This window comes from Limnohabitans sp. JirII-31 (assembly GCF_002778315.1).
GTDB lineage: Bacteria > Pseudomonadota > Gammaproteobacteria > Burkholderiales > Burkholderiaceae_C > Limnohabitans.
Genome location: NZ_NESA01000011.1, coordinates 1 through 55,832 on the forward strand (window position 1 = coordinate 1; position 55,832 = coordinate 55,832).

55 protein-coding genes, 1 tRNA gene and 1 pseudogene (1 of these 57 running past the window's edge) are annotated in these 55,832 nt (G+C 58.4%); 31 read left to right on the forward strand and 26 right to left on the reverse strand.

Going from position 1 to position 55,832, the window contains the following annotated elements; translation table 11 throughout:
- On the reverse strand, positions 1-736 hold a 736-nt coding region (locus B9Z41_RS13265), incomplete at its 3' end, for a 1-acyl-sn-glycerol-3-phosphate acyltransferase (RefSeq protein WP_100147557.1).
- Between the two features lie 165 nt (positions 737-901).
- On the opposite strand from B9Z41_RS13265, the gene B9Z41_RS13270 reads away from it, so the two are divergent.
- From B9Z41_RS13270 to sixA, 5 genes and pseudogenes are all read left to right on the forward strand, one after another.
- Complete coding sequence (locus tag B9Z41_RS13270; protein WP_100147558.1) at positions 902-1,750, forward strand: GNAT family N-acetyltransferase; 849 nt, start codon at positions 902-904, stop codon at positions 1,748-1,750.
- Positions 1,750-2,517 (forward strand): UDP-2,3-diacylglucosamine diphosphatase, encoded by a 768-nt coding sequence (locus B9Z41_RS13275; RefSeq protein ID WP_100147559.1) that lies wholly within the window; start codon positions 1,750-1,752, stop codon positions 2,515-2,517. Before B9Z41_RS13270 ends, B9Z41_RS13275 begins: the two co-directional genes overlap by 1 nt.
- Positions 2,514-3,542 (forward strand): annotated as a pseudogene (locus B9Z41_RS13280) (glycosyltransferase family 4 protein); the annotation flags it as partial. The gene B9Z41_RS13275 and the pseudogene B9Z41_RS13280, both read left to right, overlap by 4 nt.
- Positions 3,543-3,972: 430 nt before the next feature.
- On the forward strand, positions 3,973-6,075 hold the full coding sequence (gene ppk1, locus B9Z41_RS13285; RefSeq protein ID WP_100147561.1) for a polyphosphate kinase 1: 2,103 nt from the start codon (positions 3,973-3,975) through the stop codon (positions 6,073-6,075).
- A gap of 12 nt (positions 6,076-6,087) precedes the next feature.
- Complete coding sequence (sixA, locus tag B9Z41_RS13290) at positions 6,088-6,588, forward strand: phosphohistidine phosphatase SixA (RefSeq protein ID WP_100147562.1); 501 nt, start codon at positions 6,088-6,090, stop codon at positions 6,586-6,588.
- Here sixA and B9Z41_RS13295 read toward each other — a convergent pair.
- Positions 6,557-7,006 (reverse strand): hypothetical protein, encoded by a 450-nt coding sequence (locus B9Z41_RS13295; protein ID WP_100147563.1) that lies wholly within the window; start codon positions 7,004-7,006, stop codon positions 6,557-6,559. The two genes, sixA and B9Z41_RS13295, sit on opposite strands and share 32 nt — an antisense overlap.
- A gap of 76 nt (positions 7,007-7,082) precedes the next feature.
- Positions 7,083-8,576 (reverse strand): exopolyphosphatase, encoded by a 1,494-nt coding sequence (gene ppx, locus B9Z41_RS13300; protein ID WP_100147564.1) that lies wholly within the window; start codon positions 8,574-8,576, stop codon positions 7,083-7,085.
- Between the two features lie 98 nt (positions 8,577-8,674).
- Between ppx and B9Z41_RS13305 the strand changes: the two genes are divergently transcribed.
- From B9Z41_RS13305 to B9Z41_RS13315, 3 genes are read left to right on the forward strand one after another with little or no spacing between them, the layout of a single operon-like run.
- Entirely contained in the window at positions 8,675-10,576 is a 1,902-nt protein-coding gene (locus tag B9Z41_RS13305; protein ID WP_100147565.1) for a PhoX family phosphatase, read from the forward strand.
- 21 nt (positions 10,577-10,597) lie between these two features.
- Positions 10,598-11,941, forward strand: a complete 1,344-nt coding sequence (locus B9Z41_RS13310) for a carbohydrate porin (RefSeq protein WP_100147566.1) — start codon at positions 10,598-10,600, stop codon at positions 11,939-11,941.
- Between the two features lie 3 nt (positions 11,942-11,944).
- Entirely contained in the window at positions 11,945-12,313 is a 369-nt protein-coding gene (locus tag B9Z41_RS13315; RefSeq protein ID WP_100147567.1) for a YkvA family protein, read from the forward strand.
- On the opposite strand, the gene B9Z41_RS13320 is transcribed toward B9Z41_RS13315, so the two are convergent.
- Genes B9Z41_RS13320 through B9Z41_RS13335 form a run of 4 tightly spaced genes read right to left on the reverse strand, consistent with a single transcriptional unit; the run spans position 12,310 to position 16,348 of the window.
- Entirely contained in the window at positions 12,310-12,957 is a 648-nt protein-coding gene (locus B9Z41_RS13320; protein WP_100147568.1) for a TonB family protein, read from the reverse strand. The two genes, B9Z41_RS13315 and B9Z41_RS13320, sit on opposite strands and share 4 nt — an antisense overlap.
- Before the next feature lie 22 nt (positions 12,958-12,979).
- Positions 12,980-13,375: a biopolymer transporter ExbD gene (locus B9Z41_RS13325; RefSeq protein WP_100147569.1), complete on the reverse strand. Its 396-nt coding sequence runs from the start codon at positions 13,373-13,375 to the stop codon at positions 12,980-12,982.
- 1 nt (position 13,376) lies between these two features.
- Positions 13,377-14,033, reverse strand: coding sequence for a MotA/TolQ/ExbB proton channel family protein (locus B9Z41_RS13330; RefSeq protein WP_100147570.1), 657 nt, complete (start codon positions 14,031-14,033; stop codon positions 13,377-13,379).
- A gap of 2 nt (positions 14,034-14,035) precedes the next feature.
- A complete protein-coding gene (locus B9Z41_RS13335; RefSeq protein ID WP_100147571.1) occupies positions 14,036-16,348 on the reverse strand; it encodes a TonB-dependent receptor in 2,313 nt (770 codons plus the stop codon).
- A gap of 177 nt (positions 16,349-16,525) precedes the next feature.
- On the opposite strand from B9Z41_RS13335, the gene B9Z41_RS13340 reads away from it, so the two are divergent.
- Positions 16,526-17,518, forward strand: coding sequence for a hypothetical protein (locus B9Z41_RS13340; RefSeq protein ID WP_100147572.1), 993 nt, complete (start codon positions 16,526-16,528; stop codon positions 17,516-17,518).
- A gap of 27 nt (positions 17,519-17,545) precedes the next feature.
- Here the strand turns inward: B9Z41_RS13340 and B9Z41_RS13345 are convergent, their stop codons facing one another.
- The 7 genes from B9Z41_RS13345 to B9Z41_RS13375 form a co-directional block, all read right to left on the reverse strand.
- A complete protein-coding gene (locus tag B9Z41_RS13345; protein WP_100147573.1) occupies positions 17,546-18,778 on the reverse strand; it encodes a DUF4010 domain-containing protein in 1,233 nt (410 codons plus the stop codon).
- Between the two features lie 30 nt (positions 18,779-18,808).
- Positions 18,809-20,050, reverse strand: coding sequence for a TolC family protein (locus tag B9Z41_RS13350; protein WP_100147574.1), 1,242 nt, complete (start codon positions 20,048-20,050; stop codon positions 18,809-18,811).
- Positions 20,047-23,184: an efflux RND transporter permease subunit gene (locus B9Z41_RS13355; RefSeq protein WP_100147666.1), complete on the reverse strand. Its 3,138-nt coding sequence runs from the start codon at positions 23,182-23,184 to the stop codon at positions 20,047-20,049. The genes B9Z41_RS13350 and B9Z41_RS13355 overlap by 4 nt, the downstream gene beginning before the upstream one ends.
- Positions 23,184-24,302: an efflux RND transporter periplasmic adaptor subunit gene (locus tag B9Z41_RS13360; RefSeq protein ID WP_158236181.1), complete on the reverse strand. Its 1,119-nt coding sequence runs from the start codon at positions 24,300-24,302 to the stop codon at positions 23,184-23,186. Before B9Z41_RS13360 ends, B9Z41_RS13355 begins: the two co-directional genes overlap by 1 nt.
- Before the next feature lie 104 nt (positions 24,303-24,406).
- Positions 24,407-24,835, reverse strand: coding sequence for a hypothetical protein (locus tag B9Z41_RS13365; protein WP_100147576.1), 429 nt, complete (start codon positions 24,833-24,835; stop codon positions 24,407-24,409).
- A gap of 31 nt (positions 24,836-24,866) precedes the next feature.
- Positions 24,867-25,868 (reverse strand): tripartite tricarboxylate transporter substrate binding protein, encoded by a 1,002-nt coding sequence (locus B9Z41_RS13370; RefSeq protein WP_100147577.1) that lies wholly within the window; start codon positions 25,866-25,868, stop codon positions 24,867-24,869.
- Positions 25,869-25,913: 45 nt separating this feature from the next.
- Positions 25,914-26,786 carry a dioxygenase gene (locus B9Z41_RS13375; RefSeq protein ID WP_100147578.1) on the reverse strand — a complete coding sequence of 291 codons (873 nt, stop codon included), beginning with the start codon at positions 26,784-26,786 and terminating at the stop codon, positions 25,914-25,916.
- 167 nt (positions 26,787-26,953) lie between these two features.
- On the opposite strand from B9Z41_RS13375, the gene B9Z41_RS13380 reads away from it, so the two are divergent.
- From B9Z41_RS13380 to B9Z41_RS13410, 7 genes are all read left to right on the forward strand, one after another.
- Positions 26,954-28,168 (forward strand): CaiB/BaiF CoA-transferase family protein, encoded by a 1,215-nt coding sequence (locus tag B9Z41_RS13380; protein ID WP_100147579.1) that lies wholly within the window; start codon positions 26,954-26,956, stop codon positions 28,166-28,168.
- Positions 28,165-29,079 carry a hydroxymethylglutaryl-CoA lyase gene (locus B9Z41_RS13385; RefSeq protein WP_100147580.1) on the forward strand — a complete coding sequence of 305 codons (915 nt, stop codon included), beginning with the start codon at positions 28,165-28,167 and terminating at the stop codon, positions 29,077-29,079. Before B9Z41_RS13380 ends, B9Z41_RS13385 begins: the two co-directional genes overlap by 4 nt.
- 55 nt (positions 29,080-29,134) lie before the next feature.
- The gene (locus B9Z41_RS13390) at positions 29,135-29,584 is read left to right on the forward strand and encodes a hypothetical protein (RefSeq protein WP_143474207.1); all 450 of its coding nucleotides are present in this window, start codon (positions 29,135-29,137) and stop codon (positions 29,582-29,584) included.
- Between the two features lie 88 nt (positions 29,585-29,672).
- Positions 29,673-30,053: a hypothetical protein gene (locus B9Z41_RS13395; RefSeq protein WP_100147582.1), complete on the forward strand. Its 381-nt coding sequence runs from the start codon at positions 29,673-29,675 to the stop codon at positions 30,051-30,053.
- Between the two features lie 38 nt (positions 30,054-30,091).
- The gene (locus B9Z41_RS13400) at positions 30,092-31,483 is read left to right on the forward strand and encodes a TolC family protein (RefSeq protein WP_100147583.1); all 1,392 of its coding nucleotides are present in this window, start codon (positions 30,092-30,094) and stop codon (positions 31,481-31,483) included.
- 12 nt (positions 31,484-31,495) lie between these two features.
- On the forward strand, positions 31,496-32,908 hold the full coding sequence (locus B9Z41_RS13405; protein ID WP_100147584.1) for a multicopper oxidase family protein: 1,413 nt from the start codon (positions 31,496-31,498) through the stop codon (positions 32,906-32,908).
- 46 nt (positions 32,909-32,954) lie between these two features.
- Complete coding sequence (locus B9Z41_RS13410) at positions 32,955-33,269, forward strand: copper-binding protein (protein ID WP_233202679.1); 315 nt, start codon at positions 32,955-32,957, stop codon at positions 33,267-33,269.
- Positions 33,270-33,276: 7 nt separating this feature from the next.
- Here the strand turns inward: B9Z41_RS13410 and B9Z41_RS13415 are convergent, their stop codons facing one another.
- Positions 33,277-34,230 carry a class I SAM-dependent methyltransferase gene (locus tag B9Z41_RS13415; protein ID WP_100147586.1) on the reverse strand — a complete coding sequence of 318 codons (954 nt, stop codon included), beginning with the start codon at positions 34,228-34,230 and terminating at the stop codon, positions 33,277-33,279.
- 115 nt (positions 34,231-34,345) lie between these two features.
- Between B9Z41_RS13415 and B9Z41_RS13420 the strand changes: the two genes are divergently transcribed.
- The 7 genes from B9Z41_RS13420 to fahA all read left to right on the forward strand — a co-directional run bounded on the left by B9Z41_RS13420 (position 34,346) and on the right by fahA (position 40,754).
- Positions 34,346-35,380 (forward strand): alpha/beta fold hydrolase, encoded by a 1,035-nt coding sequence (locus B9Z41_RS13420; protein WP_100147587.1) that lies wholly within the window; start codon positions 34,346-34,348, stop codon positions 35,378-35,380.
- Between the two features lie 150 nt (positions 35,381-35,530).
- Complete coding sequence (locus B9Z41_RS13425) at positions 35,531-36,496, forward strand: tripartite tricarboxylate transporter substrate binding protein (protein WP_100147588.1); 966 nt, start codon at positions 35,531-35,533, stop codon at positions 36,494-36,496.
- 10 nt (positions 36,497-36,506) lie between these two features.
- The gene (locus B9Z41_RS13430) at positions 36,507-36,941 is read left to right on the forward strand and encodes a MarR family winged helix-turn-helix transcriptional regulator (protein WP_100147589.1); all 435 of its coding nucleotides are present in this window, start codon (positions 36,507-36,509) and stop codon (positions 36,939-36,941) included.
- 24 nt (positions 36,942-36,965) lie between these two features.
- A complete protein-coding gene (locus B9Z41_RS13435) occupies positions 36,966-38,657 on the forward strand; it encodes an FAD-dependent monooxygenase (protein ID WP_100147590.1) in 1,692 nt (563 codons plus the stop codon).
- A 13-nt stretch (positions 38,658-38,670) separates the two neighbouring features.
- Positions 38,671-38,865 carry a DUF2783 domain-containing protein gene (locus B9Z41_RS13440; protein ID WP_100147591.1) on the forward strand — a complete coding sequence of 65 codons (195 nt, stop codon included), beginning with the start codon at positions 38,671-38,673 and terminating at the stop codon, positions 38,863-38,865.
- Between the two features lie 17 nt (positions 38,866-38,882).
- The gene (locus B9Z41_RS13445) at positions 38,883-39,419 is read left to right on the forward strand and encodes a VOC family protein (RefSeq protein ID WP_100147592.1); all 537 of its coding nucleotides are present in this window, start codon (positions 38,883-38,885) and stop codon (positions 39,417-39,419) included.
- Between the two features lie 15 nt (positions 39,420-39,434).
- Entirely contained in the window at positions 39,435-40,754 is a 1,320-nt protein-coding gene (gene fahA, locus B9Z41_RS13450) for a fumarylacetoacetase (RefSeq protein WP_100147593.1), read from the forward strand.
- Positions 40,755-40,815: 61 nt separating this feature from the next.
- Here the strand turns inward: fahA and B9Z41_RS13455 are convergent, their stop codons facing one another.
- The 3 genes from B9Z41_RS13455 to B9Z41_RS13465 all read right to left on the reverse strand — a co-directional run bounded on the left by B9Z41_RS13455 (position 40,816) and on the right by B9Z41_RS13465 (position 43,694).
- The gene (locus tag B9Z41_RS13455; protein WP_100147594.1) at positions 40,816-41,808 is read right to left on the reverse strand and encodes an asparaginase; all 993 of its coding nucleotides are present in this window, start codon (positions 41,806-41,808) and stop codon (positions 40,816-40,818) included.
- Complete coding sequence (locus B9Z41_RS13460) at positions 41,805-42,704, reverse strand: polysaccharide deacetylase family protein (protein WP_100147595.1); 900 nt, start codon at positions 42,702-42,704, stop codon at positions 41,805-41,807. The genes B9Z41_RS13455 and B9Z41_RS13460 overlap by 4 nt, the downstream gene beginning before the upstream one ends.
- An 81-nt stretch (positions 42,705-42,785) precedes the next feature.
- A complete protein-coding gene (locus B9Z41_RS13465; protein WP_100147667.1) occupies positions 42,786-43,694 on the reverse strand; it encodes a polysaccharide deacetylase family protein in 909 nt (302 codons plus the stop codon).
- A 296-nt stretch (positions 43,695-43,990) separates the two neighbouring features.
- Between B9Z41_RS13465 and B9Z41_RS13470 the strand changes: the two genes are divergently transcribed.
- From B9Z41_RS13470 to B9Z41_RS13490, 5 genes are all read left to right on the forward strand, one after another.
- Positions 43,991-44,971: a tripartite tricarboxylate transporter substrate binding protein gene (locus tag B9Z41_RS13470; RefSeq protein WP_100147596.1), complete on the forward strand. Its 981-nt coding sequence runs from the start codon at positions 43,991-43,993 to the stop codon at positions 44,969-44,971.
- Between the two features lie 31 nt (positions 44,972-45,002).
- The gene (locus B9Z41_RS13475) at positions 45,003-45,785 is read left to right on the forward strand and encodes an IclR family transcriptional regulator (RefSeq protein ID WP_233202680.1); all 783 of its coding nucleotides are present in this window, start codon (positions 45,003-45,005) and stop codon (positions 45,783-45,785) included.
- Between the two features lie 459 nt (positions 45,786-46,244).
- Positions 46,245-46,781, forward strand: coding sequence for a porin family protein (locus B9Z41_RS13480; RefSeq protein WP_100147597.1), 537 nt, complete (start codon positions 46,245-46,247; stop codon positions 46,779-46,781).
- Between the two features lie 181 nt (positions 46,782-46,962).
- A complete protein-coding gene (locus B9Z41_RS13485) occupies positions 46,963-47,217 on the forward strand; it encodes a type II toxin-antitoxin system Phd/YefM family antitoxin (RefSeq protein WP_100147598.1) in 255 nt (84 codons plus the stop codon).
- Positions 47,214-47,477 carry a Txe/YoeB family addiction module toxin gene (locus B9Z41_RS13490; RefSeq protein WP_100147599.1) on the forward strand — a complete coding sequence of 88 codons (264 nt, stop codon included), beginning with the start codon at positions 47,214-47,216 and terminating at the stop codon, positions 47,475-47,477. Before B9Z41_RS13485 ends, B9Z41_RS13490 begins: the two co-directional genes overlap by 4 nt.
- Positions 47,478-47,596: 119 nt before the next feature.
- On the opposite strand, the gene B9Z41_RS13495 is transcribed toward B9Z41_RS13490, so the two are convergent.
- From B9Z41_RS13495 to B9Z41_RS13520, 6 genes are all read right to left on the reverse strand, one after another.
- Positions 47,597-48,748: a Fic family protein gene (locus B9Z41_RS13495; protein ID WP_233202681.1), complete on the reverse strand. Its 1,152-nt coding sequence runs from the start codon at positions 48,746-48,748 to the stop codon at positions 47,597-47,599.
- Positions 48,749-49,028: 280 nt separating this feature from the next.
- Positions 49,029-49,103 (reverse strand) — tRNA-Arg (locus B9Z41_RS13500).
- Positions 49,104-49,151: 48 nt separating this feature from the next.
- The gene (locus B9Z41_RS13505; protein ID WP_100147601.1) at positions 49,152-49,622 is read right to left on the reverse strand and encodes a DoxX family protein; all 471 of its coding nucleotides are present in this window, start codon (positions 49,620-49,622) and stop codon (positions 49,152-49,154) included.
- Between the two features lie 37 nt (positions 49,623-49,659).
- The gene (locus tag B9Z41_RS13510) at positions 49,660-50,844 is read right to left on the reverse strand and encodes a VWA domain-containing protein (protein ID WP_100147602.1); all 1,185 of its coding nucleotides are present in this window, start codon (positions 50,842-50,844) and stop codon (positions 49,660-49,662) included.
- 5 nt (positions 50,845-50,849) lie between these two features.
- Positions 50,850-51,065 carry a hypothetical protein gene (locus B9Z41_RS13515; RefSeq protein WP_100147603.1) on the reverse strand — a complete coding sequence of 72 codons (216 nt, stop codon included), beginning with the start codon at positions 51,063-51,065 and terminating at the stop codon, positions 50,850-50,852.
- 12 nt (positions 51,066-51,077) lie between these two features.
- On the reverse strand, positions 51,078-51,932 hold the full coding sequence (locus B9Z41_RS13520; RefSeq protein WP_100147604.1) for a MoxR family ATPase: 855 nt from the start codon (positions 51,930-51,932) through the stop codon (positions 51,078-51,080).
- Between the two features lie 63 nt (positions 51,933-51,995).
- Here B9Z41_RS13520 and B9Z41_RS13525 point away from each other — a divergent pair, with 63 nt between their 5' ends.
- A complete protein-coding gene (locus B9Z41_RS13525; RefSeq protein ID WP_100147605.1) occupies positions 51,996-52,658 on the forward strand; it encodes a cytochrome c in 663 nt (220 codons plus the stop codon).
- 68 nt (positions 52,659-52,726) lie between these two features.
- Here B9Z41_RS13525 and B9Z41_RS13530 read toward each other — a convergent pair whose 3' ends face one another.
- Together B9Z41_RS13530 and B9Z41_RS13535 are read right to left on the reverse strand one after the other, a co-directional pair.
- Positions 52,727-53,905 (reverse strand): CaiB/BaiF CoA-transferase family protein, encoded by a 1,179-nt coding sequence (locus B9Z41_RS13530; protein WP_158236182.1) that lies wholly within the window; start codon positions 53,903-53,905, stop codon positions 52,727-52,729.
- The gene (locus B9Z41_RS13535; protein ID WP_100147669.1) at positions 53,902-54,336 is read right to left on the reverse strand and encodes a DUF1841 family protein; all 435 of its coding nucleotides are present in this window, start codon (positions 54,334-54,336) and stop codon (positions 53,902-53,904) included. The genes B9Z41_RS13530 and B9Z41_RS13535 overlap by 4 nt, the downstream gene beginning before the upstream one ends.
- A 93-nt stretch (positions 54,337-54,429) precedes the next feature.
- Between B9Z41_RS13535 and pcaF the strand changes: the two genes are divergently transcribed.
- Positions 54,430-55,632 carry a 3-oxoadipyl-CoA thiolase gene (pcaF, locus tag B9Z41_RS13540; protein ID WP_100147607.1) on the forward strand — a complete coding sequence of 401 codons (1,203 nt, stop codon included), beginning with the start codon at positions 54,430-54,432 and terminating at the stop codon, positions 55,630-55,632.
- A gap of 18 nt (positions 55,633-55,650) precedes the next feature.
- Positions 55,651-55,832, forward strand: the beginning of a protein-coding gene (locus B9Z41_RS13545; protein ID WP_100147608.1) for a 3-oxoacid CoA-transferase subunit A. The gene runs 547 nt beyond the window's last position; only the first 182 of its 729 coding nucleotides appear in the window; it begins with the start codon at positions 55,651-55,653; the stop codon falls past the right edge of the window.

Below are 55,832 nucleotides of genomic sequence, written 5' to 3' on the forward strand. Positions count from 1 at the left end.
CCAATGCGTTGAGTTGTGTGCTCACGCTGCGATGCGACAAATGCGCCAATGTTCGGCGTGAGTGCCCCTGTGGTGAGAGGGGAGCGCCGATGTGCAGGCTCACGGTGATGGAGGGCGCGCACATCACCTTGTGCAGCGACGCCACAAAGCCAATCTCCCCTACAAACGCTGCCACTTGGCAGTGTGCCCCTGTGGTTGCGTTGATGTAGCGCAGAGCGATCGGTTGCACCTCCACGCCGCGGTCAATTGCTGCCTCAAACAAATTGGCATGAAACAAACGCACCTCATGGCCTTCGCTGCTCGTGCCCTCTGGAAACCCGGCCACCCGATAGCCGCGTGTCAAGGCATCGGTCACGTCCTCCACCATTTGGCGCGCAGAGCTGGGCGAGCCGCGATCCACAAACACCACCTCGCAGGCTTGGGCAATCGCGCCCACGACGGGCCAGGCACGCACTTCTTTTTTCGCCACGAACACGCTGGGCTGCAGCGACTGAATCACCAACACATCCAGCCAAGACACATGGTTGGCCACCAGCAACTGAGGCGTGTTGTTGGGTGATGTGTGTTCAAGCCCGGCGTTCAGACGCACGTTCACGCCCATGATGCGCAGCGTGCGTTGCGACCAGTTTTGAATCTCGGTCAACTTCTCGTCACGGTCCAAGCTCGGAAAGTGCACCCACAAGATCCAAAAAGCTTGCACAAAGGAACAAAGGAGGCGGGCGTACTTGGTCAACATAGTGGCTACCAAGCTTAGGTGTGCTGTGTGACAAATCGGTGAAGGCTCTGGTGGCTTGTCACCAAATCTTCATCGTTTCGTCTTGGTTGCGTCACGTGAGGTTTCAAAAATCAGGTCATCAGAAATCACAGACTTCAACCTATCTCAACGACACAAGGACGCCAGATGAAAGAACTGCCCAACCCCACCATGCCGTTGTCGATGATCGATTTACCCAGGGGGTCACTTCATCGACACGATCTTGAAACTCAAAAAACTCCTGTCTCGCCGCAAGCCGACAAAGACCGTGGCGGTTTGATCGTTCAGTGGGCCAAGCACCAAGACGAGGTGCGTGAGGCCCAGCGCTTGCGCTACAGCGTCTTCGCCACCGAAATGGGCGCACGCTTGAAAGACAGCATCCCCGGCCACGACATCGATTTGTTCGATGACTTTTGTGAGCACCTCATCATCCGTGACGATGTGAGCCAACAAGTCATCGGCACCTACCGTGTGCTCACTCCCGCGCAAGCCAAACGCATTGGCAGCACTTATTCGGATTTGGAATTTGACTTGACCCGTTTGCGTGCCTACCGCGAACGCATGGTGGAGCTGGGCCGCAGCTGCGTGCATCCAGCGCACCGCCATGGCGGCGTGATCATGGCCTTGTGGGGTGCCCTGGCCGAGTTCATGGTGCGCAACAAGCTCGACGTCATGATTGGCTGTGCCAGCATTCCCATGCTGCATCAAGGTGTGGTCAGCGGTGAAGTGGCCGCCAGCATTTGGCACCAACTCAAACACACCCATTTGGCCGATATCGAATACCAGGTGCGTCCTCGTTTGGCCCTGCCTTTGGACAACTGGGAAGTCAGCACAGCGTTTGAACCCCCTGCGTTGATCAAAGGCTATTTGCGCCTGGGAGCCAAAGTGTTGGGCGCACCGGCCTGGGACCCCGACTTCAACACCGCCGACTTGCCCATGCTGATGAAGATCAACGACATGCCAGCACGCTATCGCAAACATTTCTTGGGTGCTTGATGCACTACCGCGCCGTCTTCATTTCTGATTTGCATTTGGGCACACCTGGCTGCCAGGCCGATGCCTTGCTAGATTTTTTGAAAGAGCACACAAGCGACTATTTGTATTTGGTGGGTGACATCGTGGACGGTTGGCAGTTGCGCCGTAAATGGTATTGGCCGCAGGCGCACAACGATGTGATCCAAAAGCTGCTGCGCAAAGCGCGCAAAGGCTGCCGTGTGGTGTATGTGCCTGGCAACCACGACGAGTTCGCGCGCCATTTCTTGGGCCATCAATTTGGCGGCATCGTGGTCAACGATGAAGCGGTTCACCAGATGCGCGATGGCCGCAAGTTGTGGGTCATCCATGGGGACTACTTTGATGCCGTGGTGCAACAAGCCAAGTGGCTGGCCTATGTGGGAGACCACTTGTACGAATTCACCCTCAAGCTCAACCGCTACCTCAACAACCTCAGAGGTCGCTTAGGTCTGCCGTATTGGTCCTTGTCGGCGTACCTCAAGCACAAGGTCAAAAAAGCCTTGAACTACGTCACTGACTTTGAAAATGCCGTGGCCCATGAGGCCGCCAAAAAAGGGTACCAAGGGGTGGTGTGTGGGCACATCCACCGTGCAGAGATTCGCGATGTCAATGGTGTGCTCTATTGCAACGATGGCGATTGGGTGGAAAGCCGCAGCGCCTTGGTAGAAACTGTCAGTGGACAGCTCGAACTGTTGCACTGGCGTGCCCACATGCCTGCCAGCAACGCACCCGTGATGAAGGTCGCATGAAGATCGCGCTCATCACCGACGCCTGGCGCCCACAAATCAACGGAGTGGTCACCACCTTGGTGGAACTGGTGGACCAACTGTGTGACGCGGGTCACACCGTCGAAGTGATCCATCCTGGCTTGTTCACCACCCGTCCTTGCCCTGGCTATGCTGGCATCGACTTGGCTGTGCGCCCCTACGCGGGCGTCAAACAGCGTTTGGATGCGTTCGTGCCGGAGGCCATCCATATCGCCACCGAAGGCCCATTGGGCTGGGCTGCACGGCGCTATTGCTTGCGGCATCACTTGCCTTTCACCACGGCCTACCACACCCGTTTCCCCGAAATCCTCAAGGCCGCATTGCGCGTGCCTTTGTGGGCGGGCTACGCCTTGTTTCGGCACTTTCACCGCCCCTCGTCAGGTGTGATGGTGCCCACACAGGGCGTGATGCGCTTGCTGGACGGCAAAGGCTTCAGAAAACTGCGCACTTGGACCCACGGCGTCGATACCCAGTTGTTTGAGTTTTCGCCGCAAGCACGCAACCACGACCTGTTGGCAGGCTTGACGCGTCCCATCGCCTTGTATGTGGGGCGTGTGTCGTATGAGAAAAATATCGATGCCTTTTTGGACATGCCCTGGCATGGCAGCAAAGTGGTTTGCGGTGTCGGGCCGTTAGAGCTTGCGCTGAAGTCACGCTACGACGGTGTGCGTTGGTTAGGTGTGTTGTCACGTGACGTGTTGGCGGGCGTGTATGCCGCCGCCGATGTGTTCACCTTTCCAAGCCGTCACGAAACCTTTGGCCTGGTGATGCTCGAAGCCATGGCATGCGGCACACCTGTTGCCGCTTATCCGGTGGACGGGCCCTTGGAGGTCTTGCCTGAGCATGACCAACCGCCACTCAAACGTCGTGGCGGCGTGTTGGCCGACGACCTGGCACTTGCCAGCCTTGAAGCTTTGCGCATTCCCCGCTCAGAAGCCAGATTGCAGGCTTTGGCTTTTAGCTGGCAAGAGGCGACACGTTTGTTTGAAAACAACTTGGTGCCGATTGCACGCAGGCCTTGCTTTCATGCCAATCAGCTCAGCGACCCAGTATTTGAGAGTTTTTTGCGAAGCACAGGACGCCATTCAGATTACATGACCATTCGCGACGCGGTGCTGCCAAGTTTGGTGAATTCAGCATCCCTTGCCATGAGCAATAACTTCGCACACCAAGAGCCCAGACTGAGTGTGTCTTGCGGCAATCTACGCAACAAGCAATTGCACATCGGATTTCCCCCCAACCGTGCAGAGTACGTTCTGATTCACGGTGACCAAGCGTTGACCGTGCATGGTTTAGACGATCTTCGCCAGCAGTTGTCTCTTGTGATTGGCGAGGTTGTGCGTTGAATGCTTAGAGCGTAAGCTGAAGACGTCATGGTTTTGTCACTGTTTTGTCACATGGGGCTGAAACACTACAGACATTGATCAGATAGTTTCTATGTTCGCCTCTACGCCACACGATAAATTGACCGACCACTCCACCGCTTCTCACTGGCTAGACCGTGACTTGAGTCTCTTGGCCTTCAATGCCCGCGTCTTGGATTGGGCCAAGCGTCCCGAGGTACCGTTGTTAGAGCGCTTGCGCTATTTGTGCATCGTGTCTTCCAACCTCGATGAGTTTTTCGAGGTGCGTGCTGCCTTGCACCACAGCGTTGCAAACCCCAAAGCCGCGCCCGATGCGGCAGGGGCGTATGCGATGCATTCGTTGAGCAAGTTGGCTCACGAGTTGGTGGACGAGCAGTACGCGCTCTACAACGATGTGTTGATGCCTGCCTTTGCCAAAGAAGGGGTACGCATCTTGTCGCAGGGCGAGCGCACCTTGGCACAGCACCGTTGGGTCAAAACCTTTTTTGAACGCGAAGTGCGGCCTTTGTTGCTGCCCGTGGGTTTAGATCCCGCGCACCCATTTCCTCAAGTGGCCAACAAATCGCTCAACTTCATTGTGCGTTTGTCGGGCAGTGATGCCTTTGGTCGTGACAACGAAATTGCCATTGTCAAAGTGCCACGCAGCCTGCCGCGATTGATTCGTTTGCCAGACAAGTTGTCTGGCAAACGCATGCTGTTTGTCTCGATCTCCAGCGTCATCCGCGCGCACCTGAAAGACTTGTTCCCAGGCCGTGACGTCGGACAGTTTTCGCAGTTTCGGGTCACCCGTCACTCCGACTTGGCGGTGGACGAAGAGGACGTGAAGAACCTGCGCACCGCTCTGCGTCAAGGCTTGGTACACCGCAACTACGGCCAAGCGGTGCGCTTGGAAGTGTCGGCTGGTTGCTCAGAGTACCTGTCAGACTTTTTGCTCCATCAATTCGAGTTGCCGCCCTCTGCGCTGTATCGCGTGCATGGTCCGGTGAATCTTGTGCGTTTGAACCAGCTGATCGATCTGGTGGACAACCCCGCTTTGCTGTTTCCCGCCTATCACGCCAGTTACCCCCACCAGCTGTCGACCACCACCTCAATTTTTGACCAGCTTCAAGCAGGCGATGTGTTGATTCATCAACCGTATGAGAGTTTTGACGGTGTGTTGGCTTTTCTGCGTGAGGCCGTGCGCGACCCCGATGTGCTGGCCATCAAACAAACCATCTACCGAACCGGTGCCGACTCTGCCTTGATGGAGTTGCTGCGTGAAGCCGTGCAACGCGGCAAAGAGGTGACGGTGGTGGTGGAACTCAAAGCACGTTTTGACGAAGAGGCCAACATCAACTGGGCCGAGAAGCTCGAATACATCGGGGCACAAGTGGTCTACGGCGTGGTGGGTTTGAAAACTCACGCGAAGATGCTGTTGGTGTCTCGCCGCGAGGGACGCAGCATCCGCCGCTATGCCCATTTGTCCACTGGCAACTACAACCCCAGAACGGCCAAGCTCTACACCGACTTGAGCCATTTGACCTGCGACCCCAAGCTGACCCAAGACATCGAAAACGTCTTCAACTTGTTGGCCAACCAAAGCAAAATTCCGCGCTTGAACAAACTTTGGCTGGCACCGTTTTATTTGCAGCGCAACCTCATCGACATGGTGGACAAAACTGCACAAGCGGCAGCGGGTGGTTTGCCATGCCGCATTGTGCTGAAGATGAACACCCTCACCGACGAAAAACTCATGGAGTCTTTGCTGCGTGCGGGTCTGGCCGGTGTCGACATTGACCTGATCGTGCGTGGTGCCTGCATGCTGCCTGCACAACGCCCAGGCGTGAGCGAGAACATCCGGGTGCGCTCCATCATTGGACGCTTCTTGGAGCATTCGCGTGTGTTTTATTTCCGCAGCGGCGAGGTGGAGTCCTTGTATTTGTCCAGTGCTGACTGGATGAACCGCAACATGTTGCGCCGTGTCGAGCTGGCCTGGCCCGTGGAAGACCCCGCATTGCGCCAACGCATTGTGGATGAGTGCTTGGTGGCCTACTTGCAAGACAACGTCGATGCCTGGACGCTCAATGCCGATGGTCACTACACCCGAGTGGTCGCGCCCAAGTCGCGGGCAGCCAAACCTAAACCTTTGCATGGTGCACAGGCGGCATTGATGGATCTGTACTCAGCCAAACCCTAAGGAGAGTCCGCGATGGATTTGATTTTGTGGCGTCATGCAGAAGCCGAAGTGGCTGCTGAGGGAGGCGACGATCTGTCGCGTCAACTCACCCCCAAAGGCGAGCGTCAGGCCACACGCATGGCGGTGTGGTTAGACCGCCATTTGCCTGAGGGCACGCGTGTGTTGGTCAGCCCAGCCAGACGCACCGAGCAAACAGCGCAAGCCCTGGGCCGTAAGTACAAGTTACGTGACGAGTTGGTGCCAGAGAGCACACCTGAAGACGTGTTGGACTTGGTGAAGTGGCACCCCGACACAGGCCCGCAGGGCAAAGGCTCGGTGTTGGTGGTGGGCCATCAGCCCTACTTGGGACAGATTGTGTCTCGTTTGCTAGGCATGAACGAGGCCGTTTGTCCTGTGCGCAAGGGCGCCGTCTGGTGGTTGCGCGCTCGCATGCGCGAGGAGCAGCTGCAAACGGTGTTGATGACCGTGGCCAGTCCCGACCTTATTTCGCGTGCGTGGGACGACCGGTCTTGATGGTCGGCACATTGCTCAACGCCGCTTTGAACTGAATGTCACTCATGGCAGCCAGTGCCTTGATGCCTGCACGCAGCAACTCGCTTTTCTTGACCGATTGACCGAGCTTGCCACTGCGCACTTTCAAGCTGTCGATCACCACGTATTCGTCTTTGGGCATGGTGAAGCTGTCACGCACCATTTTTGGTTTTTTCACTTTGGCAGGTTTGACGGGCTTGGCCGCTTGAGGTGCCACAGCCGCTTGTTTTGTTGCGACAGGTTTTTTGGCGCTCACAGGCTTCATGGCTTTGTGTGGCGCTGCCTGAGGCGTGGGTGTGACCGCTGGTTTTTTCAGGACCACTTTTTTGACGGCAGTAGGTGCAGGTTTTGTGGCGGTTTTGGTAGCAGTTTTGGCGGTGGTTTTTTGAGTCGTGGCCATGCACAGAGTCCTTGAGGAGTTAAAAGTGTAAACAGTATAAATTGTTTACACTTTTATGTCTGTCATCAAACATTCGTCAAGTTGTCACGAAATCAAACGACCACGATGTTTTTTGCCAAGCAGCAGACTCTTGTCGCAACAGGTGTGCCGATTGCGGGTGCTGCACTGCCCAAGCAGCACTCGCATGAAGGTTAAAGTTTCGTTTGCCCTCGTGGCAGCTCAAGGCCAGACCTTGCAGCTCAGGGTCTTTGCGGGCGTGGCACAAGATGATGGCCAGCCGTAACACCAACAGCAGTTTCGAGAACTCGGGTGACTCAATTTCGATATCGAGTTTTTTCAACTTGCCGCGTTGCCCCAGCACCAACAGTCCTAAGCGGTGAAGCTCTGGCATGCTAAAGCCCAACATGTCGGCATTGTCCAAAATGTAAGCACCATGCTTGTGGTAGTCGCTGTGCGAGATGGCGATACCCACTTCATGCAACGTGGCGGCCCAGCTCAATTTGCGCAGCGCGGGCGACGGCAGAGAGCCTGCCACGGGGTCGATCTTGCGAAACAGGTGGGCCGATACCTGCCTCACCCGTTGGCTTTGCGCTGCATCCACCACAAACTTCTGCGCCAGGCGTTGCACAGACACATCGCGTGCATCAGACGTTTCGTCTTCACGCTCCACCATGTCAAACAACACACCATGCCGCAAGGCACCCTGCGCCACATGCAGGGTGCTGATCTTGAGTAACTCCATCAAGGCCCGCAGCACACTCACGCCGCCACCAATCACGGCGCGGCGGTCTTCTTTCAGGCCTTCCAATCGAACGCGTTCAGCCTGGCCTGCACGCAGCAAGCACTTGACCAACCAGTTCAAGCCTTCCCTGCTGATTTGCCCGTCAGGCCAGCCGGCAATTCGCAAAATATCTGCCACAGCGCCCACGGTGCCTGAAGCGCCATAGGCGGTGTCCCATTGGTTGCGCGGGTATTGGTTCAGGGCTTCTTCCAGCACAGCTTGTGCTGCAATTTCGGCACGGTAGAACGTTTGTTCTGTGAACTCGCCGTTCGGGAAATACGCCATCGACCAAGCCACACTGCCCACATGAAACGACGCGGTTTCGGTGGCTTGTGTGCCTGCACCCAAAATAATTTCGGTCGAGCGCCCTCCAATGTCCACCACCAAGCGTCGCTCCTGGCTGTGTGGCAGCAAGTGCGACACGCCCTGGTAAATCAAGCGCGCCTCTTCGGTGCCGGCAATCACCTCAATCGGAAAACCCAAAATCTCGCAGCCCCGTTTGAGGAACACATCGCGGTTTTTGGCCTCACGCAGCGTTTGCGTGGCCACAGCACGGACTTGGGATTTTTTGAAACCCGACAAGCGCTCGGCGAAGCGGGCCAAGCAGTCCCAGCCTCTTTGCATGGCTTCTTGCGTCAAGTTGCGTTCTTCGTCCAGGCCATTGCCCTGGCGCACGGTTTCTTTGAGGTATTCAATGCGGTCGATTTGACCGTGGTCGTAGCGTCCAATCTCAAGTCGAAAACTGTTCGAGCCCAAGTCAATGGCTGCAAGAAGGGTGCCGTGGTTCATGAAGAACGATCCTAGGTAATTTATGTGACACATTCATGTCATGGGACTGTCATATCGCAACCCTACATTGGCGAATTCTCCTCCAGAAAAAAACAGCCATGAACATCTTTGACCTGAACGATCAAGCCAACCATCCCCGTGCAACAGACAGTGACTTCGCCAAGTTGACCGACTCACTCATGGCACGCCGACAGTTCTTAGGTGCTTCGGCGGGCTTGGGCTTGGGTGCGTTTTTGGGAGGCGCGGCACACGCTCAGGGTACGGCCACACAGACAGCCCAAGGCCCACGCATTGGCTTCAAACCCATCGCGGCCAACTCGGCAGATACCGTGACCGTGCCAGAGGGTTACCAATGGCGCGTGCTCTCATCTTGGGGGGACCCTTTGTTGCCCGGTGGCACCCCCTTTGACCACGCCACCCGTGGCACCGCCTTGAGCCAGAGCCTGGCCATGGGGGACAACAACGATGGCATGAGCTTTTTCAGCTTGGGCAAAGACCATGGCGTGATTGCCGTCAACAACGAATACACCAACTACGAACACCTGTTTCCTCACGGGCGCTGTGCCAGCATTGACGACGCGCGCAAAGCGCAAGCCGCGCATGGCGTGACCGTGTTTGAAGTGCGTCGCCAAGCGGGCACCTGGCAGCCAGTGCCCAACGCCCCTTTGAACCGTCGCATCACGGCCAACACCGAGATGCGCCTGAGTGGCCCAGCCGCGGGCCATCCTTGGCTCAAAACTTCTGCCGACCCCACCGGTACCGTGGCCCTGGGCACTTTCAACAACTGCGCCAATGGCCGCACCCCCTGGGGCACCTATCTGACCTGCGAAGAAAACTTCAACGGTTACTTCGGCAGTGCCGACAAACTGCCTGACAACGTCGCTTTCAAACGCTATGGCATTGCCGCCAAAGATGCGGGCTACAACTGGCACCCCTTCGATGGTCGTTTTGACCTGGGCCAAAACCCCAACGAGCCCAACCGCTTTGGTTGGGTGGTCGAGATCGACCCCATGAACCCCCACAGCACGCCCACCAAGCGCACGGCCCTGGGTCGTTTCAAACACGAGAACGCCGAAGTCGTGCTCAGTGCAGATGGCCGAGTGGTGGTCTACATGGGTGACGACGAACGTGGCGAACACATTTACAAATTTGTCTCAGCCAAGACTTTCGATCCTCAAAACGCCGCCGCCAACCGCCAGCTGCTCGACGAAGGCACCCTGTATGTGGCGCGTTTCACCGCAGCGGAGGGCAAGCTCTCAGGCCAAGGTGAGTGGTTGGAATTGACCCACGGCAAGAACGGGTTGACGCCCGAGAACGGTTTCAAAGACCAAGCCGAAGTGCTCATCCACGCACGCTTGGCCGCTACCGTGGTGGGTGCCACCACCATGGACCGCCCCGAGTGGATTGCCGCTCACCCCAGCAGGGCCGAGGTGTATGTGACCTTGACCAACAACACCGACCGTGGCGTCAAACCCAACCAAGCGCTCAATGGCCCCAACCCCCGTGCCAAAAACGTGTACGGGCAAATCGTGCGTTGGACCCCAGACCAAGGGCTGCACACCGCGCCGACCTTTCAATGGGACATCTTTGTGCTGGCCGGCAATCCCACCTTGCACCGCGACCTGATGGCGGGCACGCCCAACGTCAACGCCGACAACCTGTTCAACAGCCCCGATGGTTTGAGCTTTGACAAAGACGGGCGCTTGTGGATTCAAACCGATGGCGATTACAGCAACGCCAATGCTTTTGCGGGCATGGGCAATAACCAAATGTTGTGTGCCAACCCAGTCACGGGTGAGATCAAGCGCTTTTTGGTGGGGCCGGTGGCTTGCGAAATCACGGGCATCTGCTTTGCCCCAGACAACGCCACGATGTTTGTGGGCATTCAACATCCAGGCGAGGCGCGCAAGCCTTCGCACTTTCCGCAAGGTGGCCAAGCCGTGCCACGTTCTTCCATCATTGCCATCCGTCGCAAAGACGGTGGCGTGGTTGGCAGCTGACCCCCTTCATACAATGGCCTGATGCGTTTTTCTTATCTGTACTTTGCTGCTTGCCTTGCAGGTGTGGCCACTGTTGGCACCTGCTGGGCTGACACGCCAGACACCGAAGACCAAACCGCCCGTTACCAGCTGACCTACAACTGGCAGCACCACGGTGCCTTCAATGCCAGCCACAGCGGTGCCAACAGCATTCAGCCGTCAGCTGAAAAGATGTACACCTTCAGTGCCACCGCGCACTGGGGGTTTCGTCCATGGCAAGACGGCGAGCTGTATTTCAACCCCGAGATCACGCAGGGCGTGCCGTTCTCTGGCAACTTGGTCGGTATGGGCGGCTTCACCAACGGTGAAATCACCCGTGCTGGCGGCAGCAACCCCAAGGTCTACAGACAGCGCTTGTTTGTGCGCCAAACCTGGGGCCATGGGGGCGGGCAAGAAACGGTCGAGGCCGACTTCAACCAAATGGCTGGCACGGTCGATAAAAACCGTTTTGTGTTGACCGTTGGCAACTTCTCCACCTTGGATGTGTTTGACGACAACGCCTACGCCAAAGACCCGCGTACCCAATTCATGAACTGGGGCAACTGGACCTACGCCGCATATGACTATGCGGCAGACGCCCGAGGTTTTGGGTGGGGCTTTGCCGGTGAGTGGTACCAAGACGACTGGGTGCTGCGCTTTGGCCGCATGACGGCACCCACCACGCCCAATGGACAGCCTGTGGACTTTGCGCTCGCGCGCCACTATGGCGACCAAGTCGAATTAGAGCGCGCCCACACCTTGTGGGGGCAGCCCGGCAAATGGCGTGTGCTGGCATGGCGCAACCGTGGCGTGCTGGCCAGCTTCAACGATGCCACCCAATGGCAGTTGCAAAACCCCGGCACCTACAACGACCCCACGGCCTTGGTGCAGACGCGCAAAGAAGAAAAAACCAAATACGGTTTGGGCTTCAACGTCGAGCAAACCGTCCAACCTGGCGTGGGTTACTTTTTGCGCGTGATGAAAGCCGATGGCCGCACCGAAACCCAAGCCTTCACCGAAGTCGACGGTTCTTTGTCCACGGGCTTGGTGTTCAAAGGTGGTTTGTGGGGACGTGCCGACGATGCGGTGGGTGTGGCCTGGATGCGCAACACCTTGTCCAACGACCGACGTGCCTTCTTGGCGGCGGGTGGCACCTCGTTCTTCATTGGCGACGGCGCAGCGTTGACCCATTACCGCCCCGAGATGATTCTGGAAGCCTTCTACAGCTTTGCCATGACCCGGGGCACCTGGCTGACCGCCGACTACCAACGGGTGCAAAACCCCGCCTACAACGCAGACCGTGGGCCGATCAACGTTTACGCAGCCCGCTTTCACGCCGAGTTTTGAAGCATGTTGGAACGATGGCGCAAGCTCGCGCGCCTGATCAAGCAAGACGTCATGACGGTCTACCTGATTGCGCGTGACCCCCGCACGCCTGCACATGTCAAAGCACTGGCCTTGTTGGTGGCGGCCTACGCCCTCAGCCCCATTGATTTGATCCCTGACTTCATTCCTGTCTTGGGATTCTTGGATGACATCATCCTTTTGCCTCTGGGCATTGCGCTGATCATCAAGCTGACGCCTTCAGACGTCTTGCAATCCAACCGTGCCAAAGCCCTTGAACTCGACACCAAACCCAGCAGCCGTGCCGCTGCGGCGGTCATCGTGTTGCTGTGGGTCTTGTGTGGGCTTGGCTTGGGCTACTGGTTGATCGCTTAAAAGCACGCCACCCAGATTTGGTACGTGCCTTCTTTGTTTTTCAACTCAGCGGGCGGTAAGGGGAACTTGGCAACTTCTACTGCCTTCACAGCTGCCCGATCCACAGCGCCTAATCCACTGCTTTGAATCACACGAATGGCAGACGCCACGCCGTCGTGCAAATGGAACTCCACCCGTGCTTTGCCTTTGAATGACAAAGCTTTGGCAGAGCCCGGTACTTCAAAGGCCGCTTGTACGGCAGCAGCCAGCTTCACGTTGTAGGCGAGGGCAGGGTCCACGGCAGGTGCCACAAGCTGCGGCGCGTGTGCGGGAGCTACAGGTACGACTTCTTTTGTCAGCTGTTGCTGCACCGCATGAGACTCGCTCACTGTGGGTTGTTGTGCCAGCGGTTGTGGTGTTTCTGCTTGTGGGCGTGACACAGCTTGGGGGCTGGGGGGTGTTTTGATTTTGGGCGGTGGCTCACGTGCAGCCAGCTTTTGTGGTGGTTTGTCCATGAGCACTTCGATGCTCAAGGGAATCACTTCAGTTGGGACTGCTGGCAGGTGTTGAAAGGCCCAGCCCACCACCCCGACCATCAACACAGACTCCACGCCCAGTGCCATGGCCAAAGATTGCCATTGGCGTTTTTGATATCCGTTCAGCATAAAAGCGTTGGCTATTTGGTGCTCAGCGTGTGGGATGACGTGCTGCCAAGCCGACCTGTGTCACACCGCTGGTTTTGACCACATCAATCACGTCCATCACCCGTTGCATGGATGTGTCTTCGCCACCTGCAATCGTGACGGCTAATTTGCTGGCATCTTGACGTTGGATCAACGCACGAATTTCGTCCAGGGTCCGGCTTGAACCTTCTGCCATCAATTGGCCGTTGGCTTGAATCTCAATCAACAACTTAGGCGCCGGTAAGGTGCTGGTGGTGCTGCTTGTGGGCAGTTTGGACAGCTGACCCGAGGATGGAATCATCCGCAGTGTCAGCATGGCAAAGAACACCAGCAAAAACAACATGATGTCGATCATTGGAATGATCTCAATGCGCGCCTTGCGCGTCTCAAAGTAGCGCATGTCAGACTGCTTTTAACTTGGGACGCACATTGGCGGGTGTGGGTGTGCCAAAGCGACGGTTGAGCAGCATCAGTTTGATGACTTCTAGCTGATGAACAATCATGCGCACCTTGGTGCTGAGCCCGTTGAAAAACACCAAACCAACCATGGCGATGAACAGGCCAAAAGCGGTGGCAATCAATGCCTCTGCAATGCCACCGGTGACCTGTGACGCGGCATTCTGTACATCACCGAGCACAGAAAATGCGCCAAACATGCCGATGATGGTGCCAAACAAGCCCAGCAGAGGGGCCAGCGTGATCACGGTGTCGAGTACCCAGAGCGAACGGTCCAGCATCGGTACTTCGTGCATCACCGCTTCTTCGAGATGGCCAGCACAGGTGTCACGTTCAGACTCAAGCGGTTCAATCAGCGAGGCTTCAAACAAGCTGATGTGTGGCAACTTGGCGTGCTTGGCCAGGCACGCTTGCAAAGGCTCTGTTGGCAACTGCGGACTGTGCTGCAGCAAGCCAATCAGTTCTTCGCCACCTTGTTGCATTTTGGACAAATAGAGCGTGCGCTCGATGATCACAGTGAGTGCTACCAAGAGCAGCACACACATGATGTAGAGCGTGCCGCCCGAGTTGTTGGCCAGTTCAAACAGCTTCTCGGGCGTCATATTTAAAAGTCCGCTTTCAGTGACACCATCATGCTGCGTGGTGCTTGATAGATGTAGGTGTCTTGTGCCACGGTAGAGCCCGTGCTGATGGAGGTGATCTTGCCGCTGTTGGTCAAGTTAAACACGTTGAATTGCAGCTTCAAATTCTTGGTCTGTGGCGTCACGTTCTTCAAGGTGTACGCCACGCCTAAATCCAAGTTGCCGTAAGCGGCTGTTTTGTAGTAGTCGTAATACGACACACCACCGATGGCTGCTTTGCTGGCGTCATAGTCTTTCTGATGCACGTTGCCTGTGCGCTTGTAGATCAATGAGCCCGACCAAGGCCCCGCGTTGTACAAACCGCCCAAGGCAGCTGTCATGCTGGGTGCACCTGAAATTTGTTCACCCGTGTCGTTGGCCTTGGCGCTGTTGAGCGAACCATTCAAGTAGAGCGAGAAGCCGCCACCCAACACCCGCGCCATCTGACCTTCAACGCCTTTGTAGGTGGCGCCACCCACGTTGACGTACTGTGTCACAGCAGGTGTGCCCGATGTCACAGACACCAACTTGTTGGTGAAGTCGATTTGGTAGATGTCCACATCCCATGTCATCTCATCGGTTTTGCCAACAATGCCCAACTGCAAGTTGGTCGACTTTTGTGGGTCTGTGCTGTTTTTGGTGGGGTCCGTGATGTAGAAGGTGTTCAAGTCAGGAATTTGAAAACCCTTGGCGTATTGCGCATACACCGACATGCTGGCGTTGATTTTTTGGTTGATCGTCAAGAACGGCAACGTGGTTTTGTACGTCACGGAGGCGTTGTGGTTGAGGTCACGGCTGGTGTTCTCGACTGCCGCGTTCACAGAGCGTGTGATGCTGACGTACTTCACACCTGGGGTCACCGTCATGCTGTCGGTGGCGGCCCATTCGAACTCGGCGAAGGGTTGAATCGACTTGATGCTCGATTGCTGGTCAAACTTCACGCTGTCGATGGGACGGTTGGTGCCGGCCAGCGTGTTGGCGTTGGCTGTGGATTCAATGCGGTTGTAGCCGCCCGTGGTCAAGTCCAGGTCGTACTGGTGACGGTCGGTCGACGAGGTTTCATACCAAACGCCAACGCGTGCCAAACCTTCTTCCATTTTTTGTGTGGCTTTGAACATATCGCCCCACACGCGGTACTTGTTCTGCTTGTCAATGCCAGGAATATGGCCGTTGGCTGTGACCGTGCGTGTGCCGTCGCTGGCTGTCTTGCGTGGGTCAGAGGTCAAAGGCAGCGTACCCGTCCACGTGGGCGTGGTCGACGACATGGTTTGGTTGTTGTAGGCGTAGGTGTAGAGCGAGTTGTCTGTGCTCCAACCATCGCCGAGATCACTGCGCAAACGCAAGTAGCTGAAATCGGTGTCCTTGCTGGTTTTGTTGTACCCCATGTAGTTCATGCTGGTGGGGTCGTTGTCCAACTGGTAGTTGCGACCAAACGCTGCAATCTGGGTCAGAGTGGCGCCCTTGTTGCTGTCGGGTTGGTTGTAGTCGATGTGGTTGTAGGTGGAGAAGATGGTCATCAACGATGCATCACCCACTGGGCGCTCATATTTCAGCGCATAGTTCTGGCTCTTGACAGCGCTGTAGCTCAGATAGCCATCAGACGACAGATTTTGGTAATTCAGTTGCAGCGTGGCATCACCCTTGTCAGCCATGCGGCCTGTCTCATACGCGAAGCCATACAACTGGGTGTTCCAAGTCCCCAAGGAGGTGAACACCGTGGTGTTTTCTTCAGCCATTGGTTTTTTGGAGAACAGGTTGATAGAGCCACCGAATGTGGCGTAGCCCAAATTGCTGGCGTTGCCAGGGCCACGCTCTACCACTGCGCCACCGATCACCGAGGCGGGGAAGAAGGAGGTGGAGTGGTGGGCCGGGTTGTTGGTGTCACCCCATGGGATGCCATCAAAGGTGATGTTGTATTGGTCATCGCTGAAACCACGCAAGGTGGTTTTGGTTTCGCTCAAGCCTGGGCCGTTGGCTGAGTCCCCTGACAAGCTGGGCGCGATGTTGACGATGCGGCTGTATTCGGCAATCGGCGAAACAGACAAGTCCATGAATTCGCGGGTGATGATGGACTGAGGCTGTGTGGCTTCCAGGCTGGCTTGCGTGGGTGCCACTGCGGTGGCGGTTCCTTTGACGGACTCTTCGCGGAAAGCGCCCGCTGCCGTGCTGGCACCGATGGTGCCCAAGTCGGTGGCGCTGGTCTGCGCCAAGCTCAGGTGGCTGGCGCTGAGGGTTACCAAAGCCAATGAGACAAGACGGGTGACGTGTTTGAGTTGAAAAGATGGTTGTTTTTTCATGGTGTAGACGCGTGAATAAAAAATCTTTGCTTTTGACAGTTAGCTGTTAAAACAAGCACGAAGTATCAAAACCATTTGTGACAACAGCGCTACAAAAATATGAAATTTATAAGACCTTGGCCGTCATGAATCTGCCACGCAGCATCGTCACACTGCGCCCTTAACTTTGGAAACCTCATGCGTAAGCTTTCAATTTTCTCTGTGCTGTTGAGCACCGTATTCGCTGCGTCAGCCGCCGATTTTTCATTTGCGTTGTGGGGCGACATGCCTTACGGCAAAAACAACGACGCACGTCAAACCCAAGCCGTGATCGACAGCATCAATGCGTCAGATGTCGCGTTCTCGATCTTCGATGGCGACTTCAAAGACGGCAGTTCGACGTGCCATGACGCGCTGTACACGCAGACGCTCAACACCTTCAATGCCATGCACAAACCGCTGGTGTATGTGCCAGGTGACAACGAGTGGACGGACTGCCACCGCACCAACAACGGAGGGTTCAATGCCCTGGAACGCTTGTCTTTGATTCGCCGGACTTTCTTTGCTAGTTCAGAAAGTTTGGGTCAGAAAAAAATGCGATTGGCGCAGCAAGGCAAAGCGGGCGATCAGTTTTCTGAAAACACCCGCTTTGTGTACCAGGGCATCGTGTTTGTTGGTCTGAATGTGCCCGGCAGCAACAACAACCTGGTGATGAGCCCCAAAGAGTGCACGCACAAGAGCGCCAGAACGCAGGCTGATTGCGATGCTGCCAATGCCGAATTCATCGAGCGTGACAACGCCAACGTCGCATGGCTCAAGGCTGCTTTTGCAACCGCCAAATCGCAGTCGGCACGAGGTGTGGTGGTCGTCATTCAAGCCAACCCAGGCTTCGATTTGTCTGAGACTTGGCCACTCGATGAAAGCACCTTGCCGGAGTATTCCGGCTATCGTCATTGGATGTCTGCACTGGTGGCCGAAACCGAAGGCTTCTCAGGGCAAGTGTTGTTGGTGCATGGCGATGACCATTTTTTCAAGATCGACAAGCCCTTGTACTCACCGCTGCGCATGTTGAAAAATTTCACCCGTGTTCAAACCTTTGGCAGTCCTTCCAACCACTGGGTCAAGGTCACGGTGGAGGGCTCACAGCCACAGGTGTTCACCCTCCAGCCTGTCATGGTGGAGGGCCACTGAGCATCTTTTGAATAAGCCTGTGGCCCTTTATGGCGCCAGGTTCATGGTGACCAATGCCGCTGCCAAGAGTGCCACCAATCCCGATGTCACTCGGTGACCGTAAGCTTTGCCGCCACTCAGGTAGGCCAAGCCAATTTTGGACACCACACTCGACGCCAGCACGGCCATCACGCCCCAGCGTGCGAAGACGGGTTGCACACCGTCAGGCACGCCCAGCTGTGCCACGCTGACCACTGCTGAGTGCAGTTCAACCAGCGCCACCAACACGGCGGTGGTCAACACGCCGGATTCACCAAACATCTGTCGCAAGCCGGCCGCCAGCAGGGTGACGCCACTGATGGTCACAGCCATCAGCAAGGCATGCGTCACTTTGAACGCATGTTCACTGGCTGTGATTTGAAACTCGCTGCCAGGTGCCAGTTTGCGAGCATGAAAAACAGCCACACACACCATAGCGAGCGCCGCCGCAGCCAAGGGCCAAGCCACTGAGCGCAACAAAGCCTGTGACGTGGCCCCCAGCACCAAGCAAAAAAGCGTCAGCGAAGACAGCGTGGAAAACAGCGCAGCCGCACTGGCTGCTGAGGTGAGTTCGGGCTTGTCAGTCGCCTTGCGTCCAAACTCAGCCACAGCGGCGGTAGAGGAGATGAAGCCAGAGAAAAATCCGGCCAACGGCAGCCCCCACCGCGCACCGGTGGCGCGCATCGCAATGTGGCCCACCATGCCGATGCCCATGATCAACACCACAATCTTCCACATGGCATAGGGCTTGAGCACGTGCCATGGGTCCACCGCTTCGGTGGGCAACAGCGGGAGCACCACCAACGCGGCAGCGCACAGCATCAAGGCGTCTTCCAGCTCTTTTTCGCTCAGCACTTCCTGGCTGAAATGGCGCAGCGGTTTTTTGACAAACAGCAAGCCTGCCACCACCACCCCTGTGGCTGCTGCCAACGGCGCGTTCTGGACGGCCAAGCCCGACAGCGCAGCGGTTAACAACAGCGCGAACTCACCGGTCATGCCAGGGTCTTCGGGGGCAGACTGGCGGTAACCCAGCGCCACCATCACCCCCACCATGACCAAGGTCACCACAAAGGCGTACATGCCCAGCAAGAAGGTGATGGCACCCAGCAGTGCCACGATGGCATGCGTGCGCACACCTGCTTTCATGACGCCCGGTTTGTGCAGACGCTCACGCACGGTGCCAATCAGCAAGCCAATGCCCAGTGCAGTGAGCAGACCAAGCAGCGATTCATTCCATGGCATGGTGGTTCTGTTCAATCGTGCAAGCGGGGCTTACTCGTCGAAGTCCCAAATTTCATGCAAGTCCAGCCGCACGCTGGTGAGCAATTCCACCACGTCCACCCGCATCAACTCGGCGGCCAAACGGTTGTCGTTGGCCACGCGGGCAATGGTCAGCATGTCGGACATGCTGTGCTCGCCCAAGGTGAAGGCGGTGCGTGATTTGTCGGCGGCCAGCGTTTGCGCTTGTGCGGCCAGTTGCAGTTGCTCAGCGGCCAAACGCTTGTGCTGGTACTGCGCCAAGGTGGTGTCAAAGGCAGCGCTTAACGTGCGCTGCAAGGTGGCCACCTTGTCTTCGGCGGCTTGTGCTTCGGCCAGTGCGGCCTGGCCTTGGTAGCTGCGTGCGTCGCCCGGAAAAGCAATGGCCACACTCAGGCCAGTCACCTGTTCAGCGCCTGCAAATTCACGCGCGGTGAAGAGGCCCACGGTGGGGTCAGGCAAGCGGTCGCGGTTCACGCGCTGGGCGTGCAAGCGCAAGCGCTGTGCATCGATGCGCAACATGTTGAGCTCATGGTTGGTTTGCAAAAACGCGTCGCGCAAGGCGGACGTGTTGTCCAGCGGCGCAGGCCCTTGCTGGTCTTGTGCCATGCGCTTGAACGTCGTGTTGGGCAAAGGCAGACCGGGGTAGCGGCGCTGCAAGGCCGCGGTGGCACTGCTCAATTCAGCCTGGCTGAGTTGCCACGCCGCCTGGGTGCGCTGCAACTCGGCCTGTGCCAATTGCGCGTCAAGTTGCGAAATTTCACCGTACTTCAAACGCACGCTGGCCAAGCGCAAGGTGGCTTGGGCCAGTTCCAGGTTGGTGTTGGCGTTGGCGTGTGTGGTGCTGGCGCGCAGGTAGGCAAACCAGTGCTTCAACAACTCGCGGCTGGCTTCGTGCACCGCGTCGGCGTATTCAATGTCGGCCAGGGCCTGGGTTTGCTGCGCCAGCTCAGCGTCGATGCCACGCTTGCCCCACAAGCGCACCGGGCGTTCCAGGCTGATGCTCGACTCGCCATAGCGGTCGCTGTTGGTTCTGCGCCGCTGTTGCAAGACACGCACGCTGAACTCGGCCGTGCCCGCGTCAATGGCTTGCGCATGCAGCCCCAGTGCCTGCTTGCGAGCGCGTGCTTGTTGCAGCAGGGGCGATTGGATGAGCGCCTCTTTTGCCGCCGCCTCCGCAGGCAAGTACGCGGCCAGCTCCGGGCTGGCATGCAAGGCCGTGCTCAGCAGCAGGGTCAATCCAAGCAGATGTTTCATGGCTGTTTCCTCGTGAACAAGCGTGACAACAGAGCCGAGCGGTGAACCACTGCGTGCCAGGCTTCGCCCACACTGTCGGCAGCGCCAAAGCGCTCAAAAATTTTGGGCAACAACAGCAAGGTCAGCAATGTGGAGGTCAGCAAACCGCCCGTCACCACCACCGCCAAGGGCCGTTGAATTTCAGAGCCGGGCCCAGTGGCAAACAGCAGCGGAATCATCCCCAGCGCTGTGATCACCGCCGTCATCAACACCGGGCGCAAGCGCCGCTCAGAGCCCAGACGCACCACGGTGGCCAGGTCTTCGCCTTCCAGCAAACGCTCGTTGAAGTGCGTCACCATCACCACGCCGTTGAGCACCGCAATGCCCAGCAGTGCAATGAAGCCCACCGAGGCCGGCACCGACAAATATTCGCCCGACACAGCCAGCGCCACCACCCCGCCCACCAAGGCAAACGGGATGTTCACAAAAATAATGCCTGCCTGCACCACCGACCCAAAGGTGACCACCAAGATGGCAAAAATCAAACCCAGCGCAGCCGGTATCACCAGAGCCAAACGTGCCGCAGCGCGTTGCTGGTTTTCAAACTGTCCGCCCCACACCACGCGCAAGTGCTTGGGCAAATTCAGCGCGGCCACAGCCGCTTGTGCGTCTTGCACGTAACCTCCCAGGTCGCGCCCGTCCACCGACACCTGCACGGTGGTGAAGCGCGCGCTTTGTTCGTGGTCCACCCGAATCGGGCCATCCACCACCGCGATGGTGGCCAAGCTGCCTGCGGTCCAGCTGCTGCCATTGGGGGCGACCAAGCGCAGGTTCTTGAAGGCCTCCGGGCTGTGCCGCACGGCCTCATTGCCTTTGAGCGTGAGGGGCGCACGCACACCGTCTTGCAGCACATAGCCCAGCGCTTCGCCCTCGACTTGGTTCTTCAAGGCCTGCTGCACTGCCTCCACGCTCAGGCCTGCCTGACCTGCCAGCGTGCGGTTGACCTCGACCGACAGGTACTGCAAGCCATCGCCCTTGGGGGCAATCACTTCGCCCGCACCGGGGATGGTGCGCATGGCCTCGGCCACGCGTTGCGCGGCTTCTTGCAACTGGTTCAAGTCGGCGCCAAAAATCTTGATGGCCACATCGCCGCGCGTGCCGGTCAGCATCTCGGACACCCGCATTTCAATCGGTTGCGTGAAGCCGTACACCAGCCCCGGAAACCCTTCCAATACCGTGCGCAACTCGGCCACGATGTCTTCTTTGTTGCCACGCCATTCGCCCTTGGGCTTGAGCACCAAAAACGTGTCGGTCTCGTACAAGCCCATCGGGTCGAGCCCCAACTCGTCGGACCCGGTGCGTGCCACCACCGCTTTGACTTCGGGCACGCTGGCCAGAATGGCTTGCTGAACCCGGGTGTCCATCTCCAGCGAGGCTTCGAGCGAGATCGAGGGCAGCTTTTGCAGCTGCACGATGATGTCGCCCTCGTCCATCGTAGGCATGAAGGTTTTGCCAATCACGGTGTACAAGCCTGCGGCCAGCACCAGCGACGCCAGCGAGGTGCCATACAACCACTTGGGGTGACGCCAGACCGTGTCGCGCACACGCACATAGCCAGCGTGAATCCACTGCATCAAACGCGGCTCATGCGCACCTTGTTCTTTGAGCAGCCAAGAGGCCAAGGCCACCACCACGGTGAAGGCCATCAGCAGCGACGCGGCCAGGGCCAAGATGATGGTCACCGCCACGGGCGAGAACAACTTGCCTTCCAGCCCCTGCAAACTCAGCAGCGGCAAAAACACCACGCAGATGATCAGCACGCCCGCCACCACCGGTTTGACCACTTGGCGCACCGCGCCCATCAGCACCTCGGCCCGCGACAAAGCGTGGTGGCCGCTGTGCGCCGCAAACGCGGTTTCGATGTTCTCCACCACCACCACCGACGCATCCACCAGCATGCCCAGTGCAATCGCCAAGCCGCCCAGGCTCATCAGGTTGGCGGTCAGCCCAAACGCATGCATGAGCATGAAGGTGCACAGCAAGGCCAAGGGCAGCGACACCGCCACCACCAACGCGGCGCGCAAGCCACCCAAGAACACATACAGCGTCACGCACACCAGCACCGACGCTTCCAGCAAAGCCTTGATCACCGTGCCCGCCGCACGCGACACTAACTCGCCCCGGTTGTAAAACACCTGCACCCGCATGCCAGAGGGCAGGCGGGGTTGAATGTCGTCGAGCTTGGCGCTGACCTGTGTCACCAAGTCGCGCGCGTTCACGCCACGCATGCCCAGCACCAGGCCTTGCACCGCTTCGCCTTGGCCGTTCTCGGTCACTGCGCCGTAGCGCGTGAGCGCGCCTAAGCGCACCGTGGCCACGTCGTCCACATACACCTTGAGGTTGGGTTGGGCGGTGGCCAAACGCACGGTGCGCAAGTCGTCAAGCGAGCGCACCGCACCCACCACCCGCACCACCAGCGATTCGTCGCCCAGCGTCAAGCGGCCCGCGCCGTCGTTGCTGTTGTTGGCCAGCAGGGCTTGGCGCAAGTCACCCATGCTCACGCCCAAGGCCGCCATGCGCTCGGGGTTGGGCACCACTTCCAGGGTTTGCACTTCGCCGCCCAGCGAGTTGACTTCGGCCACACCGGTGACGGTGCGCAGCTCGGGGCGAATCACCCAGTCCAGCACGCGGCGTTTCTCGGCCAGGCTGAAGCCGTCACCTTCAAGCGTGAACATGAACATCTCGCTCAAGGGTGTGGTGATGGGGGCCAAGCCGCCGCTCACGCTGGCAGGCAAGTCGCGCATCACGTTGTTGAGGCGTTCAGACACTTGCTGGCGCGCCCAGTAAATGTCGATGCCTTCGTCAAAGTCAATCGTGATGTCGGCAATGCCGTACTTCGAGACCGAGCGCACCACCCGTTTGTTGGGAATGCTCAGCAGCTCTTGCTCCACGGGTTTGACCACGCGTTGCTCAATTTCTTCCGGCGTCATGCCCGGAATTTTCAAAATCAATTTGGCCTGGGTGGGCGAAATGTCGGGAAAGGCATCAATCGGCAAAGTCAGCCACGCTTGCAAGCCGCCCAGCAACAAAGCCACCCCCAAGCCCAGCGTGAGGTTGCGGTAACGCAGGCTCAGGCGAATCAGGTGTTCAAACATCATTCGTCCTTTTGCAGCAAGGCACGCAAGGCTGCAATGCCGCTGATGGCCACCTGCGCGTTGGCGGGCCAGTTGGCTTCGACCAAGGCCATGTCATCGTTGGACGACAGCACGCGCACCGGTTGCGCACTAAAGCCCGTGCTTTGACGCACAAACACCAGCGACTGGTTGTTCCAAGGCGTCAGTGCCCGCGCAGGCACCAGCCAACGCGCGACGCTTGTCGCCGTCGGGGCTTTGGCTTGCACGGTGATGGCCACCACCTCGCCCACTTGCAAGCGGCCGGGCTGAGTCACCACGGCCCGGGCTTTGGCCAGTTGGCTGGCGTCCACCGCGCGGCTCACGCCCACGATCTTGGCTTGCGCTTCGCGGCTGGGCACCAGCACTGCGTCGCCCACTTGCAACTGCGCGGCTTTGTCGCTGGCGAGTTGGATGTCGAGTTGCAAGCTGCTGTCGTCGGCCAGCTTGAACAGCACCGCACCGGGCTCCACCCGTTGGCCCACGGCCGCAAACGCTTGGGTCACCACGCCCGCAATGGGCGCGGTCAAGGTGCCGCTGGCATAGCCCATGGTCGCTTTGTCGTGGTCTGCGTTGGCGCCGATGCCTGCTGCGCGCAGCTCGGCCTCGCGGGCTTGCACCAGCGCTTGTGCGGCCTCTTGCTTGTTGCGCGTGATCTGCACCCGCACGGCAGGGATGATGCCCTCGTCCAGCATGGCTTGGTCGCGTTGCAATGCGCTGTTGGCGTTCTTCAATTCCAGTTGCGCCTCTTGCCATTGACGGCGCGCCTCACCCAGCATCGGGCTGGTGAACTGCGCCAGTGCTGCCCCGGCCTTGACCCGATCCCCCACGCCCACCCACAAGCGCGACAACTGGCCTGGGTAAGGGGCCGACACCGTCACGTCTTTGCCCGGCAGCGTGTTCACCGTGGCGCTGGCCAGCAACTGCGCGGTGTTGGCCGCAAGCGGCGTGGCCACTTGCACGCCGAGTGCCGCTTGCTGCTTGGCGTCCAGCGCCAGCAGCTTAGGCTGCGTGGCTGGGGTTTGTGCGTGGCTAAAGCCCGTCCCCAGTGCGCAGCACAGCGTCAGACCCGAAAGAATCTTTGAACCGATTGAATTGGACATACCCAACTCCTTCCAAACAAACCATGAAAAAACAAGGTCGCAGTCTGCGACGGCCTCGCGCATCGTGATGGGGTCATCAGACCACACCTCTGTGACGCGGGCGTTCAAGCGTGGAGGAACGAGAGGGGAGGTGCCAGTGCCGGTGGCGGCAGGCCTGCGCGATAGGGCGCGTGTGGGGTGTGGCTTGTGTGTTGCCACACTGTGGCAAGCAGGGGGGCTAGGGCCACTGGGTCTGGGTGTACAGGGTGAGCGGCGGCGCTGCTGAGGGGGTTGTGGTCTGGGTCGCTGACCTCGCGTGTGTGCGAGGTGGCCACGCCCAGCGCGGGTGACTCGGGCGTGTCGGCTTGGCTCAGCTCCGTGGTGTGGCCCAGATGCGGTAAGTGCGACACCGCCTGGCTGACCTCGTCCATGTGAAAGCCAGTGCGGCTGCTGCTGCCGTAATGCGCGTGCAAAAACGGCCCGAGTGCCAGCAACACCCAAAGGGTGTGCAGCAGCGCGAGCCGACAGCGGTGGAGCAGGGTGTGAGAGGTCACACCTTCATTCTAGGTTTGCTTTGTCAACCGGTCAGTCTGCTTTCGCGCCCGAGCTTTTGACCACCGCCGCCCACTTGGGCACTTCGGCGCGCAAGAAGCTGCCAAATTCGGCAGCGCTGTTGCGGCTGCTGGACATGCCAAGCTGGGCAAATTTGTCCACCACGTCTTGCGACTCCATGGCGCGGTTGAGTGCGGCGTTGAGTTTGTCGACGATGGCCTGCGGTGTGCCCGCGGGCAAGAAGAAACCAAACCAGGTGTAGTCGTCAAACTCTTTGTAGCCAAACTCGGTGATCGAGGGCACTTCGGGTAACAGCGGCGAGCGGGTGGCGCTGGTCACGGCCAGGGCGCGAAGCTTGCCCGCCTTGATCATCGGCACCGCTGGCGGCATGGAGGTGCTGGCCATGGGCGTGTGGCCGGCCACCACGGCGTTGATGGCCGCCGCAGGTTGGTAGGGCACATGGGTGATGTCCACCTTGGCGGCAGTTTTTAAGCGCTCCATCGACAAATGGGTGGTGGTGCCAATGCCAGACGAGGCGTAGCTCATGGGGGTCTTTTTGGCTTCTTCCACCAACTCAGGCAGCGTCTTGGCCGACACGCTCGGGTTGACGGTGAAGATGTTGGGTGTTTTGGGGCCCAGCGCCAAAGGCGCGAAGTCTTTCAGCGCGTCGTAGCCAGCGTCGGCATAGAGCGAGGGATTGACCGCAAAGGCCACGCTGTGCACCAGCACGGTGTAGCCATCGGGTGCCGCGCGTTTGACTTGGCCCGTGGCAATGTTGCCGCCTGCACCGCCTTTGTTTTCGACAATGAAGTTGCCGCCCGTGATCTCGGACAACTTTTGCGTCAGCGAGCGCGCCACGATGTCGGTGGACGCGCCTGGGGCAAACGCCACCAGCAAGGTCACAGGCTTGGCCTTGGGCCACTCGGCTTGGGCCGATGCGTTCAGGCTAAGCATGCTGCACACAGCCGCCAAGCCGATGCTCGTCCAGGTGGTGGTGCGTGCCAGGGTGTGCAAGCGGTGTGTGAGTTGGGCCATGTCTGTCTCCTCGTTGTGTGTGTATCGGTGAAAGCGCGTTGCGTGTCAGTTGGCTTTGACCAGGCAGAACTCGAAGTTGACTTCCAAGAAAGGCGTTTCGATGCCAAAGCGCTCGGCCACAGCCTTGTTGTGTGACGGCACAAAGGGCACCACCAGGCCGGGGCGCACGCCAAACACGGTGTCGTTGTCGATGTAATCCGAGCCCTCGGGGAACAGCTCGGTCACCAAGCCCACATGGCCCGGTGCGCTCACGATGACGTGGTAGTGGGCTGGACGCCAAATGCCACGGTTGCTGGCACGCAGCAGCGCGCCGACAGGGCCGTCGGTGGGCACGGTGTAGGGGTGGGGGCGGATGGTGAGGAGGTTGAAGCTGCCGTCGGCCTCGCACTTGATTTTGCAACGCAGGTTGTGCGGGTCTTGCTCAGGGTCTTGCGCGGGGTACAGGCCGTTGTCTGCGTTTTGCCAAAAGTCGAGTTCTGCGTTGGGGATGGGCTGGCCGTCCACTCCCACCACACGGCCTTTGAACCAGGTGCGCTCGCCGGCTTGGCCTTCTGTCAGGTCGCTGCCATTGGGCTTGACTTTGGAGTCGTGGTTGTGGAACGGGCCCAACACGCTGCTGGGCGTGCCGCCCACCGGCTGCGACACCACGTCGACCATCGATGAGATGCCCATGATGTCGGAGATCAGGCTGAACTCGTTGCGTTCACCATCGGTGATGGCGGCGCTGGCCGTCAAAAACTCCAGACCTTGCAGCCACTCGGCTTTGGTCAGGTGCGACTCTTGCACAAAGGCATGAAGGTGCTTGACCAACAGCGCCATGACTTCGCCCAGGCGGGGGTTGCTGGCGGTGCCAAAGCTGCGCATGGCGGCTTCGGTGACAGAGAGAGAAAGCGCGTCTTGGGGGGAACTGGTCGTCATCGTGTGTCCTGAATCGAGGGGCAAGGTTGGGTGTTGTTTTATCGATAATATTCGATATCTATCTTATTTGTCGATAAAAGAACTCTGACAATTCTGCGCCAATCAGCGTCACGTTTGGCACATCAGGGTCTGCTGACTGCATCGGTTTCAGGCACACTCTTCGCCCTATGCCAAACGACACTTTTTCTGCTTCTACCGGCCCCCTCAGCGGCTTGCGCGTGATCGAACTCGGCCAGCTCATCGCCGGCCCTTTCGCCGCCAAAACCTTGGCCGACTTTGGTGCCGAGGTGATCAAGATCGAAACCCCCGGCAGCGGCGACCCGCTGCGCAAATGGCGTTTGCTCAAAGACGGCACCTCGGTGTGGTGGCAGGTGCAGTCGCGCAACAAGCGTTCGGTGGCGCTGGACTTGAAACAGCCCCAAGCGCAAGACATCGTGCGCCAGTTGGTGCGCGATGCCGATGTGCTGATTGAAAACTTCCGTCCCGGTGCCATGGAAGGCTGGGGCTTGGGGCCCGACGATTTGCACGCCATCAACCCGCGCTTGATCATGCTGCGCATCAGCGGCTACGGACAAACCGGCCCTTACCGCGACAAGCCGGGTTTTGGCGTGGTGGCCGAGGCCATGAGCGGTTTGCGCCACCTCACCGCCGAGCCCGGGCGTGTGCCGGTGCGCGTGGGCATCAGCTTGGGCGATACGCTGGCTTCTTTGCATGGCGTGATTGGCATCTTGATGGCGCTGCACGAGCGTCAACGCAGTGGCCAGGGCCAGGTGATTGATGTGGCTTTGTACGAAGCGGTCTTCAACTGCATGGAGAGTTTGCTGCCCGAGTACAGCGCCTTTGGCGCGGTGCGTGGGCCCGCTGGCAGCGCCTTGCCCGGCATTGCACCAACCAATGCGTACCGCTGCCGTGATGGGGGCTATGCCTTGATCGCGGGCAACGGCGACAGCATTTACAAGCGCTTGATGCATGCCGTGGGCCGAGACGACTTAGGGCAAGACCCCGCGCTGGCTGACAACGCGGGCCGCGTCAAACGGGTGGACGAGATCGATGCCGCCCTGGGTGCCTGGGCGGCAGAGCGCACGGTGGACGAGGTGCTGGCCGTGTTGGACGCGGCCTCGGTGCCTGCCGGGCGCATCTACACCGTGGCCGACATTGCTGCCGACCCACACTACCAAGCGCGCGGCATGATTCAGCAGGTGCAGATGAACGACGGCACGTCCATGGCCGTGCCGGGCATCGTGCCCAAGCTGTCGCGCACGCCGGGCGGGCATCGCCGCAACGCACCCGCACTGGGCCAAGACACCGATGCGGTGCTCAGCAACATGGGCCTCACCCCCGAACAAATTCAAACCCTCAAAGACCAAGGCATCGTCGCATGACACGTATTTATTTCAACGAAGTGGTGACCCGCGATGGCTTTCAGATCGAGCCTGAGTTCATCGCCACCGACGCCAAAGTGGCGTTGATCGACGCGCTGAGTTTGTGCGGTTACGCCAAGATCGAAGCCACCTCGTTTGTCTCGCCCAAAGCCATTCCGATGCTGCGCGACGCCGAAGAGGTGATGGGGCGTATCACGCGTGCACCGGAGGTGGAATACACCGTGCTGGTGCCTAACCTGCGTGGGGCTGAGCGCGCGCTGGAGTCCAAGGCCGATGAACTGAACTTGGTGATGTCCACGTCGGAGACCCACAACCGCGCCAACTTGCGCATGGGCCGTGAGCAAAGCTTTGCCGCACTGGCCGAGGTGGTGCGTCATGTGGATGGGCGCACGCCCATCAACGTGTCGCTCTCCACCGCCTTTGGTTGCCCCATGGAAGGTGATGTGCCCGAGGCTGAGGTGGTGCAGTTCGCCGAGCGCTTTGCGGGCTTGGGTGTGCGCGGTTTGACCATTTGCGACACCACGGGCATGGCACACCCGGGCCAGGTGGCCCACATGGTCGAGACCTTGCAGCAGCGCGTGAAGGGCGTGCAGCTGACGCTGCATTTCCACAACACGCGTGGCATGGGCCTGGCCAACTTGCTGGCCGCGGTGCAGGGCGGCATTGTGCGATTTGACGGCTCACTCGGTGGCTTGGGCGGTTGCCCGTATGCGCCAGGCGCGAGTGGCAATATTTGCAGCGAAGACGCGGTGCACATGTTGCACGCCATGGGCTACGACACCGGCATGGACTTGCCGCGTTTGCTGTCGGTGGCGCGTGGTTTGCCCTACATCGTGGGCCACGACGTGCCAGGCCAAGTGGCCAAGGCGGGCTTGATCACCGACCTGCACCCCGCCCCGCAAGCCCAATGATGGTGTTGGGCGTGATGCCGTTAAGGGCCTGTGCACCCCTGCTAACATCGATCGCGTGAAACCCCTCAAACTTTGGTTGATGTGTTGGCTGGTCCTTGCAGTGCCACTGCAAGGCATGGCTGCGGTCAGTCAAATGTTTTGCCACGGCAAAGCGGCTGTGGTGGTTGCTCATGTCGTGGCACAGACCCCACCCGCACAGGTGCACCTGGACGCCCACCACGGGCACCACGGCCATGACGCGCAGGCAGTGGCACAGCATGTGCCAACGCCGCATGACGCGTCGTCAGCCCAAGCCAACGCCAACGCCAACGCCAACGTAAGCGCCACACCTCACCACACATGCAGCACCTGCGCGCAGTGCTGTGTGGGCGTGGCGCTGTTGCCAGCACCTGTGGTGTTGGCATTGGGGCAGCCAGCTCACACCCTGGTGGCGGCCCCTGCTGTGCTGTTGGGTGAGTGGTCACCCAACCACTTAGAGCGACCGCCCCGCACCTTCCTCGCCTGATCGCGCTGCAACCTCTTGGTTGTCAGTGCACGGACCTCTGGGTGGCGCGCCATCCTGAGATGTTTGATCCATGGTCAACGAGGAATCTATGTCTTTCAAAAAACCAATGCCGTGCTCGCTGCTTGTTGCGAGGTGGTGGCCCGGGTGCGCCCTGCTCAGTGCCTGTTTAGGCTGTGCGCTGGCGGGCAGCGCGTGGGCACAGGCGGATGCACTTGCCACAGCGCCTGTTCCTGCCACGCAGCCCAGTGCCACAGCCAAGCCCTCTGTGGACTTGCGCTACCGCTCGACGTTTGACAGCTACCAACGTTATGTCGCGTCACCTGTTCAGTCGTGGCCACAGGCCAATGACACGGTGCAACAAGTGGGTGGGTGGCGTGCCTATGCCAAAGAACTTGCACCGACACCCAGCGCGGTGCCAAGCGCGACTTCAACACCGCCACCACCCCATGTGCATGGAGGCCAGCCATGACTTTTCTCGACAAACGGCGGCCCTTGCCAGTCCGTGCCATGGTGTGGCTTGTGTTGGGTTTGGCGGGATGCAGCAGCTATGACATGCAACAAGGCATGGACCAGACCAGCCGCACCACCCGCAACTTCTCGCAAGGCGGGTTGAACCTGGCGCGCACCCAAGCCCAGCGCGACCAGCGCCGGGCAATCAGTCGTCAGCTCTTGGCCGCTCCGGTGGGGCCCAAAGAGGCGGTGCAATTGCTGCTCAACAACAGTCCCGCGTTTCAGGCCTTGCTGGCGCAGCAGGGGGAGTTGGGGGCCCGTGCCGCGCAAAGCGGGCGCATTGCCAACCCGAGTTTTGCTTTCGAGCGCGTGGTCACCGGCAGCGAGTTGGAGCTCAACCGGTTTCTCACCTTCGGTTTGTTAGACCTGTTGACGCTGCCGCAACGCGCAGCGATGGCGGATGTGCGCATGGAACAAGCGCAGGTTCAGGCGGCCTCGGAGGTGGTGGACCAAGTCACCCAAGTGCGCCAAGCCTGGGTGCGTGCCGTGGCGGCGCAACAGATGGCCCACTACGCCGAGCAGGTGGTGGCCAGCGCCCAAGCCAGTGCCGAGTTGGCGCGCCGCATGGAGGCGGTGGGCAACTTCAACAAACTCACCCGGGCCCGGCACCAGGCGTTTTATGCAGATGCAGCAGCCCAACTGGCCACGGCCACGCAAGCGGCCTTGTCACGCAAAGAAGAGCTGGTGCGCTGGTTGGGCTTGGACGACGACCAGGCCCAGCAACTGGTGCTGCCCGAGCGGTTGCCCGATGTGCCCAAGCAGCCGTTGTTGCCCCAGGACGTGGCGCAGCAAGCCACGTATGAGCGCTTGGACATACAACAAGCCCGGGCCGCACTCAACGTGGCGGCCAAAGCGCAAGGGCTCAACCAAGTCACGAGCTTCACCGACATCGAGTTGTCGGTGCGACGTGGCCGTGTGTCCGACAGCAGCGCGGCCACCTCGGCGTCACGGCGTGGCTATGAAGTGGGTGTGAAGCTGCCGGTCTTTGACTGGGGTGGCATGCAACGCGAGGCCATGTCAGCGCAAACGCTGGCTGCGGCCCATCGGCTGGAGTCCACGTTGCGCTTGGCCGGTTCGAGCTTGCGTGAGAGCTACGCGGCTTATCGCACGGCGCATGACGTGAGCCGACATTACAAAGAAGAGGTGCTGCCTTTGCGCAAGGTCATCGCCGATGAAAACGTGCTGCGCTACAACGGCATGTTGATTGGCGTGTTTGAGCTGTTGGCCGATTCACGCGATCAAATTTCTGCCGTGGTTTCTGCCATCGCCGCTGAACAGCAGTTCTGGCTGGCCGACGCGGCGTTGCAAGCCACGCTGATGGGACGCCCCACCACCATCGCGTGGGTCGCGTCCAACAGCACCACGGCCAACAGTCCTGCGGGCCACTGACAAGGGATAGTCATGACATCACGACGAGAATTTTTCAAGTTCGCTGGCATTGCCGGTGGCGCTGCATCGGCGGCTGCGGTGGGGCGGTATGCCTTGGCGGGTGTGCCTGAGGCCGTCATTCAAACCCAGCCCGACACCATGCCTGCCTTGGTGCCCAACACCGGGCGGCCCTACAACCCGGTGGTCACACTCAACGGCTGGACCTTGCCATGGCGCATGAACCAGGGTGTGAAAGAGTTTCACCTGGTGGCCGAGCCGGTGGTGCGCGAAATGGCACCCGGCTTCAAAGCCCATTTGTGGGGTTACAACGGGCAAAGCCCGGGGCCCACCATCGAAGTGGTGGAGGGTGACCGGGTGCGAGTGTTTGTCACCAACAAACTGCCTGAGCACACCAGCGTGCACTGGCATGGACAGCGCGTGCCCAATGGCATGGACGGCGTGTCGGGTCTGACCCAGCGGGCCATTCAGCCTGGACAAACCTTTGTCTATGAGTTTGTGGCGCGCCGACCTGGCAGCTTCATGTACCACCCGCATGCCGATGAGATGACGCAAATGGCCATGGGCATGATGGGTCTGTGGATCACCCATCCCAAAGACAAACATCCGCTCATCGACACCGTGCAGCGGGATTTCTGTTTTCTGCTCAATGCCTTTGACATTGACCCCGGCAGCTACACCCCCAAGACCATGACCATGCTGGACTTCAACCTGTGGGCGTGGAACAGCCGCGTGTTTCCGGGCATTGATTCATTGAACGTGAAGCTCAACGACAAGGTGCGCATCCGGGTGGGCAACTTGACGATGACCAACCACCCCATCCATCTGCACGGCCACGAGTTCACCGTGACCGGCACCGATGGTGGGGCCATACCCCACACCGCACGCTGGCCCGAAGTGACCACCGATGTGGCGGTGGGGCAAATGCGTCAAATCGAGTTTGTGGCCGACGAGGAGGGTGACTGGGCCTTGCATTGCCACAAAAGCCACCACACCATGAACGCCATGGGCCACAACGTGCCGACCCTGATTGGTGTGGACCACCGCGACATTGGCAAAAAAATCAACCGCTTGATTCCCGATTACATGGTGATGGGCGAGCGCGGCATGGCCGACATGGCGGAGATGGAGATGCCCTTGCCCGACAACACCGTGCCCATGATGACCGGCGAGGGGCCGTTTGGCTCGGTCGAGATGGGCGGCATGTTCAGTGTTTTGAAGGTCAGAAAGACACAAAAAAACGGCGACTACAGCAACCCGGGTTGGTTTCAGCATCCCCCAGGCACGGTGGCGCAGCCATACGCAGGCGCGGTGGTACCCCCGAAGCGTCAGCATGGCGTGGGCGGTCAGAGCATGCCGTGTGTGGACAAACCCGCCTCTGAAGTTGAAGTGCAAATTCGCAAACCCCATGCGCATGGCGAGCATTGATATTTTTTGGAATAGGAGATCTTCGATGGTGAAATTTTTAAAACCTATGCTGTCCGTGCTCGTGCTGTGCGGCGGCTTGTCGTGCGGCATGACTGGCATGGCACAAACTGCGCCACAGACCCCGCAGACGCGTTCAAGTGCAGCGGCTTTCACCGAAGCAGAGGTGAAGAAAGTCGACCTGTCCACGGGTAAGGTGACCCTGCGACACGGCGAGATCAAGAGCCTGGACATGCCGCCCATGACCATGGTCTTCACGGTCAAAGACAAGTCCTTGCTCCAGGGGGTGGTTGCTGGCGATCAGGTGCGTTTTGTGGTGGTGTCGGAGAACGGCAAGCTGGTGATCACCGAGCTGGTCAAGTGAGTGCCCATCAGGGGTTGGGCAAATGCCCGTCGGGTTTTGGCAGGCCCGGGCCCTGGTACACCAGAACTTTCAGCGCACGCTCGGGCGACACGTCGGCAAACACGGCGGGGTTGGCCACGCGCTCTTGCAGCACCAGCTCGGGGGCCAAGGTTTGCATCTGTTCATGCAAGAACGCGACATCCAACTCGGGCGCGTTCAGGCACAGCAAGGCTTGACCCTCGGGCGCCAGCAGTTCGGGCAGGCGGCGCATCAGCTTGGCGTAGTCTTTGGTGGCGATGAAGCTGCCTTTTTGGTAGCTGGGCGGGTCGACGATGATCAAGTCATACGGCCCGCTGCGCGTGATCTTGCCCCAGGTTTTGAAGATGTCATGCACCAAAAAGCTGGCACCTGCCATCACGCCGTTGAGCTGGTGGTTTTGTTGGCCAATGGTCATGGCGCCCTGGCTCATGTCCACGTTCACCACATGCCTTGCCCCCGCCTGCATGGCCACCACCGAAAACGCACAGGTGTAGGCAAACAGGTTGAGCACTTTCAGGCGTGCGCGCGCTTGCACATGGGCACGCACCCAGCGTCGGCCCTCGGCCATGTCAAGGAACAAGCCATGGTTTTGTCCCTTCAACACATGCACCCGATAGCGGGCACCGTCTTCGTTCACCACATGCGGCTCGGGCACGCTGCCTGCCATCAGCCGAGTTTCGGTTTGGCTGGCGTGACGGCACTGGAACACCCAGTTCAGCGGTTGATCGGGTGACAACTGTTGCCAGCGTGTTGACAGCGCGTGGTGCAGGGTGGCGAGGTCATCCTCAGACACGGGTTGAAAACTGGTCAACACCCACACCGGGGGAAAGGCATCCAGCGCCCATTGCTCACACCCTGGATACAGACCGCCACGGCCATGAAAGATGCGTTGTGCATCTTGGGGGAGAGGCATCGTGGCGATGGCGTTGAGCAGGGCTTGCATGGGTGACAGGGTTCAAAGAAGTGAGCAGGTGGGGTGTGGCAGGATGTCGGCGCACCCCGTGGCGCGAGGCGCCCAGGCGGGGATTGTCGGTGTTTCAAGAACTCAAGGAGAAGGTATGAAAAGCAACACGTGGACGATGGCTATGGCAGCTGTGTGTTTCAGTGCCTCGGTATGTTTGGCCCAAGGCAGCGCTACACCTGCCGCGCCAACGTATGCACAGTCTGAGCCCCTGGGCGCTGCGATGGAGGGCTGGGCCTATCCGTTTCCTGTGCAGAGCATGCAGTTTGACATGCAAGGCCAACTGGTGCGCATGATGTACATGGACGTGGCACCCACGGGCACGCCCAATGGCCGCACGGTGTTGTTGATGCACGGCAAAAACTTTGGCTCTGACTATTGGGCGGGCACCTTGCGCACCCTCAGCGCACAAGGCTACCGGGTGATTGCGCCCGATCAAATTGGCTTTGGTAAATCGTCCAAGCCTGAGATTCGCTACCACTTTGCTGATCTGGCCCGCAACACCGATCACCTATTGGCCCATTTGGGCTTGAGCCGCGTGGCGGTGGTGGCCAACAGCATGGGCGGTATGTTGGGTGTGCACTTTGCACGGATGTATCCGCAACGTGTCAGCGCCTTGGTGTTGGAAAACCCGCTGGGTCTGGAGGACTACACGCTGCACATTCCGCCACAAGCCACCGACAACTTGGTCAAGCTGGAAATGGCCCAAACTCCCGCCACCTATCGCAACTTTGTGCGCAGCTACTTTCCAGTGTGGCAGCCTGAGTTCGAGCGCTTTGTCGAACAATTCGCCCGCGTGCAACTGAGTGCGGAGTACCCACGTTTTGCCAAGGTGTCGGCGCTCACCTACCAGATGATTTACGACGCGCCCATCACGGCTGAGCTGCCACGGTTGAACGTGCCCACCCTGTTGGCCATCGGGCAGCTGGACCGCACCGTGTTTGGCCGCCGCTTTGCGCCGCCTGAGGTGGTGCGTCCTTTGGGCAACTTTGCGCAATTGGGCAAGACGACCCAAGCCCTGATTCCGGGTGCCAAGCTGGTGGAGTTTGAGGGCGTGGGCCACGTGCCACATTTGGAGGTGCCCGAGCGCTTTCATGCCGCCCTGTTGCAGTTCTTACAAGACAAGCCCTGAATCTCTGAGGTCGGCGTTGCGATGCCGACCTGAATTGGTTGCGCACACAACCATCCGTGTTTCTACCTAGTTGCGCCCGCAACTACATTTGTTTAAGATGCTGCGTTCTGACACGCGCAGACATCTTTTCAAGGAGACACGATGACTTCAATGGTTCAAAAACTCAAGGCTGTGGCTGCGGTTGGTTTGCTGGTGCTGGGCACGGCCGCCATCGCGCAGAAGTACCCGAACAAGGTGATCGAGTGGGTGGTGCCTTACCCACCCGGTGGCGGCACCGACACGGTGGCGCGCGCCCTGGCACAAACCATGGGTGAGTCTCTGGGTCAAACGCTGGTCATCAACAACAAGCCCGGTGCTGCCACCAACATTGGTGCCGAATATGTGGCACGTGCCAAGAACGATGGCTACGTCATCATGTCCGCCGACACGGCCACACTGGCTGCCAACCCCTTTCTGTACAGCAAGCTGCCCTTCAATGTGGAGAAAGACTTTGCGCCCATTGGTTTGACGGTGCGCTTTCCGATGATCTTGGTGGTCAACCCCAGCGTGCCTGCCAACAACCTCAAAGAGTTGTTGGCCTGGATTCAAACCCAAGCCAGCGTGAGCTATGCCACACCCGGTGCAGGCAGCCCGCACCATTTGACGACCGAGCTGTTTCGCGAGGTCAGCAAGACCCAGCTCACCCACATTCCCTACCGTGGCGCTGCACCTGCCGTGCAAGATGTGGTGGGTGGTCAAGTGCCCATGATGTTTGTGGACACCGCCAGTGGCTATCAGTTCATCACCACAGGCAAGCTGCGTGCCATTGGCATTGCCAGCGCGAAGCGGGTGAAAAACTTTGAGCAAATTCCAACGCTCAGCGAGCAAGGGCTGAAGAATTTTGAAGCCTATGCCTGGCAAGGTTTGGTGGCGCCTGCGGGCACGCCAGACGAGGTGATCCACACCCTCAACAAGGCGCTGCTGAATGCGATGAATAGCACCGAGATCAAAGCCAAGTTGCAGGTGTTGGGCCTGGAGGCCACGCCCAGCAGCCCCAAAGCCATGGCCGACTATGCCGCCAAAGAGCGCGCCAAGTGGGGCCCACTCATCAAGTCGACAGGCATCAAGGCCGATTGAGGGCAGCACCATGGCAATTCAACTGGACCGTTCGTTCACCTACCGCCTGCATTTGCTGGCCAAGGTGTCGGACTATGAAAGTCACAAGTCGTATCTCGACGAGATAGGGCTGTCCCTGAGCGAAGCACGCTGTTTGGCCACGGTGGGCACGTTTGAACCCATGTCTGTGATGGACTTGGCCGACAAGGGCAACTTGAACAAAGGCCAAGCCAGCCGTGCCGCGCAAATTCTGGTGGACAAGGGGCTGATCCGTAAAAAAGAACACCCCTCCGACGGACGTGGCGTGACCTTGGGTTTGACCGCCGCAGGCAAAAAGCTGTGGGACAAAACCATGACCCTGATCGATGCACGCAATCGACACATCGTGTCTTGCCTGAACAAAGACGAGCAGGCCACTTTGAGCCGTTTGCTGGACCGCTTGCTGCAACACAACATCGGCGAATGATGACGCCACAGAGGATTTAGAAAAATGCATACCCCCACCACCGAAGCACGTCCTTCGATTTATTACCACTACCAAGTGCATCAGCCCTGGCTGGCGTCGCAACACGCCAAGCAAGAACGCAAACGGGTGGTCATCGCAGGTTCCGGCCCCGCTGGCATGGTGACGGCCTTGGAGCTGGCACGCTATGGCGTACCTTGTGTGGTGGTGACGTCGGAGTTGCAGGTCTCACAAGGCAGCCGGGCCATTGTGTTCACGCGTCGCTCGATGGAGATCTTGCAGCAAGTGGGCGTGGCCGATCGCATGACCGAGAACGGCTTGCCTTGGCGTTTTGGCAATTCGTACTACCGCAACCAGCGCGTGTTTCGTTTGGAGGCGCCGCACGACGCAGATGACCGTTTCTTTCCAATGATCAACATCCAGCAGCAGTACATGGAGGAGTACCTGCTGGAGGCTTGCAGCGCCAACCCGTTGATTGATTTCCGTTGGGGCAACAAGGTGACGCAAGTTGAGCAGATGGACGGCTTTGCCCAGGTGGAGATCGACACGCCTGAAGGCCCCTATACCTTGGAGACCGATTGGTTGGTGGCCGCTGATGGGGGACGCTCGGGCATTCGCACCGCCATGAACTTGCAGATGGAAGGCGCGTCGTACGAAGGCTTCTTTGTGATTGCCGACATCAAAATCGACCTGCCGCTGCCCACCGAGCGCCTGGCCTACTTTGACCCGGACTGGAACCGTGGCAACACCATTTTGATGCACCGAGAACCCCACGGCATTTGGCGTGTGGACTACCAGCTGCCCGAGGGCGAAACACCCGAAGAAGCGCTCAGGCCTGAGTCGTTGAAGGCACGCATTGATGCACAACTGGCCATGATTGGTTATGCCGGTACGCCTTGGGAGATGGACTGGTCGTCGGTGTATTCCGCCCGCACCTTGACCTTGCCCGACTATGTGCATGGCAACGTGATCTTCACGGGCGACGCCGCACACCTGTTGCCTATTTTTGGCGTGCGCGGTGCCAACACCGGGTTCCAGGATGCGCAGTCTTTGGGCTGGCAATTGGCCTTTGTGGTCAAGGGCTTGAGCAGCCCCCAGCTGCTGGCCAACTACAGCGCCGAGCGCGTGGGGGCCGCACGCGAGATCATTGAAGAGTCGGGCAAGAGCACACGCTTCATGGCACCGCCTGCGGGTGGTTTTCAGCTGCTGCGCAACGCGGTGCTGTCGCTCTCGCTGACACAAGAATTTGTGCGTCCGCTCTACCACTGGCGTACCTCGCGCCCGCACGCGTACACGCAGTCGATGCTCAACAGCGCAGGCGATGACGACGCCTTGTTCACCTGCGGCCCAAGCCATGGCGCGCCGCCACAGAACATCCGCTTGGGCAGCGACGACTTTTTGCTGGACCACGTAGGCGGTGGCTTTGACTTGTTGTATTTCACCGAGGCGCAGGCGATTCCTGAGCCACTGCAAGCGGTGGTGCAGGCCGCACGTGCCAAAGGTGTGCCGATCCGTGTCACAGCGGTAGGGTCTGGTCACGCCGTGGCTGGTGCCGATGCCACCCTGGCTGACACCGAGGGCCATTTCCGTCAACGCTATGGCGTGCAAGCCAGCGGCGCGGGTTATTTGCTGCGCCCTGACCAGCATGTGTGCGCGCGTTGGCTCACGCTGGACGCCAAGCGCCTGCAAGACGCGCTGAACGCCGCATTGCCACAGTAAGGAGAACCTGCACATGACCCCTTCACACACCGCCCTCACCATCGCTGATTTGGAAACCGTGTACGACGGTTTGGCCACGGCCATTGACCAAGCGGGCACCGACAAGGCGCAGCTCTTTTTGGTCAAGCTGGCCCTGCTCAACGCCAACGCCTTGGGCGATGCGGCTTTGTTTCAACAGCAAGTGCAAGTGGCACTGCAAGATCTTTAAAAAATTCAAAGGCTCCCATGACCATCGATCGCATTCACCACGTCGCTTACCGCTGCAAAGACGCCAAACAAACCGTGGAGTGGTACGTCAAGCACTTGAACATGAACTTTGTGCTGGCAATTGCCGAAGATTTGGTGCCCAGCACTCATGCCCCCGATCCCTACATGCATGTGTTTTTGGATGCGGGTCATGGCAACGTGTTGGCTTTCTTTGAGTTGCCCAACTCACCCGCCATGGGGCGTGACACCCACACACCCGATTGGGTGCAGCACATCGCCTTCAAAGTCGACAGCGTGCAAGCGCTGGAAGACACCAAAGTCCGCTTGCAAGCGGCCGGCATTGAGGTGGTGGGGGTGACGGACCACACCATCTTCAAGAGCATTTACTTCTTCGATCCCAACGGCCACCGTTTGGAGCTGGCCTGCGATGTGGGCACGCCCGAGATGTACCAAAACCTCGACGAGGTGAAGTGGGCCATGCTGGAAGAATGGAGCCAAACCAAACGTGCGCCCAAGCATGCAGCGTGGATGCACAACAAAGAACTCACCCACTGAACGGACACGCCCACCATGACCACTTCATTGAACGAAACCCATGACCCGGCGTTGCGCAGCTGGGTGCCCTCTGCCAATGTGGCAGGGTGTGATTTCCCGATTCAAAACCTGCCCTTGGCGGTGTTTCGCCGTGCCGCTTCTGCTGAAGCTTTTCGCGGTGGTGTCGCCATTGGCGACCAAGTGCTCGACTTGGCAGCGCTGGCCCATGCAGGCGTCTTCAGTGGTCTGGCCGGTGCCGCCGCCCAAGCGGGTGCGCAAGACAAGCTCAACGCTTTGATGGCCTTGGGGCCCGAGGCGTGGTCTGCGTTGCGCTTGGCCTTGTCGCGCGCCTTGCGTGACGGTGCGCCCGAGCAAACACAACTGCAAGCGTGTTTGGTGCCGCAGTCGGAGGTGGTGTTTGATGTGCCGGCGCGCATTGGCGACTACACCGACTTCTACACCTCGGTGCACCACGCCACCAACATTGGCAAACAGTTCCGCCCTGACAACCCTTTGCTGCCCAACTACAAATGGGTGCCCATTGGCTACCACGGTCGGGCGTCGAGCATTGGCGTGTCGGGCCAATCGTTTGCGCGGCCCAAGGGACAGCTCAAAGCGCCTGACGCCGAGGTGCCGGTGCTGGCACCGAGCAAGCGGGTGGACATTGAGTTGGAGCTGGGTATTTTTGTGGGCCAAGGCAACGCCAGCGGCGACGCGGTGCCCATGACCTTGGCCGAAGACCATGTGTTTGGCATGTGCTTGCTCAACGACTGGTCGGCACGCGACATCCAGGGCTGGGAGTACCAACCGTTGGGGCCGTTTTTGTCGAAAAACTTTGCCACCACCCTCTCCCCCTGGGTGGTGACGCTAGAGGCCTTGGCACCCTACCGTGTGCCCTTTGTGCGGCCTGCCCAAGACCCACAGCCGCTGCCGTATTTAGACAGCGCCGCCAACCGCACGCAGGGTGCGTTTGACATTCAACTGCAAGTGGGCTTGCTGACGCCGAAGATGCGCCAGGCCGGGCTGGGCGACGCGTCGATTTGCCGCACCAGCTACCGCCACGCGTATTGGACAGTGGCGCAGATGGTGACCCACCACACCGTCAACGGTTGCAATTTGCAGCCCGGTGATTTGTTGGGCAGTGGCACCTTGTCGGGCCCCACGCTGGACCAAGCCGGTGCGTTGATCGAGCTCACCACCGGTGGCAAGAACCCGCTGCCCTTGCCCAACGGCGAGACCCGCGTTTTCTTGGAAGACGGTGACTCGGTGGTGCTGCGCGGCTGGTGCGAAAAGCCAGGCGCGGCGCGCATTGGCTTTGGCGCTTGCTGGGGCACGGTGCTGCCCGCCAAGGCCTGAGCAACCCGTGTGACCGCTCAGGCTGAGTTGCCCGAAGCGGCCACGGCCATCACCTTGGCCTTTATGCCGACGTGGTGTGTGCGAAGGCTTGGCGTATGCCGTCTGGCGAGGTACCGGTGGCCAGCAGCAGGCTCAGCAGCAGCCGGGCCTTGGATGCACTCAAGTGACCACAAGGAATGACGCCTTTGGCAATCAGGTCCATCTCTGAGCCCGCAAAGCCATAGGTCTGCGTGAACACGCGGCCACCGCGCACGCGTGTGCACAACACCACGGGCATCTGGTGCATCAGCTCGACCATAGCGCCCACGCTGGCAGCGGGCACATGGCCTGCACCCATGCCTTCAATCACCGCGCCGCTGTAGCCCAGGCCTTGGAGGGTGGGCAGCATGCGTGCGTCCTCACCCAGCCCCAACGAGACCTGCGCCACCGCGTGGTCGTGCGCGAGCGGGCCTTGAATGGGGGCGATGTGGCGTTGGGGCGTCATCATCAGTTCTACCCGACCTTCGGCCACAAAGCCCATGCAGCCTGTACCGGGTGAGGTGAAGGCGCTGGTCAAGGCGGTGTGCGATTTTTGAGCCCAGCGCGCGCTGTGAATTTCGTCGTTGAGCACCACCACCACACCCATGCCGCGCAAGCGGGCATCGGCTGCCACGGTCACCGCCGACAAAATGTTGGCCGGGCCGTCTGCCCCGGCGGCTTGGGGTCCACGCATGGCACCGGTGACCACCACCGGACGCGGGCTGCGCACCAACAGGTCGAGCACAAAGGCGGTGTCTTCGATGGTGTCGGTGCCTTGCACCACCACCGCGCCGTCGATGTCGCCTTGCAAGCGCTGGTTGAGCAACTCAGCCACTTCAGCCAGGTTGCGAATACTCAGTGAGGCACCGGGCATGCTGAATTGGGTGATGGCTTCGAGTGTGGCCACCCCAGCCAGTTGCGGCACGCTGTCAATCAGCTTGTCGGCAGTGAGGGTGGGTGTGATGCCCCCAGCCTCGGAGCGGGTCATGGTGATGGTGCCGCCGAGCGACACGATCAAGATGCGTGGCTGACTCATTTGGCGTTGTCGCGCTGTTGGGCCAAGAACCAGTCGAGGATTTCTTCGCCGGTCCACACCAGCACGTCTTCGTGGCTCAGCACATAGTCGTACAGCTGTTCGAGGTAGCCAATGCGGTGCGGCACGCCGCTGAGGTAGGGGTGAACCGAGATGGCCATGATGCGCGGTGTTTTGGCACCATCTTTGTAGAGGCGGTCAAAGTGGGCCTTGCCGCGCTTGAGCATTTCGTCGGACGGTTGTTGTTGCACGGCGGAGATCACCACGTCGTTCAACTCCACGGTGTAGGGCACGGCGGTGATGGGGCCTTTGGGGGAGTGCAGCGACACGGGTTGGTCGTCGAGCACCCAGTTGGCCACGTAGTCAATGCCGCACTCGGCCAAGTGGTCGAGGGTGTCGTCGGTTTCAGTCAGGCCCGGGCTTTCCCAACCGCGGGGTGCTTTGCCAGTGAACTTGCGGATTTCGTCCATGGTTTCGCGGATGGCGGCCAGTTGGTCTTCCACTTTGTGCATGGGGCGTTGCACCAAGCCATGGCCCATGAATTCCCAGCCCGCATTGAGCGCTGCGGTGCACACCTCTTCGTACATGCGGCAGGTGGTGCCGTTGAGTGCGAAGGTGGCTTTCATCTTGCGGTCGCTCAAGGCTTCAAGCAGGCGCCAAAAGCCCACGCGCATGCCGTACTCGTGCCACGACCAGTTGGGCACATCGGGCAGCATGGGGTTGCCCATGGGCGGGGGCAACACCGCGCGCGGCATGGCACCGGTGGGCTCCCACACTTCGACGTTGACGATGTTCCACAGCACCACGCGGGCATTGCCTGGCAGTTTGAGGGGCGGGCGGTTGACGATGGATTGGTAGGGGGCGCGTGCGCGAACGCTGTGGCCAATAGGGTTGCTCATGGGGGCTCCAGATGTTGTGGTGAAGTGGCCGTGGTGCGGCGTGCGTGGATGAGAAAGATACGTGGTGCAGTCTGTGGCGTGTTAGCCGCCAGGAATCACGCCAGGCGGCAGGCTGTAGCAGTAGTCGGCAATTTCGCCGGGACGTGCCAGCCATACCTTGTCTTGGTGCGGGCTTTGCACGCAATGCTTGAGCGCTTGACGCAGCTGCCGCAAGCGAAACGGTTGACCAAAGATGTTGGGGTGCACCGAGACGTTCATCACCAAGGGGTGGCGGGCAGACTGTTCGATCATTTCGTCAAACTGGTTGACGATCATGTCGCAGAAGTCGCTGGAGTCTTGGCGGCGGTGGGTGATGATTTGCGAGTCGTTGAGCTCTACGGGGTAGGGCACCGACAGAATAGGCCCGCTGCGGGTGCGCATCCAGATGGGTTGGTCATCCATGGGCCAGTCCATCAGGTACTTGAAGCCCGCTTCTTTCAACAGGTCGGGGGTGTGCGCGGTTTCGTAAGCGCCCGAGCCCATCCAGCCGGTGGGGGCCTTGCCTTCGTGGGCGACAAACTTGTCAATCACGTCTTGGATGATGCGCTCTTCGTCGGCTTCCCACATGCCGCGGTGGTTCTCGGCATTGGTGCGGCCATGACCCACGATCTCGTCGCCACGGCGGCGAATCTCGTCCATGATTTGCGGCGCGTAGTCGTACACCAAGCTGTTGACGTTGTGCCCTGCGGGGATGTGCAGTTCATCAAACAGTTCAAACAGACGCCAGATGCCAATGCGGTTGCCGTAGTCGCGCCATGAATAGTTGCGGTGGGTTTGTGGCTCGCCGGTTTTGGCAGGGTCGTGGCCGTTGCCTGCACCAAACGCAAAACATTCGATGTTGGTGGTGATCACAAAAGCCAATCTGGCACCGCCCGGCCAGTCGTAGTCTTTGCGCTCATTCAAGGGCACGTAGTCGTAGCGGTTGTGGCGTGGCAAAAGAGGACGGGGCATGGGCTGGTCTTTCATGAGGAACATCAAATTTCATCCTACCTGTGGCCGAAAAATACTGTCAATGTACGAATCAAATAGTCCATATATTGGAATATCAGGGCGCACGGTATTGGTGGCTTGAGTTGCGATTTGCACTAGAAGGATGCGTTATTTTTTGCTGCTGTTCTATTTGCGTGCATGGCTGAAATTGACTATGAGTCCAAATAGTGAAACATTCAAAGATCGCCTTGACACCTCAACTTTGCGCCACCTAGGATGAATTTTTGCTTTCACATTCAACCCAAAAGGACCCACGCATGAAGAAGCCAAACCACCTTTCTTTTTGGATCGCCGCGTTGTGTTCGGTGTGCTGCGCCGCAACGGCTTGGGCACAACCTGCTGCTTATCCCAGCAAGCCCATCACCTTGGTGGTGGGGTTCACGCCGGGCGGTATTTCGGATGTGCTGTCACGCGCGTTGGCTGCACGGTTGTCGACGCAAATGGGGCAGAGCGTGATTGTGGAAAACAAGGCCGGTGCGGGCACCACCATCGCCTCTGCGTTTGTGGCGAATGCAGCGCCCGATGGTTACACGCTGTATTTTCAAGACATGACCACACATGCCATCAGCGCTTCGACCTACAAGAAGCTGAAATACGACTCGTGGAACGACTTCACCATGGTCAGCTTGGTGGCCTCCACACCGTTGATGTTGGTCTCTAGCTTGTCTTCTGGCGCCAAGGATGTGAAGAGCTTGGTTGCACTCGCCAAGGCCAAGCCTGATCAAGTGGTGTATGCCTCGTCGGGCAATGGGGCCATCACGCATTTGGTGGGCGAGTCGTTCAAACAACTCACCGACACCAAGGCTTTGCATGCGCCTTACAAGGGCAGTTCACCTGCAACGCAAGCCATCATGGCGGGTGAGGTGATGTACACGTTCTCCACCATGCCGCCTGCGGTGAGCCAAAGCAAGGCCGGAAAAATTTATGGTCTGGCGGTTACCTCGGGCAAGCGCGTCAGTGCTGCGCCTGATGTGCCCACACTCAAAGAAGCTGGGGTGCCACTGGAGGTGCTGCTCTACAGCGGATTGATGGGACCCAAAGGCATGTCGCCCGCCATCGTGGAGCGCTTGGGCGCCGAGGTGAAAAAAGCCTTGGCCAGTCCTGAGATGAAGTTGACATTGGCCAACGCGGGGGCGGAAGACCTGCACAGCACACCCGCCGAGTTTGCCGCCTTGATGAAGGTTGAGGCTGAGAAGATGGCCAAGGCCGTGCAGCTCGCTGGCGTGGTGCTGGACTGATATCCTCACGGCCCACACCAATGCAAGGGGCTTGTTTATTTCTTCTGAACCGTTAGAAGTTGCCGGAACACAAACCATCAGCAGGGCTTTTCGGGCCCTGCGCTTGGTGGCCGCGCAAGCGCCACATGGCATTCGGCTGGTTGACTTGTCGCACCAGCTCGGTCTTGAGCGACCCACGGCGCATCGCTTGCTCAAGGCCTTGGTGCAAGAAGGCATGCTGGTGCAACAGGCGGGCACGCGTCGCTACAGCCTGGGGCCGCAGTTGTTTGAGCTGGGTATTTCAGCCACCCACCAGTTCAACCTGAAAGACATTTGCCAGCCGGTGTGTGCCGCCTTGGCCGAACAAACGGGCGACACTGCATTTTTGTTTTTGCGCAGCGGCTTTGATGCGGTGTGCATTGCGCGCATTCAAGGCACCTACCCCATCCAGACACCCTCAGTGCCCGTGGGGAGTCGACAGCCCTTAGGTGTGAGTGCCGGAGGTTTGGCGCTGTTAAGTGCCTTGTCGGTCGAAGAAATGGCAACGGTCATTGCTGCGGTGGAACCCCGCTTGGCCGCGTATGGTGATTTGGACGCCGACAAATTACGAGACCTGTGTGCCTCGGCCAAGCGCGCGGGCTATGCCACCACGGGCAACCATGCCGTGCCCGGTGTGCGGGCCATTGGTTTGCCGATTTTTGACCGATCCAACACACCCATTGCCGCCATCACGGTGGCGGCCACCCAGTCGCGCATGGATGCACGACGCATTGCCACTTTGTTGCCAATGCTCAAAACAGCGGCGGCTGAGGTGACGCGGTTGTTGCGGCAGTGAGGGGTGCGTGTCGACAGACTGGTTCTCCAAATTGAGAGCTACGTAACCACTCAAAAGTTGGCGAGGCACGGATAAAGTCCGAGCAAAAAACTATGGGATTTAGCGCTTAAAAGTTCAAAAGTATCACTAGAAGGTGTTTAAACACCCCTTGGTGATACTTTTCTAAATTAATACATAAAAAAACATGATTGTTTGATTGTTAAATCAAAAGTTATATAATTTTGAGATATTTTCAAAATTGTCTCGCATGTGTTGGTTTTTATCTATTTTTATTGTGGGTTGTGGCGGTGACGCCCGAATGTTGCGTTGCTGTTCTCAAGATAGTGATTGACATCAACACAGATCCGAGAGCGAGCCCAATTTATGGATGAAGTCATTTCTACTTCATCTTAAGAATGCATCGAAAACTTCGGTGTGATTGCAACGTGACAAATGTCACATTAACTTGAAGGACCAAAAATGGAAAATCTTAAACTCGCATTCATTGCTTTCTTAGTTGTATTTGGAATAAGTTCTGTTTCTGCTCAATCTGTAAATAAAGACTCTGACTATTACGGTGAAATTGGCTATACAACGACTCATTTTAAAAATGATAAAAACGGCTTTTCTATTAATCCTAAGCTGGCACGTTTAATTATCGGTAAAGAGTTTGACAAAAACTTAGCAGTAGAGGGTGCCTATGCATTCACAACGTCTAAAGACTCTGATGTTGTAGGGAGTGTGAAGTACACAGGGAAAGTAAGTTTTTACGGTGTTTATTTAAAGCCCAAGATGGAAATTACAGAAGACGTTGAAGCCTTTGCACGAATTGGAGCACTCCACACAGAGTACTCAGACGAAGCAGGTACGGCTAACAAAAATAGACTGTCTTACGGAATCGGTATACAAGCTAAATTAACAAAAGACATTTACGGTCAAGTGGACTATATGAACTATTACAAACAAAACGGCGTCACAGCCAATGGTTTCACCATCTCTGTGGGCACCCGTTTTTAATCTTTAAGCGATCTCCTCAATGGCAAATTTACGTTTATTTTGCCATTGCACTCTTCCACCTGGCCGGTGGCTTCACGAGAATCGCCAATCTGCTTGGTATCACCCGGTAGATTGGCCTCGTTCCTTGGCTAAGGGGCATGTGAACTACAATGACCCGTCCAATAAGTTGTACAGGTTAATCATGAAAATCATCACCTACACCGAAGCCCGTAATGGCCTCAAAGCCGTGATTGATGGGGTTGTCAATGATGCAGACATTGCTGTAATAACTCGGCGTGATGGTGACAATGCTGTCGTCATGTCTCAGGCCCAATACGAAAGCATGGCTGAAACCCTTTACCTCTTGTCTAGCCCTGCAAACGCTGCACACCTTGCAGCATCCATTGCACAGCACAAAGCGGGCAAGGCAAAGCGTCGCAATCTGTTGCAGGCATGAGCCGGGACGTTTTGTTCACAGCTGCTGCATGGGGCGATTACACCTATTGGCAGGGGCAAGATAAAAAAACACTCAAACGCATTAACGCTCTGATTGAGGCAGCACGGCGCGATCCATTTCAAGGCATTGGTAAGCCTGAACCACTGGTAGGCAACCTTTCAGGCTATTGGTCACGGCGCATTGATGACACGCATCGGTTGGTTTATGCGGCAGACGACAACGAGTTGACGGTGATTGCCTGTCGCGGTCACTACCAATAGGCCGGAACAAGACGCATCGTTTTGAACGTATGCAAATTCATATGTGGTGCCTCCGACAGGAATCGAACCAGTATCTAACGCCCAAGAGGGGCAAGTCAGATGAACTTGATAGAGTTTCCTCAGGCAGACGACAGCAGTTGGATGTATCGGTCGTAGCTGAAACTCCGGTTTTTCTTGTTGCCTGTTGTCTCGGTGATCAAGCCCAATTCTTCTAGGGCTTTGACTGCTGCATTGGCTGTAGGGAAAGTGGTTCCCAGCGCCGTCTTCACCCGCTCCACGGTAAAGCGCGGCATCATTGGCAGCATCTCAAACAGGCGGTATGCAGCAGCTCCACCCTTTGGCGATTCAAGCAGTTTTCTACGGTCGGAAGCCACGAGCGAGGCGATCTTCACGATGTTCTCCTCCGCTTGGGTGGCTGCCACCTGCACCCCCTCCAGAAAGAACTGGACCCAAGACTCCCAGTCGCCTTCCTTTCGAATGGCCGACAGCAGACGGTAATACTCTGTCTGGTGCTGCTTCAAGTAGCCGCTCAGATACATCAGCGGTTCGGGTAACAAGCCCAAGTCCTCCAGCAAGGCAGAAATCAACAGTCGTCCAATACGGCCGTTGCCGTCTAGGAAGGGGTGAATCGTCTCGAACTGAGCATGGGCAAGTGCAATCCCCACCAACGGTGGCAGACCTTTGCTTTTCGCCTCCTCCCCTTTTCTAGGCTGGTCATGGATGAACTTTTCCAAATCGCTCATCAGGGCTGGTACTTTGTCTGCGGGCGGAGGGACAAAAACAGCGTTCCCCGGTCTGGTTCCTCCCAGCCAGTTTTGCGAGCGCCTCAAAGCCCCAGGTTGCTTGCCCGCCCCCCGGACACCATTGAGCAGCAACTTATGGGCCTTACGAAGCAAGCGGACACTGATCGGAAGTCCCTTGGGGTCACGCAGGTTGTCTCGCACCAGCCGGTAGGCGGCGATGTAGTTGGTGACTTCCTCCACATCGTCTGTGTTGCTCACTTCCAGACCCGCCTCGTCATCGAAGAGGTCGGTGATCGTGGCTTGAGTGCCTTCGATCTGAGAGGTCAACAAGGCTTCCTTGCGGATGGCGCTGTAAAGCAGCCAATCCACAGATGGGACCAAGCCCGACACGCCCGACAGACGCGCCAGCGCCATCTCGGCTTTGTGGTTCAGGTCTTGGTAGACCTCCAGAGCTAAGGCTGGTTTTTGTGGCGGCAATGGATGAGGCACAAACGCCTTGACCACCTCGCCAAGGGTGGTGGATTTCACATACGTTCCAGTTGCCCGTTTCATGATCAAGATATCTTTAATTCAAGCTGCTTATCTTAAAGACTTCTTTAATATGGTGCAGCCTGATGAAGATTATCTTTAACAAGGATCTTGCAGAATTCCAGCCTTTGAATGATTTGTCACAACGCACCACTCGCTATGAAAGTCGTCAGCGACACCCAAGTCCGTGAAAGCCTCAAAGCTTGATGGATGAAGTTATTAAAAATGCCGACATTACCGTAATTGCCCGGCGTGGTGGTAAGCATGTCGTTGTCATAAGTGGTGCCTCCGACAGGAATCGAACCTGTATCTAGCGCTTAGGAGGCACTCGTTCTATCCATTGAACTACGGCGGCAGCCAACCCTTATTTTAGAGGGAGGCTGGTGCACCGCTGCTAGAGAGCTCAGAGTTCTTTGCCAATTCTGCGATCAATCGAGAAAGGGCCACCGCCACGCAAGGCAACAGCCAGCATGATGAGGCCCCACATCAGTGGGTACTCGTAGCCTGGGCCGGTCCAGCCAAATTTGGGCAGGTGGTGGTAGGCAATGACGGCCATTTCAATGGTGATGGCAGCCGCAAAAAAGCGTGTAAACAAGCCCAGGGCCACGCACAAACCACCCACGGTTTCCAGCAAGATGAGCACCACGGCCAATGGCTCGGCGGCTTCGATGCCGCGTCGTGTCAAGGCTTTGGCGGCGGTGGCTTCCACGCCTTCAAGAAGTTTGGGGATGCCATGGGGCAACAGCATCAGGCCCACGGTCAAGCGAATCAGCAACCAGGTGAAGGGTTCAGCCCAGTCATACAAGGGTTTGAGTTGGGGAATCAGCAGTTGGGGTTGGGTGGTTGTGGGTTCTTGCGCGTGTTCTTCGTTCATGCTTGTCTCCGTTGGTTTTATCAAGAATGCATGTGCGCTATTTGCTGAGCATGCGCATGGCGTCTTCCAGACCTTTGAGGGTCATGGGGTACATGCGGTTGCTCACCAGTTGCTGGATGATGCTGATGCTTTGGCGGTATTGCCAGACGCCTTGTGGTTCAGGGTTGATCCAGGCGTATTTGGGGAAGGCGTGGGTCAGGCGCTGAATCCATTCGGCACCTGCTTCTTCGTTGTTGTATTCCACGCTGCCACCGGGCTGGACAATTTCATACGGGCTCATGGTGGCGTCGCCAATGAAGATGAGTTTGTAGTCTTTGTTGTATTTGCGCAGGATGTCCCAGGTGGCAAATTTTTCGGCAAAGCGGCGTTTGTTGTTGCGCCACATGAAGTCGTACACGCAGTTGTGGAAGTAATAAAACTCCAAGTGCTTGAACTCGGCTTTGGCGGCAGAAAACATTTCTTCCACGCGGGCAATGTGTTCGTCCATGGTGCCGCCCACGTCCATGAGCAACAACACTTTCACGTTGTTGTGGCGCTCGGGCACCATCTTGATGTCGAGGTAGCCCGCATTGGCTGCCGTGGCGCGGATGGTGTCTGGCAAGTCGAGTTCTTCGGCCGAGCCTTCGCGGGCAAAACGGCGCAAGCGTCGCAGTGCCACTTTGATGTTGCGGGTGCCGAGTTCTTGGGTGTCGTCGTAGTCTTGGTAGGCGCGTTGGTCCCACACTTTGACAGCGCTCTTGTTGCCACCTTTGCCGCCGATGCGAATGCCTTGGGGGTTGTAGCCGCTGTTGCCAAAGGGCGAGGTGCCACCGGTGCCAATCCATTTGTTGCCACCTTCGTGGCGTTCTTTTTGTTCTTCAAGACGTTTTTTGAGCGTCTCCATCAACTCGTCCCAGCCCATTTTTTCGATGGCGGCTTTTTGCTCGGGCGTGAGTTCTTTTTGCAGAATTTTCTCAAGCCAGTCGAGCGGGACGTTTTTGGTGAAGTCGGTGAGCATGTCCACGCCTTTGAAGTAGGCGCCAAAGGCTCGGTCGAATTTGTCGTAATGCTTTTCGTCTTTGACCAGGGTGAGACGACTCAAGAAATAAAAGTCATCCAAGCTGCATGCCTCACTGCCTGGGCCTACGACTTGTTTTTGCAGCGCTTCCAGCAAGGTGAGAAATTCCTTCACAGACACGGGCAGCTTGGCGGCACGCAGGGTGTAGAAGAAGTCGATCAGCATGGTGTTCAGTCTTGTGTGTTTTGTCGGGCGCGCAAGTAACGGGCGGCTTGCAAGCCCATGCCACCCCCTAAGCCCACCAACACAATGGCCACGATGCTGCCTGTGCCGTAGCCTTCGGCAAACAAGTCCAGGCCCAAGGTGACGCCCAGGCCATAGCCCAGCAACGCGCCCGCGACAAAGCCCACGGCGTCGCTGAGTCCTTCCATCAATGAGGCAAACATGGCAGCTCCTCTTTAACGGTTGCGGCTTTGCATGAACACCAGTTTTTCGAACAGAGTGACGTCTTGTTCGTTTTTGAGCAAAGCGCCCACCAGCGGTGGGATGGCCACTTTCTCATCTTTGGTTTGCAAGGCTTCGAGAGGAATGTCTTCTGCAACCAGCAGTTTGAGCCAGTCGAGCAATTCGCTGGTGGATGGTTTTTTCTTCAAGCCGGGCAGGTTACGAATGTCAAAGAATGTTTTCATGGCCACACTCAACAGCTCTTGTTTGAGCTGTGGAAAGTGCACGGCCACGATGTGGCGCATGGTTTCGGCATCCGGGAACTTGATGTAATGAAAGAAACAGCGACGCAAGAAAGCGTCGGGCAGTTCCTTCTCATTGTTGGAAGTGATGAACACCAAGGGACGATTTTTGGCTTTGATCAGTTCACGGGTTTCGTAGCAATAAAACTCCATGCGGTCGATCTCGCGCAACAAGTCGTTGGGGAATTCGATATCGGCTTTGTCGATCTCATCAATCAGCAGTGCCACAGGTTGCTCTGCGGTGAAGGCCTGCCACAGCACGCCTTTGATGATGTAGTTTTGAATGTCTTTGACGCGTGCGCCGCCATCCAGGTCGGCCATTTGGCTGTCGCGCAGTCGACTGACTGCGTCGTACTCGTAGAGGCCTTGTTGGGCCTTGGTGGTGGATTTGATGTGCCATTGCAGCAGGGGCATGCCCAAGGCCTGTGCGACCTCTTCAGCCAGCATGGTCTTGCCTGTGCCGGGTTCGCCTTTGACCAGCAAGGGGCGTTGAAGGGTGATGGCCGCGTTGACGGCGAGCATCAGGTCTTGCGTTGCAACGTAGTTGTCGGTGCCGGTGAATTTCATGTGAGTTGGCTCTATATAATGAACGGTTGACTTTTATCAATCTGTCTCGAAGACATCTGCACTATGAACAAGTCTCTCTCAATCGTGTTTGCTTTCGTTGTCGCCGCTGCGACCTTTTCAGTCCAAGCTCAAGAGCTCAAAGGCGACGCCAAAGCTGGCGAAAAAAAGATTGCCATGTGCATTGGCTGTCACGGGATTATTGGCTACCAAGCCAGCTTCCCTGAAGTGTACAAAGTCCCCAAAATTTCAGGCCAAGGTGTGAAGTACATCACCTCTGCTTTGAACGCCTACAAAAAAGGCGAGCGCAAGCACCCCACCATGCGCAGCATTGCCACCAGCTTGAGCGACCAAGATATTGCCGATATGGCTGCTTACTACTCAACCCACGGTGTGGTGGAAGGTGCTGTATTGCCTGAAAAAGCCACTGAGCCCAAAGGCAATGTGGCTGAGTTGGTGAAGAAGGGCGCTTGTACTTCGTGCCATGGTGAAAACTTTGCCAAGCCGATTGACCCGAGCTACCCCAAGCTGGCTGGCCAAAACGCCGATTACTTGTTTGTGGCTTTGAAGTCCTACAAGGTGGAAGGTACGGCGACCTGGGGCCGTGGCAACGGCGTGATGGGTGGTGTGGCCAAGCAGTTCAGCAATGCTGAACTCAAAGAGCTGGCCAACTATGTGTCGGCACAACAAGGCGATTTGAAAACTGTGCCTCAGTCGAAGTTCCGTTGATCTGAACGTTTCTTCTGCCAAAAGAGCCCGCTGCATGCGGGCTTTTTTGCGTCTGTGTGGTGGTGCGTTCAACGGCCGATTTCGCGCAGCACTTCTTGCGTGTGTTGTCCCAAGGTGGGCGCAGGTCGCCACACGCCCGTGGGTGTGTTTGTCATGCGCACGGGTGGGCGCAGTTGGCGCAACAGCCCTTCGTGAGGGTGCGGGATGTCGAGCCATCCCTCGGTGGCTGTGAGGTGTGGGTCGGTCAGCAAGTCATCGAGCTTCATCATGGGCATCACTGGGATGTCGTGTTGCGCCAAGTCTTGCAACCATTGCGCGCTGGTGCGTGTGCGCATGTGTTCCCCCACAAAGTCATACAGCGCATCAATGTGGGCAATGCGTTGGCTTTGAGTGCCAAAGCGCGGGTTGGTGGTGAACAACTCAGGTTGTCCGATCAAGCGTAAAAAAGACTGCCAATGCTTGTCGGTGTACATCAAGGCGCAGATGTGACCGTCTTGGGTTGCGTAGGGCTTGCGGTTGGCGGCGAGCATGCGCGAGTGGCCCATGGGGGCGATGGGGGGCTGCCAAGTTTCGCCACCCAAATGTTCGCCCAGTACAAACTGCAGCAGGCATTCGAACATGGGGACTTCCACATGCTGTCCCACGCCTGTGCGGTAGCGCGCGATGACTGCTGCCAGCACCGCATGCACCATGTGGAGTCCGGTCACACGGTCGGCAAAGGTGGCTGGTACATAGCGCGGCTCGTGGCTGCCGCTTTGGGTCATGAGCCACGGAATGCAGGCTGCGCCCTGGATCAAATCGTCGTAGGCCGGCCAGTCTGAATAGGGTCCGCCTTCGCTATACCCGTAAGCACCACACACGACCAAGCGCGGGTTGCGTGCATGCAAGGCTTCAAACGACAGCCCCAAACGTGCCATAGAGGCGGGGCGGATGTTGTAGGTCAGCACATCGGCGGTGTCACACAGGGCCAGCAAGGCCTCGCGTTGTTCGGCTTGGCGCAAGTCCAGCACGACAGAGCGTTTGTTGCGGTTGGTGTTGATGAAGATGTGGCCCATGCCCAGATGTTTCATCGGACCCGCCTGGCGCATGATGTCGCCCCCGGGGGGCTCAATTTTGATCACGTCAGCGCCGTAGTCGCCCAAGATTTGGGTGGCATAGGGGCCCAGAACCACGCCGGTCAGATCGACCACGCGCAGGCCAGCGAGCGCGCCAAGCAGGCTTTGGGTGGTGTCAGTGACGGAGGTCAATCGCGGGTGGCGCGTCGTTGGACGGCATCCATGTAGGCCTGGCCATCGGGGGGGCGTCCGCTGCGCTGGCTTTCCCAGATCATTTGGCCCAGGGCCTCCATGGTTTCATGGTGTGCATCGTGCAGCGAGTCGCGTCTAGCGGCCAGTAGCTCGACGGCCTGTCGGATGCCACGCGGCTGGTCGATGGAGCATTGTTCACTGACCGACAAATGCATGGACAGGTGCAAGAACGGGTTGACCTTGCCGTCTTTCACCTCGTACATGCGCTCCAGCGCTGCGGCTTCATCGGCGAAGTCGGCATGGTATTCGGGGTGCTCGGCCACCCATTGGCTGGCCAAGGTCTCTAGCGCGTCCATGGGCTGTGCGTTGCGCCACTTGGCATAGACCGAACAAAAAAAGCGCCGAACGTCGGCTTGACTGGGTTCAAACATGCCCAGCATTGTCACTCAGGCGCCCGGTTTGGCGTGGGGTGGTGCGCGGCTTGATACATTTACCGGTTACACAAGTTTCATTTGAGGAAGACCATGAACCAAGCCTTCATTTGCGATGCCATCCGCACCCCTTTTGGCCGTTACGGTGGCGCTTTGTCGTCCGTGCGCACGGATGATCTGGGCGCTATTCCGCTCAAAGCCTTGATGGCACGCAATCCCAACGTGGATTGGTTGGCTGTGACCGACTTGATTTATGGCTGTGTCAACCAAGCCGGTGAGGACAACCGCAACGTGGGCCACATGGCCAGTTTGCTGGCGGGGCTGCCCCTGGAATTGCCAGGCGCCACCATCAACCGTTTGTGCGGTTCGGGCATGGACGCCATTGGGACTGCCGCGCGGGCCATCAAGGCGGGCGAGGCCACGCTGATGATTGCTGGCGGTGTGGAGAGCATGAGCCGTTCGCCCTTTGTGATGCCCAAGGCCGAGAGTGCATTCAGCCGCAGCAATGCGGTGTACGACACCACGATTGGCTGGCGCTTCATCAACAAGTTGATAAAAGAAAAGTATGGCGTGGACTCGATGCCTGAGACGGCAGAGAACGTGGCCACCGATTTCAAGATCGAGCGTGAAGCCCAAGACCGCATGGCGCTGGCCAGCCAGATGAAGGCCGTGGCTGCGCAAAAGGCAGGCTACTTTGATGCTGAAATTTGCCCTGTCACCATCCCTCAGAAAAAGGGCGATGCCGTGGTGGTGAGCCAAGACGAGCACCCACGTGCGACCAGCCTAGAGTCGTTGGCCAAACTCAAGCCAGTGGTGCGCCCTGATGGCACGGTGACAGCCGGCAACGCCAGTGGCGTGAATGACGGCGCGTGCGCGGTGTTGTTGGCCGATGAGAAAACTGCGGCCCAGCAAGGACTGACGCCCAAAGCCCGCGTGGTGGGCATGGCCACAGCGGGTGTGCCACCGCGCATCATGGGCATTGGCCCGGCACCTGCGACACAAAAAGTGTTGGCATTGACGGGTTTGACGCTGGCGGATTTGGATGTGATTGAGCTCAACGAAGCGTTTGCTGCGCAGGGCTTGGCGGTGCTGCGCCAGTTGGGCTTGCAAGACGATGACCCGCGTGTGAACCCCAACGGCGGGGCGATTGCCTTGGGTCACCCCTTGGGCGCAAGTGGCGCGCGCTTGGTGACGACCGCCATCAACCAGTTGCACCGCACCGGTGGTCGTTATGCCTTGTGCACCATGTGCATTGGCGTGGGTCAAGGCATCGCCATGATCGTTGAGCGTGTTTAAAACAGCAGGGCGATTGGCATGATCAACAAAATTGCACCTTCGGTGGCCCATGCATTGCAAGGTTTGCGAGACAACCAAACCTTGTTGATTGGTGGGTTTGGTACCGCAGGGATTCCCGATGAATTGATCGATGGCTTGATTGCCGTGGTGCGCGAGCGCCACGTGCAGGGCCTGACGGTGGTCAACAACAACGCAGGCAA

Coding starts and splice junctions, on each gene's coding strand:
- B9Z41_RS13270 (WP_100147558.1), top strand. CDS start 902: ATGAAAGAACTGCCCAACCCCACCATGCCGTTGTCGATGATCGATTTA.
- B9Z41_RS13275 (WP_100147559.1), top strand. CDS start 1,750: ATGCACTACCGCGCCGTCTTCATTTCTGATTTGCATTTGGGCACACCT.
- ppk1 (WP_100147561.1), top strand. CDS start 3,973: ATGTTCGCCTCTACGCCACACGATAAATTGACCGACCACTCCACCGCT.
- sixA (WP_100147562.1), top strand. CDS start 6,088: ATGGATTTGATTTTGTGGCGTCATGCAGAAGCCGAAGTGGCTGCTGAG.
- B9Z41_RS13295 (WP_100147563.1), bottom strand. CDS start 7,006: ATGGCCACGACTCAAAAAACCACCGCCAAAACTGCTACCAAAACCGCC.
- ppx (WP_100147564.1), bottom strand. CDS start 8,576: ATGAACCACGGCACCCTTCTTGCAGCCATTGACTTGGGCTCGAACAGT.
- B9Z41_RS13305 (WP_100147565.1), top strand. CDS start 8,675: ATGAACATCTTTGACCTGAACGATCAAGCCAACCATCCCCGTGCAACA.
- B9Z41_RS13310 (WP_100147566.1), top strand. CDS start 10,598: ATGCGTTTTTCTTATCTGTACTTTGCTGCTTGCCTTGCAGGTGTGGCC.
- B9Z41_RS13315 (WP_100147567.1), top strand. CDS start 11,945: ATGTTGGAACGATGGCGCAAGCTCGCGCGCCTGATCAAGCAAGACGTC.
- B9Z41_RS13320 (WP_100147568.1), bottom strand. CDS start 12,957: ATGCTGAACGGATATCAAAAACGCCAATGGCAATCTTTGGCCATGGCA.
- B9Z41_RS13325 (WP_100147569.1), bottom strand. CDS start 13,375: ATGCGCTACTTTGAGACGCGCAAGGCGCGCATTGAGATCATTCCAATG.
- B9Z41_RS13330 (WP_100147570.1), bottom strand. CDS start 14,033: ATGACGCCCGAGAAGCTGTTTGAACTGGCCAACAACTCGGGCGGCACG.
- B9Z41_RS13335 (WP_100147571.1), bottom strand. CDS start 16,348: ATGAAAAAACAACCATCTTTTCAACTCAAACACGTCACCCGTCTTGTC.
- B9Z41_RS13340 (WP_100147572.1), top strand. CDS start 16,526: ATGCGTAAGCTTTCAATTTTCTCTGTGCTGTTGAGCACCGTATTCGCT.
- B9Z41_RS13345 (WP_100147573.1), bottom strand. CDS start 18,778: ATGCCATGGAATGAATCGCTGCTTGGTCTGCTCACTGCACTGGGCATT.
- B9Z41_RS13350 (WP_100147574.1), bottom strand. CDS start 20,050: ATGAAACATCTGCTTGGATTGACCCTGCTGCTGAGCACGGCCTTGCAT.
- B9Z41_RS13355 (WP_100147666.1), bottom strand. CDS start 23,184: ATGTTTGAACACCTGATTCGCCTGAGCCTGCGTTACCGCAACCTCACG.
- B9Z41_RS13360 (WP_158236181.1), bottom strand. CDS start 24,302: ATGTCCAATTCAATCGGTTCAAAGATTCTTTCGGGTCTGACGCTGTGC.
- B9Z41_RS13370 (WP_100147577.1), bottom strand. CDS start 25,868: ATGGCCCAACTCACACACCGCTTGCACACCCTGGCACGCACCACCACC.
- B9Z41_RS13375 (WP_100147578.1), bottom strand. CDS start 26,786: ATGACGACCAGTTCCCCCCAAGACGCGCTTTCTCTCTCTGTCACCGAA.
- B9Z41_RS13380 (WP_100147579.1), top strand. CDS start 26,954: ATGCCAAACGACACTTTTTCTGCTTCTACCGGCCCCCTCAGCGGCTTG.
- B9Z41_RS13385 (WP_100147580.1), top strand. CDS start 28,165: ATGACACGTATTTATTTCAACGAAGTGGTGACCCGCGATGGCTTTCAG.
- B9Z41_RS13395 (WP_100147582.1), top strand. CDS start 29,673: ATGTCTTTCAAAAAACCAATGCCGTGCTCGCTGCTTGTTGCGAGGTGG.
- B9Z41_RS13400 (WP_100147583.1), top strand. CDS start 30,092: ATGGTGTGGCTTGTGTTGGGTTTGGCGGGATGCAGCAGCTATGACATG.
- B9Z41_RS13405 (WP_100147584.1), top strand. CDS start 31,496: ATGACATCACGACGAGAATTTTTCAAGTTCGCTGGCATTGCCGGTGGC.
- B9Z41_RS13410 (WP_233202679.1), top strand. CDS start 32,955: ATGCTGTCCGTGCTCGTGCTGTGCGGCGGCTTGTCGTGCGGCATGACT.
- B9Z41_RS13415 (WP_100147586.1), bottom strand. CDS start 34,230: ATGCAAGCCCTGCTCAACGCCATCGCCACGATGCCTCTCCCCCAAGAT.
- B9Z41_RS13420 (WP_100147587.1), top strand. CDS start 34,346: ATGAAAAGCAACACGTGGACGATGGCTATGGCAGCTGTGTGTTTCAGT.
- B9Z41_RS13425 (WP_100147588.1), top strand. CDS start 35,531: ATGGTTCAAAAACTCAAGGCTGTGGCTGCGGTTGGTTTGCTGGTGCTG.
- B9Z41_RS13430 (WP_100147589.1), top strand. CDS start 36,507: ATGGCAATTCAACTGGACCGTTCGTTCACCTACCGCCTGCATTTGCTG.
- B9Z41_RS13435 (WP_100147590.1), top strand. CDS start 36,966: ATGCATACCCCCACCACCGAAGCACGTCCTTCGATTTATTACCACTAC.
- B9Z41_RS13440 (WP_100147591.1), top strand. CDS start 38,671: ATGACCCCTTCACACACCGCCCTCACCATCGCTGATTTGGAAACCGTG.
- B9Z41_RS13445 (WP_100147592.1), top strand. CDS start 38,883: ATGACCATCGATCGCATTCACCACGTCGCTTACCGCTGCAAAGACGCC.
- fahA (WP_100147593.1), top strand. CDS start 39,435: ATGACCACTTCATTGAACGAAACCCATGACCCGGCGTTGCGCAGCTGG.
- B9Z41_RS13455 (WP_100147594.1), bottom strand. CDS start 41,808: ATGAGTCAGCCACGCATCTTGATCGTGTCGCTCGGCGGCACCATCACC.
- B9Z41_RS13460 (WP_100147595.1), bottom strand. CDS start 42,704: ATGAGCAACCCTATTGGCCACAGCGTTCGCGCACGCGCCCCCTACCAA.
- B9Z41_RS13465 (WP_100147667.1), bottom strand. CDS start 43,694: ATGCCCCGTCCTCTTTTGCCACGCCACAACCGCTACGACTACGTGCCC.
- B9Z41_RS13470 (WP_100147596.1), top strand. CDS start 43,991: ATGAAGAAGCCAAACCACCTTTCTTTTTGGATCGCCGCGTTGTGTTCG.
- B9Z41_RS13480 (WP_100147597.1), top strand. CDS start 46,245: ATGGAAAATCTTAAACTCGCATTCATTGCTTTCTTAGTTGTATTTGGA.
- B9Z41_RS13485 (WP_100147598.1), top strand. CDS start 46,963: ATGAAAATCATCACCTACACCGAAGCCCGTAATGGCCTCAAAGCCGTG.
- B9Z41_RS13490 (WP_100147599.1), top strand. CDS start 47,214: ATGAGCCGGGACGTTTTGTTCACAGCTGCTGCATGGGGCGATTACACC.
- B9Z41_RS13505 (WP_100147601.1), bottom strand. CDS start 49,622: ATGAACGAAGAACACGCGCAAGAACCCACAACCACCCAACCCCAACTG.
- B9Z41_RS13510 (WP_100147602.1), bottom strand. CDS start 50,844: ATGCTGATCGACTTCTTCTACACCCTGCGTGCCGCCAAGCTGCCCGTG.
- B9Z41_RS13515 (WP_100147603.1), bottom strand. CDS start 51,065: ATGTTTGCCTCATTGATGGAAGGACTCAGCGACGCCGTGGGCTTTGTC.
- B9Z41_RS13520 (WP_100147604.1), bottom strand. CDS start 51,932: ATGAAATTCACCGGCACCGACAACTACGTTGCAACGCAAGACCTGATG.
- B9Z41_RS13525 (WP_100147605.1), top strand. CDS start 51,996: ATGAACAAGTCTCTCTCAATCGTGTTTGCTTTCGTTGTCGCCGCTGCG.
- B9Z41_RS13535 (WP_100147669.1), bottom strand. CDS start 54,336: ATGTTTGAACCCAGTCAAGCCGACGTTCGGCGCTTTTTTTGTTCGGTC.
- pcaF (WP_100147607.1), top strand. CDS start 54,430: ATGAACCAAGCCTTCATTTGCGATGCCATCCGCACCCCTTTTGGCCGT.